At 71.4% G+C, this 56,071-nt stretch carries 56 protein-coding genes and 1 riboswitch (2 of these 57 running past the window's edge); of the genes, 15 read left to right on the top strand and 41 right to left on the bottom strand.

Translation table 11 applies throughout. The features are described from left to right. A protein-coding gene (locus tag AC4D2F_RS03490) for a YifB family Mg chelatase-like AAA ATPase (RefSeq protein ID WP_490909498.1) crosses the window boundary here: on the bottom strand, window positions 1-1,223 show its 5' portion. The gene continues 313 nt to the left of window position 1, outside the view; only the first 1,223 of its 1,536 coding nucleotides appear in the window; it begins with the start codon at window positions 1,221-1,223; its stop codon lies beyond the left edge, outside the window. Next, window positions 1,223-1,588: a YraN family protein gene (locus AC4D2F_RS03495; RefSeq protein WP_181033540.1), complete on the bottom strand. Its 366-nt coding sequence runs from the start codon at window positions 1,586-1,588 to the stop codon at window positions 1,223-1,225. The genes AC4D2F_RS03490 and AC4D2F_RS03495 overlap by 1 nt, the downstream gene beginning before the upstream one ends. Before the next feature lie 184 nt (window positions 1,589-1,772). On the opposite strand from AC4D2F_RS03495, the gene AC4D2F_RS03500 reads away from it, so the two are divergent. After that, window positions 1,773-2,075 (top strand): hypothetical protein, encoded by a 303-nt coding sequence (locus tag AC4D2F_RS03500; RefSeq protein WP_490909499.1) that lies wholly within the window; start codon window positions 1,773-1,775, stop codon window positions 2,073-2,075. A 24-nt stretch (window positions 2,076-2,099) separates the two neighbouring features. On the opposite strand, the gene AC4D2F_RS03505 is transcribed toward AC4D2F_RS03500, so the two are convergent. The 13 genes from AC4D2F_RS03505 to ffh form a co-directional block, all read right to left on the bottom strand. Then, the gene (locus AC4D2F_RS03505) at window positions 2,100-2,426 is read right to left on the bottom strand and encodes a DUF2469 domain-containing protein (RefSeq protein WP_043445771.1); all 327 of its coding nucleotides are present in this window, start codon (window positions 2,424-2,426) and stop codon (window positions 2,100-2,102) included. A gap of 7 nt (window positions 2,427-2,433) precedes the next feature. Next, the gene (rnhB, locus tag AC4D2F_RS03510; protein ID WP_490909500.1) at window positions 2,434-3,186 is read right to left on the bottom strand and encodes a ribonuclease HII; all 753 of its coding nucleotides are present in this window, start codon (window positions 3,184-3,186) and stop codon (window positions 2,434-2,436) included. Then, the gene (lepB, locus tag AC4D2F_RS03515) at window positions 3,183-4,019 is read right to left on the bottom strand and encodes a signal peptidase I (RefSeq protein ID WP_490909501.1); all 837 of its coding nucleotides are present in this window, start codon (window positions 4,017-4,019) and stop codon (window positions 3,183-3,185) included. Before lepB (AC4D2F_RS03515) ends, rnhB begins: the two co-directional genes overlap by 4 nt. Window positions 4,020-4,104: 85 nt before the next feature. After that, entirely contained in the window at window positions 4,105-4,782 is a 678-nt protein-coding gene (gene lepB, locus AC4D2F_RS03520) for a signal peptidase I (RefSeq protein ID WP_490909502.1), read from the bottom strand. Between the two features lie 9 nt (window positions 4,783-4,791). Next, entirely contained in the window at window positions 4,792-5,151 is a 360-nt protein-coding gene (gene rplS, locus AC4D2F_RS03525; RefSeq protein WP_104166690.1) for a 50S ribosomal protein L19, read from the bottom strand. 214 nt (window positions 5,152-5,365) lie between these two features. After that, the gene (gene trmD, locus AC4D2F_RS03530) at window positions 5,366-6,154 is read right to left on the bottom strand and encodes a tRNA (guanosine(37)-N1)-methyltransferase TrmD (RefSeq protein ID WP_104165384.1); all 789 of its coding nucleotides are present in this window, start codon (window positions 6,152-6,154) and stop codon (window positions 5,366-5,368) included. Then, window positions 6,154-6,756 carry a ribosome maturation factor RimM gene (gene rimM, locus AC4D2F_RS03535; RefSeq protein ID WP_490909503.1) on the bottom strand — a complete coding sequence of 201 codons (603 nt, stop codon included), beginning with the start codon at window positions 6,754-6,756 and terminating at the stop codon, window positions 6,154-6,156. Before rimM ends, trmD begins: the two co-directional genes overlap by 1 nt. Before the next feature lie 135 nt (window positions 6,757-6,891). Further along, entirely contained in the window at window positions 6,892-7,137 is a 246-nt protein-coding gene (locus tag AC4D2F_RS03540; RefSeq protein ID WP_104119805.1) for an RNA-binding protein, read from the bottom strand. A 1-nt stretch (window position 7,138) separates the two neighbouring features. Continuing rightward, window positions 7,139-7,543 carry a 30S ribosomal protein S16 gene (gene rpsP, locus AC4D2F_RS03545; RefSeq protein WP_104165388.1) on the bottom strand — a complete coding sequence of 135 codons (405 nt, stop codon included), beginning with the start codon at window positions 7,541-7,543 and terminating at the stop codon, window positions 7,139-7,141. Between the two features lie 154 nt (window positions 7,544-7,697). After that, window positions 7,698-8,597, bottom strand: coding sequence for a VOC family protein (locus tag AC4D2F_RS03550; protein WP_490909504.1), 900 nt, complete (start codon window positions 8,595-8,597; stop codon window positions 7,698-7,700). Between the two features lie 54 nt (window positions 8,598-8,651). Beyond that, window positions 8,652-9,758, bottom strand: a complete 1,107-nt coding sequence (locus AC4D2F_RS03555) for an amidohydrolase family protein (RefSeq protein WP_490909505.1) — start codon at window positions 9,756-9,758, stop codon at window positions 8,652-8,654. 24 nt (window positions 9,759-9,782) lie between these two features. Next, the gene (locus AC4D2F_RS03560) at window positions 9,783-10,490 is read right to left on the bottom strand and encodes an alpha/beta fold hydrolase (protein WP_490910515.1); all 708 of its coding nucleotides are present in this window, start codon (window positions 10,488-10,490) and stop codon (window positions 9,783-9,785) included. Between the two features lie 62 nt (window positions 10,491-10,552). Beyond that, complete coding sequence (gene ffh / locus AC4D2F_RS03565; protein WP_104165394.1) at window positions 10,553-12,136, bottom strand: signal recognition particle protein; 1,584 nt, start codon at window positions 12,134-12,136, stop codon at window positions 10,553-10,555. 184 nt (window positions 12,137-12,320) lie between these two features. On the opposite strand from ffh, the gene AC4D2F_RS03570 reads away from it, so the two are divergent. Further along, window positions 12,321-13,763 (top strand): glucose-6-phosphate dehydrogenase, encoded by a 1,443-nt coding sequence (locus AC4D2F_RS03570; RefSeq protein WP_490909506.1) that lies wholly within the window; start codon window positions 12,321-12,323, stop codon window positions 13,761-13,763. Between the two features lie 21 nt (window positions 13,764-13,784). Here AC4D2F_RS03570 and AC4D2F_RS03575 read toward each other — a convergent pair whose 3' ends face one another. From AC4D2F_RS03575 to ftsY, 5 genes are all read right to left on the bottom strand, one after another. Further along, entirely contained in the window at window positions 13,785-14,267 is a 483-nt protein-coding gene (locus AC4D2F_RS03575; RefSeq protein ID WP_490909507.1) for an SRPBCC family protein, read from the bottom strand. Beyond that, a complete protein-coding gene (locus AC4D2F_RS03580) occupies window positions 14,264-14,620 on the bottom strand; it encodes an ArsR/SmtB family transcription factor (RefSeq protein WP_490909508.1) in 357 nt (118 codons plus the stop codon). Before AC4D2F_RS03580 ends, AC4D2F_RS03575 begins: the two co-directional genes overlap by 4 nt. A 203-nt stretch (window positions 14,621-14,823) precedes the next feature. Continuing rightward, the gene (locus AC4D2F_RS03585) at window positions 14,824-15,162 is read right to left on the bottom strand and encodes a P-II family nitrogen regulator (protein WP_043445797.1); all 339 of its coding nucleotides are present in this window, start codon (window positions 15,160-15,162) and stop codon (window positions 14,824-14,826) included. Then, on the bottom strand, window positions 15,159-16,499 hold the full coding sequence (locus tag AC4D2F_RS03590) for an ammonium transporter (RefSeq protein ID WP_104165399.1): 1,341 nt from the start codon (window positions 16,497-16,499) through the stop codon (window positions 15,159-15,161). The genes AC4D2F_RS03585 and AC4D2F_RS03590 overlap by 4 nt, the downstream gene beginning before the upstream one ends. Before the next feature lie 197 nt (window positions 16,500-16,696). Continuing rightward, on the bottom strand, window positions 16,697-17,887 hold the full coding sequence (gene ftsY, locus AC4D2F_RS03595) for a signal recognition particle-docking protein FtsY (protein WP_104165401.1): 1,191 nt from the start codon (window positions 17,885-17,887) through the stop codon (window positions 16,697-16,699). A gap of 75 nt (window positions 17,888-17,962) precedes the next feature. On the opposite strand from ftsY, the gene AC4D2F_RS03600 reads away from it, so the two are divergent. Beyond that, window positions 17,963-19,327, top strand: a complete 1,365-nt coding sequence (locus AC4D2F_RS03600) for an MFS transporter (protein ID WP_490909509.1) — start codon at window positions 17,963-17,965, stop codon at window positions 19,325-19,327. Here the strand turns inward: AC4D2F_RS03600 and smc are convergent. Then, entirely contained in the window at window positions 19,324-22,929 is a 3,606-nt protein-coding gene (smc, locus tag AC4D2F_RS03605; RefSeq protein WP_490909510.1) for a chromosome segregation protein SMC, read from the bottom strand. The genes AC4D2F_RS03600 and smc overlap by 4 nt on opposite strands. A 230-nt stretch (window positions 22,930-23,159) precedes the next feature. On the opposite strand from smc, the gene AC4D2F_RS03610 reads away from it, so the two are divergent. The 3 genes from AC4D2F_RS03610 to AC4D2F_RS03620 are packed head-to-tail and all read left to right on the top strand — an operon-like array spanning window position 23,160 to window position 27,762. Beyond that, complete coding sequence (locus tag AC4D2F_RS03610) at window positions 23,160-24,185, top strand: 3-oxoacyl-ACP synthase III (RefSeq protein WP_104165406.1); 1,026 nt, start codon at window positions 23,160-23,162, stop codon at window positions 24,183-24,185. Next, window positions 24,179-26,800, top strand: a complete 2,622-nt coding sequence (locus AC4D2F_RS03615) for an alpha/beta fold hydrolase (protein WP_490909511.1) — start codon at window positions 24,179-24,181, stop codon at window positions 26,798-26,800. Before AC4D2F_RS03610 ends, AC4D2F_RS03615 begins: the two co-directional genes overlap by 7 nt. Then, entirely contained in the window at window positions 26,797-27,762 is a 966-nt protein-coding gene (locus tag AC4D2F_RS03620; RefSeq protein ID WP_490909512.1) for an NAD-dependent epimerase/dehydratase family protein, read from the top strand. Before AC4D2F_RS03615 ends, AC4D2F_RS03620 begins: the two co-directional genes overlap by 4 nt. 154 nt (window positions 27,763-27,916) lie before the next feature. Here the strand turns inward: AC4D2F_RS03620 and AC4D2F_RS03625 are convergent, their stop codons facing one another. The 6 genes from AC4D2F_RS03625 to coaD form a co-directional block, all read right to left on the bottom strand. Beyond that, on the bottom strand, window positions 27,917-28,759 hold the full coding sequence (locus AC4D2F_RS03625; protein ID WP_490909513.1) for a C40 family peptidase: 843 nt from the start codon (window positions 28,757-28,759) through the stop codon (window positions 27,917-27,919). Between the two features lie 2 nt (window positions 28,760-28,761). Continuing rightward, a riboswitch (cyclic di-AMP (ydaO/yuaA leader) is annotated at window positions 28,762-28,969 on the bottom strand. 110 nt (window positions 28,970-29,079) lie between these two features. Then, on the bottom strand, window positions 29,080-30,042 hold the full coding sequence (mutM, locus tag AC4D2F_RS03630; RefSeq protein WP_490909514.1) for a bifunctional DNA-formamidopyrimidine glycosylase/DNA-(apurinic or apyrimidinic site) lyase: 963 nt from the start codon (window positions 30,040-30,042) through the stop codon (window positions 29,080-29,082). Beyond that, on the bottom strand, window positions 30,043-30,786 hold the full coding sequence (rnc, locus tag AC4D2F_RS03635) for a ribonuclease III (RefSeq protein WP_490909515.1): 744 nt from the start codon (window positions 30,784-30,786) through the stop codon (window positions 30,043-30,045). A 73-nt stretch (window positions 30,787-30,859) separates the two neighbouring features. Then, window positions 30,860-31,063 (bottom strand): 50S ribosomal protein L32, encoded by a 204-nt coding sequence (gene rpmF / locus AC4D2F_RS03640; protein WP_043445822.1) that lies wholly within the window; start codon window positions 31,061-31,063, stop codon window positions 30,860-30,862. A 2-nt stretch (window positions 31,064-31,065) separates the two neighbouring features. Further along, window positions 31,066-31,632 (bottom strand): YceD family protein, encoded by a 567-nt coding sequence (locus AC4D2F_RS03645; protein ID WP_104165416.1) that lies wholly within the window; start codon window positions 31,630-31,632, stop codon window positions 31,066-31,068. Window positions 31,633-31,856: 224 nt separating this feature from the next. After that, complete coding sequence (gene coaD, locus AC4D2F_RS03650) at window positions 31,857-32,327, bottom strand: pantetheine-phosphate adenylyltransferase (RefSeq protein WP_490909516.1); 471 nt, start codon at window positions 32,325-32,327, stop codon at window positions 31,857-31,859. A 78-nt stretch (window positions 32,328-32,405) separates the two neighbouring features. On the opposite strand from coaD, the gene AC4D2F_RS03655 reads away from it, so the two are divergent. The 5 genes from AC4D2F_RS03655 to AC4D2F_RS03675 all read left to right on the top strand — a co-directional run bounded on the left by AC4D2F_RS03655 (window position 32,406) and on the right by AC4D2F_RS03675 (window position 36,598). Then, a complete protein-coding gene (locus tag AC4D2F_RS03655) occupies window positions 32,406-33,641 on the top strand; it encodes an aminotransferase class I/II-fold pyridoxal phosphate-dependent enzyme (protein ID WP_490909517.1) in 1,236 nt (411 codons plus the stop codon). Continuing rightward, a complete protein-coding gene (locus AC4D2F_RS03660) occupies window positions 33,638-34,462 on the top strand; it encodes a spermidine synthase (RefSeq protein WP_490909518.1) in 825 nt (274 codons plus the stop codon). Before AC4D2F_RS03655 ends, AC4D2F_RS03660 begins: the two co-directional genes overlap by 4 nt. Before the next feature lie 123 nt (window positions 34,463-34,585). Further along, window positions 34,586-34,927, top strand: coding sequence for a hypothetical protein (locus AC4D2F_RS03665; RefSeq protein ID WP_490909519.1), 342 nt, complete (start codon window positions 34,586-34,588; stop codon window positions 34,925-34,927). 176 nt (window positions 34,928-35,103) lie between these two features. Then, window positions 35,104-35,706: a hypothetical protein gene (locus tag AC4D2F_RS03670; RefSeq protein ID WP_490909520.1), complete on the top strand. Its 603-nt coding sequence runs from the start codon at window positions 35,104-35,106 to the stop codon at window positions 35,704-35,706. A 121-nt stretch (window positions 35,707-35,827) separates the two neighbouring features. After that, on the top strand, window positions 35,828-36,598 hold the full coding sequence (locus AC4D2F_RS03675) for a YcnI family copper-binding membrane protein (protein ID WP_490909521.1): 771 nt from the start codon (window positions 35,828-35,830) through the stop codon (window positions 36,596-36,598). A 68-nt stretch (window positions 36,599-36,666) separates the two neighbouring features. Here the strand turns inward: AC4D2F_RS03675 and rsmD are convergent, their stop codons facing one another. The 10 genes from rsmD to AC4D2F_RS03725 all read right to left on the bottom strand — a co-directional run bounded on the left by rsmD (window position 36,667) and on the right by AC4D2F_RS03725 (window position 45,938). After that, on the bottom strand, window positions 36,667-37,239 hold the full coding sequence (gene rsmD, locus AC4D2F_RS03680) for a 16S rRNA (guanine(966)-N(2))-methyltransferase RsmD (protein ID WP_104165430.1): 573 nt from the start codon (window positions 37,237-37,239) through the stop codon (window positions 36,667-36,669). A 37-nt stretch (window positions 37,240-37,276) separates the two neighbouring features. Further along, window positions 37,277-38,320, bottom strand: a complete 1,044-nt coding sequence (locus tag AC4D2F_RS03685) for a sulfate/molybdate ABC transporter ATP-binding protein (RefSeq protein ID WP_490909522.1) — start codon at window positions 38,318-38,320, stop codon at window positions 37,277-37,279. After that, entirely contained in the window at window positions 38,317-39,162 is an 846-nt protein-coding gene (locus AC4D2F_RS03690; protein WP_490909523.1) for an ABC transporter permease, read from the bottom strand. The genes AC4D2F_RS03685 and AC4D2F_RS03690 overlap by 4 nt, the downstream gene beginning before the upstream one ends. Continuing rightward, window positions 39,152-39,928, bottom strand: a complete 777-nt coding sequence (gene modA / locus AC4D2F_RS03695) for a molybdate ABC transporter substrate-binding protein (RefSeq protein ID WP_490909524.1) — start codon at window positions 39,926-39,928, stop codon at window positions 39,152-39,154. Before modA ends, AC4D2F_RS03690 begins: the two co-directional genes overlap by 11 nt. 14 nt (window positions 39,929-39,942) lie before the next feature. Continuing rightward, window positions 39,943-40,347: a TOBE domain-containing protein gene (locus tag AC4D2F_RS03700; protein WP_104165435.1), complete on the bottom strand. Its 405-nt coding sequence runs from the start codon at window positions 40,345-40,347 to the stop codon at window positions 39,943-39,945. Window positions 40,348-40,385: 38 nt separating this feature from the next. Next, window positions 40,386-42,617 (bottom strand): ATP-dependent DNA helicase RecG, encoded by a 2,232-nt coding sequence (locus AC4D2F_RS03705; RefSeq protein WP_490909525.1) that lies wholly within the window; start codon window positions 42,615-42,617, stop codon window positions 40,386-40,388. 13 nt (window positions 42,618-42,630) lie between these two features. Further along, the gene (locus AC4D2F_RS03710) at window positions 42,631-43,575 is read right to left on the bottom strand and encodes a DAK2 domain-containing protein (RefSeq protein WP_490909526.1); all 945 of its coding nucleotides are present in this window, start codon (window positions 43,573-43,575) and stop codon (window positions 42,631-42,633) included. A gap of 22 nt (window positions 43,576-43,597) precedes the next feature. Further along, on the bottom strand, window positions 43,598-44,569 hold the full coding sequence (locus AC4D2F_RS03715) for a thiamine-phosphate kinase (protein WP_490910516.1): 972 nt from the start codon (window positions 44,567-44,569) through the stop codon (window positions 43,598-43,600). Window positions 44,570-44,629: 60 nt separating this feature from the next. Then, entirely contained in the window at window positions 44,630-45,046 is a 417-nt protein-coding gene (locus AC4D2F_RS03720) for a hypothetical protein (protein WP_490909527.1), read from the bottom strand. Between the two features lie 118 nt (window positions 45,047-45,164). Further along, window positions 45,165-45,938: a hypothetical protein gene (locus AC4D2F_RS03725; RefSeq protein WP_490909528.1), complete on the bottom strand. Its 774-nt coding sequence runs from the start codon at window positions 45,936-45,938 to the stop codon at window positions 45,165-45,167. Window positions 45,939-46,151: 213 nt separating this feature from the next. On the opposite strand from AC4D2F_RS03725, the gene AC4D2F_RS03730 reads away from it, so the two are divergent. Together AC4D2F_RS03730 and AC4D2F_RS03735 are read left to right on the top strand one after the other, a co-directional pair. Beyond that, window positions 46,152-46,640, top strand: a complete 489-nt coding sequence (locus AC4D2F_RS03730; RefSeq protein ID WP_490909529.1) for a DUF3515 domain-containing protein — start codon at window positions 46,152-46,154, stop codon at window positions 46,638-46,640. 40 nt (window positions 46,641-46,680) lie between these two features. Next, entirely contained in the window at window positions 46,681-47,538 is an 858-nt protein-coding gene (locus AC4D2F_RS03735; RefSeq protein ID WP_490909530.1) for an SMP-30/gluconolactonase/LRE family protein, read from the top strand. 56 nt (window positions 47,539-47,594) lie between these two features. On the opposite strand, the gene AC4D2F_RS03740 is transcribed toward AC4D2F_RS03735, so the two are convergent. After that, the gene (locus AC4D2F_RS03740) at window positions 47,595-48,386 is read right to left on the bottom strand and encodes an SDR family oxidoreductase (protein WP_490909531.1); all 792 of its coding nucleotides are present in this window, start codon (window positions 48,384-48,386) and stop codon (window positions 47,595-47,597) included. 267 nt (window positions 48,387-48,653) lie between these two features. On the opposite strand from AC4D2F_RS03740, the gene AC4D2F_RS03745 reads away from it, so the two are divergent. After that, complete coding sequence (locus AC4D2F_RS03745; RefSeq protein WP_104165473.1) at window positions 48,654-48,881, top strand: DUF3072 domain-containing protein; 228 nt, start codon at window positions 48,654-48,656, stop codon at window positions 48,879-48,881. Window positions 48,882-48,977: 96 nt separating this feature from the next. Here the strand turns inward: AC4D2F_RS03745 and ribA are convergent, their stop codons facing one another. Next, window positions 48,978-50,366 carry a GTP cyclohydrolase II gene (gene ribA / locus AC4D2F_RS03750; protein ID WP_490909532.1) on the bottom strand — a complete coding sequence of 463 codons (1,389 nt, stop codon included), beginning with the start codon at window positions 50,364-50,366 and terminating at the stop codon, window positions 48,978-48,980. A 73-nt stretch (window positions 50,367-50,439) separates the two neighbouring features. After that, the gene (locus tag AC4D2F_RS03755; RefSeq protein ID WP_490909533.1) at window positions 50,440-51,369 is read right to left on the bottom strand and encodes a LysR substrate-binding domain-containing protein; all 930 of its coding nucleotides are present in this window, start codon (window positions 51,367-51,369) and stop codon (window positions 50,440-50,442) included. A 144-nt stretch (window positions 51,370-51,513) separates the two neighbouring features. Between AC4D2F_RS03755 and AC4D2F_RS03760 the strand changes: the two genes are divergently transcribed. Beyond that, window positions 51,514-55,047, top strand: a complete 3,534-nt coding sequence (locus AC4D2F_RS03760) for a proline dehydrogenase family protein (protein WP_490909534.1) — start codon at window positions 51,514-51,516, stop codon at window positions 55,045-55,047. 39 nt (window positions 55,048-55,086) lie between these two features. Here the strand turns inward: AC4D2F_RS03760 and AC4D2F_RS03765 are convergent, their stop codons facing one another. Beyond that, window positions 55,087-56,071, bottom strand: the 3' portion of a protein-coding gene (locus tag AC4D2F_RS03765) for a glycosyltransferase (protein ID WP_490909535.1). The gene runs 128 nt beyond the window's last position; the window shows 985 of its 1,113 coding nt (coding positions 129-1,113); its start codon lies beyond the right edge, outside the window; its stop codon occupies window positions 55,087-55,089.

The following is a 56,071-nucleotide window of genomic DNA, read 5'->3' on the forward strand; positions in this document are numbered from 1 at the left end:
GACCGTACGTCCACGTAGTCGGCCAGACTCAGACGCTGGACGGCCAACTGCAGGTCGACGCGGTCAAGCAGCGGCCCGGAGAGGCGGTTGAAGTATCTCCGGCGCTGTTGCGCGGTGCACAGGCAGTCGATCCCCTTGCCGTTCGCTAGACCGCAGGGGCAGGGGTTCAGGGCCAGGACGAGCTGGAAGCGGGCGGGGTATGACGCCGTACCGGAGGCCCGGTGCAGGACCAGCCTGCCGCTCTCCAGCGGCTCGCGCAGCGCCTCGAGGACGCGCCTCTCGTATTCCGGCGCCTCGTCGAGGAACAGGATGCCCCGATGCGCCCGGGATGCTGCCCCCGGCCTCGGGATGCCGCTGCCACCCCCGATGATGGAGGCGGGTGTCGCCGTGTGGTGCGGGCTCTCGAAGGGCGGCTTCCGCACGAGCTCGGTGCAGTGCCGCTCGCCCGACAGACTGTGGATCGCCGTCACCTCCATCGCGTGGTCGTCCTCGAGATCCGGGAGGATGCCCGGCAGTCGCTCCGCGAGCATCGTCTTGCCGGCGCCGGGTGGTCCGACCATCAGGAGGTGGTGCGCCCCTGCGGCAGCGATCTCCAGCGCGAACCGGGCCTCGTGCTGGCCCGCGATGTCGGAGAGATCCCGGGTGGGACCGGACCGGACCACCGGCAGGACCGGTTCACTGCGGACGGAGGGTTCGGGAAGCGCGACCCGCGCTGCATCCGCCCCGAAGGCCAGCGCCACCTCGGCGAGCGTGCGGTAGGACCCGACCTCGGCGGCGGGGACCAGAGCCGCCTCCGGCGCGTTCTCCTCCGCGACGACGATGCGATGGTGCCCGGCCTCCACGGCAGCCATCACGGCGGGCAGCACCCCGTGGACCGGCCGGAGCTGCCCGTCCAGTCCCAGTTCGGCGATGAAGACCGTGGACCCGACACCACGGACGTCCCCCGCCGCTGCCAGCGCCGACATGACGATGGCGAGATCGAAGGACGACCCGCGCTTCGGCAAGGATGCGGGGATGAGGTTGACCGTGATCTTCCGGCGGCTGAGCGGCACGCCGGCATTGCGGGCCGCGGCCCTGATCCGGTCCTTGGCCTCGTTGAGCGACGCGTCCGGGAGGCCGAGCAGCACGAACGCAGGCAGGGTCTGCCCGATGTCCGCCTCGACCTCGACGACGTGCCCGTTCATGCCGACCAGGGACACGGCGTAGGTCCGTCCGAGCGCCATCAGATCACGGCCCGCACGTGTTCGATACGCGGCGCTCCCGTGCCGTCGTCGAGCACGCCGACGGCGTCGATGCGGAAGCCGCTGAACCGCAGGTGGTGCGCGCGGGCCCACTGCGAGGCGAGCCGGTAGAGCCTCTCGAGCTTGGTGGCCGTGATGGCCTCGAGGGGCTGCCCGAAGTCGTCCGAGCTGCGCGTCTTGACCTCCACGATCACGAGGGTGGACCCGTCCACCGCCACGAGGTCGATCTCCCCCGCCGGGCATCTCCAGTTCCGGTCGACGATCGTCAGACCGGCCCGCTCCAGGAAGGCGGCGGCTACCGCTTCCCCTCGACGCCCCAATTGATCCTTCGCCACCATGGCTGTCACCTCCGTCCCCAAGGCTCGTCGAGGGAGGGAGTCCCGGAGCTGCGGCAGGCGGCTATGTGGACAACCGGGTGACGCCGTCCCCCCTCGGCGGTCGGAACACTGGCGGACGGCCGCGCGTCGGCCTAGCGTGGGGGTGCAGCGGCAGCCGGCCGGCGGCCGCGCCCGACGACGGATGGAGGACACCGTGTCAGAGCAGAGGAACGTCGTGCCCGGTGGGAGCGAAGCGGACCTCCAGGAGCAACGGACCCCGGCCCAGGACGCCGGGGCGGGGACCAGGGCTCCGGCCGGCAGCGGAACGGGAGGCTCGGAGGCCGATCGGCAGGAACAGGACACACCGCTCGAGGCCGGGGCTCCCCCGGAGGGTGTGGGGATCGCTGGCGAAGGGACGGGCGGCTCGGAGGCCGACCGCCTGGAGCAGGCCGCCGACGTGCCGCTCGATGCCGAGGACGCCTTCCCGCACGGAGGCGGGGAGGACGACGGGTCCTGACGCCGTCAGGACCCGCGGCGGGCGTCAGTTGCCCAGCGTGCCGTCCTTGGGCAGGGCGATGTCGTCCGACTTGGCGAGCTCCTCGACGTTGACGTCCTTGAAGGTGATCACCCGGACGTTCTTCACGAAGCGGGCCGAGCGGTACACGTCCCACACCCAGGCGTCCTGCAGCGTCAGGTCGAAGTAGACCTCACCGTCGGCCGAGCGCGCCTGGAGGTCCACGTGGTTCGCCAGGTAGAACCGGCGCTCCGTCTCCACGACATAGCTGAACAGCCCCACCACATCGCGGTACTCGCGGTAGAGCTGGAGCTCCATGTCGGTTTCGTAGTTCTCAAGATCCTCGGCACTCATTCGATCATCATCCTCCACTTTCCATACGGGCTGCGTCGGGCCGCTCCAGGCTTCCCAGACGCCAGGTCCTTCGGTGGTACTCACTCGGCCCGGCCGAGTCGATGGCCGCACGGTGGCTCTCCGTCGCGTAGCCCTTGTTCACGTCCCACCCGAAGTCCGGATGATCGGCGGCGAGGGACACCATCAGGGCATCGCGCTCCACCTTCGCGAGCACGCTGGCCGCCGCGACGCTCAGGCACTTCAGGTCGGCCTTGATCCGCGTGTGCACCGGGGCTGTACAGCCGGCCGGATCCACCTGCTCGACCGCGGCGTACTCGCCGTCGTCCGTCCCGAAGAGCACCCCCTGGGACCGCGCGGACAGCCAGTCGTGGTTGCCGTCGAGGATGACGACGTCGGGGGTCACGGTGTCGAGGACGGAGGCCCATGCCCTGCTCCCGGCCGCGCGCAGCGCGGACATCAGTCCCAGGGCGTCGATCTCGGCCGCGGAGGCATGGCCGACGGCGGACGCGACGGACCAGCGGCGGATGCGGGGCACCAGCGCCTCGCGCTCCGCCGGAGGGAGCAGCTTGCTGTCCCGCACCCCCCGCAGCGGGGCGGGCGCGCCGAGGTCGACGACGACGATGCCCACCGACACGGGTCCGGCGAGGGCCCCCCTGCCCACCTCGTCGCATCCGGCCACGTAGCGGTGACCCGCGGAGGCGAAGGACTTCTCGACGCTCAGGGTCGGGGCGGTGGAGCGCTTCCTGCGCAGGGCCGTCATGGCCCCGAGGGTGAAGGGGTGGGCTGCGCGCCGGGCTGGGGATCGGGCACGCCCTCGAACACGTCCGAGGGCGTGGGGAGGAAGCCGAGGCGGCTCAGCGGCCAGGCGATGACCGCGGCCTTGCCCTCGACGTCGTCGATCGCCACGAAGCCCGCGCCGGTCTTGTCCTGGTTGGCCCGCGAGTCCGCGGAGGCGTTGCGGTGATCCCCCATCACCCAGAGCCTGCCGTCGGGTACGACGACGTCGAACGGCAGGTCGGAGGGGTTGGCGCCCGGGTACAGGTAGGGCTCGTCGAGCGGCTCACCGTTGACGGTGAGGCGGCCCTGGGCGTCGCAGCAGACGACGTGGTCGCCCGGCAGCCCGATGACGCGCTTCACCAGGTGCTGCTGGGACTCGTCGGGGGCGAGCCCGATGAAGATGAGCGCTTCCTTGAACCAGCTGACCTGCGCGTCGGCCTGGGCGGGGAGCCAGTTCCCGGTGTCGCTGAAGACGACGATGTCCCCGCGCTGCAGGTCGAAGGGCTGCGGCACCAGCTGGTTGACGAAGATGCGGTCGTCGATCTCCAGGGTCTCCTCCATGGAGCCGGAGGGGATGAAGAACGCCCGGAAGAGGAACGTCTTGATGAGGAACGAGAGCACCAGCGCGATCACGATGATCGTGCCGATCTCCTTCAGCCACGCGCCGAAGCCGCGATCGCGGTCCTTGCCGCCGCGCTGCCGCTCCCGGGGGGCGTCGGGCACGGCACCGTCCGCGGACGGTGCGTCGGGACCGGATGCCGGTGGTGCAGGGGCCTCGGCCCGCGAAGAGGACTTCCTGCGGAAGCTCCGTGCCATGTGAACAGTTTCCTCTGTACTCGTGATGACCGGCGGCCGCCGGTGCGGGGAACGGCCTCCGACGGGCGACCTGGCCACCGGGACGTCAGCCGGACGGTCGGTCGATCGGGCCGGACCGGTCCAGTGGCCAGACTAGCTGAAAGGCCCGCCCGATGATCCGATCCTCGGCGACGAGCCCCCCGCCGGGTGCGCCGAGCAGGGACCGCGAGTCCATCGACGCCGACCGGTGGTCGCCGAGGAGCCAGAGCCGCCCCTCGGGGACGACGACGTCGAACCTCGTGGTGCTGGCGGCGTCGCCCTGATGGACGTACGGCTCCTCGAGGGTGTCCCCGTTCACCGTCAGTGATCCGTCCCCGCTGCAGCACACCACGTGGTCCCCGCCGACCCCGATCACGCGCTTGACGTACGTGGTGTCGCTGCCCGCCAGCCCGAGCCATTGCCCCGCGCCGGCGAGGACCTGCTCGGGAAGGCTCCGCGGGTCCGTGATGGGGTCGAAGGACCCGCGGCCGTCGAACACGACGACGTCGCCGCGCCGGACGTCCGAATCCGCGAGCTTCTCCACGAGCACGCGGTCGCCCTCGGTGAGCAGGGGTTCCATGGACGCGGACGGGATGAAGTAGACGTCCAGGAGGAAGCCGCGCACGAGTCCGGTGACCAGGACGGCGACCAGCACGGCGGAGAACACGAAACGCCAGCCCACAGAGCGGGGCCGGCGTTTCGGTTGCCCTCCGGCCGGGGACCGGGGAGCGGGCGTTTCATGCACCAGAGGAGGTTACTTGACCGTCTTGGGGTCGCGCTTCTCCTTGATCTTTGCTGCCTTGCCGCGCAGTTCGCGCATGTAGTACAGCTTGGCGCGGCGCACGTCGCCCTTGGAGACAACTTCGATCCTGTCGAGGACCGGGCTGTGGACGGGGAACGTACGCTCCACGCCGACACCGAAGCTCACCTTGCGGACCGTGAAGGTCTCGCGGATGCCGTCGCCCTGGCGGCCGACGACGAAGCCCTTGAAGATCTGAACACGGGTGTTCTTGCCTTCGATGATGTTGACGTGGACGTTGACGGTGTCGCCGGCGCGGAAGTCGGGGACGTTGTCGCGGAAGGATCCGGCGTCGACTGAGTCGAGAATATGCATGGTCATGCTCCTGGTGGACGCCACAGGTCATCCACGTTGGTCACGGCGGTCAAGGACAGGGCGCACGGCCCGGGCGATACCGCCGAAGTAGGTTTTCCGGCCGATCCGATGATTCGGTGGTCGGTGTGTTGAACTGTTGGCCGCACGCCCCCTGTGGCAGGGTCCGGCCCAGTGGACACAAAGCACGATTATTCCACAGCGCGGACGCCAACCGTTAATGCTGCGGTCTCGTGAGCCTGCCGTCGACGACGTCGAAACCCGCCGCGCGCAGCGCCGTGAGGTCGGCCTTCCCGAGGGCGGCGACATCCACCCGGCCGAGGAGGTCGGGCCGCCGGTCGGCGGTGCGCTGGAACTGCTCGAGCCGCCGCCACTGTGCGATCTTCGCGTGGTTGCCGCTCAGCAGCACCTCGGGGACGTCGCGGCCGCGCCAGGACGACGGTTTGGTGTACACGGGGTACTCGAGCAGGCCGTCCGCGTGGGATTCCTCCACGAGGGATTCCGGGTTGCCGACGACGCCGGGGATGAGCCGCGCGACGGCCTCGACCATGGCGAGCACCGCCACTTCCCCGCCGTTGAGGACGTAGTCGCCGAGTGACACGGGCCGGACGTCGAACTCCTCGCGGGCCCAGTCCACCGCGCGTTCGTCGATGCCCTCGTACCGGCCGCACGCGAAGACGAGGTGGTCCACCTCGGCGAGCTCATGGGCCATCGCCTGGTCGAACACGGCGCCGGCCGGGGACGGCACGATGAGGACGGGCCGGGAGCCGGCAGGAGCCTCGGACCGGACCGCTTCGAGCGCCTGCGCCCAGGGTTCGGGCTTCATGACCATGCCGGCGCCTCCGCCGTAGGGGGTGTCGTCGACCGTACGGTGCCTGTCGGTCGTGAACGCGCGCAGGTCGTGGATCCGCACGTCCAGCACGCCGTCCTGGCGCGCCTTCCCGATGAGGGACAGGTCGAGAGCGGCGAGGTACTCCGGGAAGATGGAGACGACGTCGATGCGCACTAGTCGCGTGTCCGGCCCGGCGCAGGGTGGGGCGAGTCGGCGGCCGGGTCGCGCGCGACGTCGTCGCCGTCGTCGGGCGCCTGGTTGGAGCCCGGGGTGTTGAGGTCGAAGAGGCCTGCCGGCGGCACGATGGTCAGGAAACCGGCCTCCGGGTCCACCTCGGGCACGATCGACGTGACGAACGGCACCAGCGCTTCGTGGCCGTCGGCGAGTTCGACGACGAGGAGGTCCTGGACCGCCATGGTACGCAGGGCGGTGACCTTGCCCACGGACGTCCCGTCGACACGGGCATCGAGGCCGACGAGCTCGTGCTCGTACCAGGCGTCGTCGTCGTTCTCCTGGGCACCGGCGGTGTCGACGAAGAGCTGGGCGCCGCGCAGGGTCTCGGCCTGGTTCCGGTCCGCCACCTGCTCGAAGCCGACGATCAGGATGTCCTTGTTCCACCGCGCCTTGACGACCGTGAGTTCGGTGACGGCGGCGCCCTCCACGCGGAAGGTCCCGCCCGGCTCGAAGCGGTCCTCGGGGGCGTCGGTGAAGAGCTGCACCGTCACCTCTCCACGGATGCCGTGGGGCTTCCCGATCCTGGCTACGAGTACGTCCATCGTGGTGCTCCTGCTTTGTCTGGCTGATACATGGGTACTACCTGGGTACTGCATGGGTGGACGGAAACGGCCCCACCACCAGGTCCTGGTGGTGGGGCCGTTCAGCATGCTGTGTGCCGTGAAGCTCGGGGCCGGTCAGTCCCGGCGGCGGTCGGTGTCGACGACATCGACCCGCACGGGCTCGCCGTCCGCGAGGGCAGACACCACGGTGCGCAGGGCGCGGGCGGTGCGCCCCTGGCGGCCGATCACGCGACCGAGGTCCTCCTGGTGCACGCGGACCTCGAGCGTCTCGCCGCGGCGGTTGGTCTTCGCGGAGACCCTGACGTCGTCAGGGTTGTCGACGATGCCGCGGACGAGATGCTCCAGAGCTTCGGCCAGCAAGTTACTCTGCCTCGGTGGCTTCCGCGGCGGCGTCGTCGTTCTTCTTCGCCTTCGGGGTGATGGCCTCGGGGACGATCACGGAGCCCTTCTCGGGGGCGACGAACGCCTCCTTGGCGGCCTTGGTCCTCAGGGTGCCTTCCTGGCCCTTGAGTCCCTTGAACTTCTGCCAGTCACCGGTGATCTTGAGCAGGACGGAGACCTGCTCGGTGGGCTGCGCGCCGACACCGAGCCAGTACTGCGCACGCTCGGAGTTGATCTCGATGAACGAGGGCTCCTCGGTGGGGTTGTACTTGCCGATCTCTTCGAGGGCACGGCCATCACGCTTGGAGCGTGAGTCCATGACGACGACGCGGTAGAACGGTGCGCGGATCTTGCCCATGCGCTTGAGGCGAATCTTTACGGCCACTTGTGTGGTCACTCCTTGTAAATGAAAAGGGGCGAACCCGTCATCCTGCTCCCGTGGGGCGGGCCATTCATGAGGGTTCAAAGGACACAATGCACGCGCAGAGAGAGGGGCTGCACGGATCGAGTACGGAACCATTGTGCCAGACGGCCGTTCTTTAGGCGATTCCGCCCGGCGCGGCGTCGACGGCGACCCTCAGCCGGTTCCGCCAGGGGTCCTCGAAACGCAGTTCGGCCCCCGTGTGGTGGTTCGCGACGCCCGCATGGGCCAGGCGGTCCGCCAGTGCCCCGACCTCGTCCTCCGACGGTACCCGGATGAGGACCTCCCCGAGGCCGAGGGTGTCCTTCCGCGGCCCTGCGCCCCTGCTGTTCCAGACGTTCATCGCCATGTGGTGGTGGTACCCGCCGGCGGAGACGAACAGGGCCTGGTCGTGCCATCCCGCCGTGCGCTCGAAACCGAGGACGTCCACGTAGAAGTTCTGGGCCGTCCCGACGTCGCCGACCTGCAGGTGGACGTGGCCCACGCCGGCCGCCCTGGACTCCGCCTGTGACACGGCGTCCTCGGTGAGGTGCCGCTCGATGTAGTCCCGCGGGGGCAGGGGGAGGTTGTCCATCACCACCGAGCGGGTGCCACGCCCGTCGCTCGTCCAGTTCCAGCTGTCCCTGGGCCGGTCGACGTACAGTTCGATGCCGTTCCCCTCGGGGTCGGTGAAGTAGAACGCCTCGCTCACGAGGTGGTCGGCGCTGCCCACGTAGGCACTGAGGGGTTGCCGCGCGGCGGAGGCGACGGCGGCGGCCAGGTCCGCGCGGTCCGCGAAGAGGAGGGCGGTGTGGAAGAGGCCGGCGTCGCCACGCTGGGGCAGGTGCAGATGGGGGGCCGATTCGAGGCGGAGGACGGCGCTCCCCCGCCGTCCGAGGACGACGGCGTCCGTCCCGTCATCGATCACCTCCAGGCGCAGCGCGGCCGTGTAGTAGCGGGCCAGTCCGGCCAGGTCGCCGACCTTGAGCGTCAGCGGTCCCATGGCGGTGTCGGTGGGCAGCAGGTCCTGCACGGGCATGTCGGCTCCTCGGAGTAGAAGGTCTCCCCCCGTCCAACTCATTGAAGCTTCAACTTATTCCGGCGGTGTTCTCGCCATGACCTCTCCGCGCAGCACCACGGCCCGGAGGGAGGCGAGGGTACCCACGTCGAGGCGCGGATCTGCCGCGCAGACGACGGCGTCGGCGCTCGCACCCTCCTCGATCGCCGGGAAGCCCAGCCAGGCGCGGGCGGACCAGCAGGCCGCGTCGAGGGCCGCGGCCGGGCCGAGGCCCGCAGCGGCCAGTGCCGTCACCTCGTCCGGGAGCCGGCCGTGGGCGATGACGCTGCCGGCGTCGGTGCCCGCATAGACGGCGATCCCGGCGTCGTACGCCCGCCGGACCATCGCCTCACGCCCGCCCCACAACCGGCGCATGTGCGCCGCGTAGTCGGGGTACTTGCCGGCGGCGCCGTCGGCGATGGCAGGGAAGGTGTCGATGTTGATCAGCGTGGGGACGATGGCCACGCCCTGCTCCACGAACCGGGGGACGTGGCGCGGGAGCATGCCGGTGGCGTGCTCGATGCAGTCGATCCCGGCGTCGAGCATGCTGTCGAGTGTCTCTGCCGCGAAGCAGTGGGCCGTCACCCGGGCACCCTCCGCGTGCGCGGCGTCGACGGCGTCCTTCAGGGCCTCGGGAGGGAAGGCGGGGGCGAGGTCGCCGAGGGAGCGGTCGATCCAGTCCCCCACGATCTTGACCCACCCGTCGCCGCGCCGCGCCTGCTCCGCGACGGCCCCGGCCAGGTCCGCGGGCTCCACCTCGACGGCGTAGTCGCGGAAGTAGCGGTGCGTCCGTGCCACATGCCGGCCCGCGCGCACCAGGCGCGGCAGGTCCGCGCGGTCCTGCACCCACCGCGTGTCGTTGACGACGCCCGCATCGCGGATGAGCAGCGTGCCCGCATCGCGGTCCTGCAGGGCCTGCTGCTCCGCCAGCTCGTCGGGCACCCGTCCGCGCCGGTCGAGGCCGACATGGCAGTGCGCGTCCACCAGGCCGGGCAGCACCCACCCCTCGATGGTCCGGAGCGGACGGCCGGACGGACGCCGGAAGGTGAAGCGGCCCTCCTGCACGTAGACGTCCGGCACCGTCCACGTCGGCGACAGCAGCACCGTCCCGGTGAGATGCAGGAACCCGGGTCCGTCAGGCACCACGGGACGGTCCGGCGACGGTCCTCATGCGGCGGCCTGGTGCCGCCCGGCGCGCAGGAAGGACCGGATGAGCGCATCCCCCTCGGCGGTGTCGTGCGGCCGGTGTCCGCCGGGTGCTACCCGGTGGATCGCGCCGGTGCCGGCGAGGTACTCGGCGACCTCCTCGTACAGGGGTTCCCACCCTCCGGTCAGCACCAGGGTCGGCACGCCGGGGACGATGGCCAGCGGTGCCTCCCAGGGAGGGCTCTGGAGACGGAGCCTCGCGGCGTCGCGTTGGGCCTCGGCCGTGGCGGGCGTCCGAGCATCGTCGTCGACGACCTGCCGCGCGAAGGCACGGAGGACGTCGTCGTCGGACATCGCATGGCGCTCCGCGAAGAGGGGCTTCATCAGCGCGATGTGCGCCGCCGTCGCCGGGAGCTCCGCCGTGAGGGAGAAGCACGCCGGCTCCACCAGGGTGAGCGAGCGCACCAGGTCGGGACGCTCGACGGCGAGCATCATGGCCGCCACGGCGCCCTGGGCATGGGCGACGACGTGTCCCCCACCGCCCAGGGCGTCGGCGACGATCTCCTGGTCCCGGTCATGATCGGTGGCGGCGGGCTCCTCGGTGGCCGAGAACCCGTGCCGGCGGACGTACAGGCAGTCGAAGTCGATGGACAGGCCGTGCTGCCGGGGCCACGCCGCGGCACCGAAGGGACCGCTGCCGTGCACGAACACCACGCGCTCGGCGCCCATCACAGCCCGACACCCATCAGTGAGGGCCTCGGCGGGTCGGATCCTCGCAGGGCACGCGCGCGCTACTTCCCGAGGAACTTCTCGAAGCCCTTGGGGAGGTTCATCGCCGACGGGTCGAAGTCCTGCTGGCCGCCGAAGGCGGCACCGGTGGGCGTGGCCGTGCGTGCGGCGGCGCGCCGCGCTTCCGCTTCCTGCAGCTCCTGCGCGGCCTTCGCGGGGTTGCCCGAGCGCGGCTTCTTCTTGCCCTTGGCGGCGGCTGCCTTGGTCTTGCGCGGGCCACCGAAGCCTCCCGGACCGGCCATGCCCGGCATGCCCGGGATGCCCCCGCCCGAAGCCATCTTCTTCATCATCTTCTGTGCCTGCGTGAAGCGCTCCAGGAGGCCGTTGACCTCGGAGACGTGCACGCCGGAACCGCGGGCGATCCTCGCGCGGCGGGAGCCGTTGATGATCTTCGGGGCGACGCGCTCGTGCGGGGTCATCGAGCGGACGATGGCCTCCACGCGGTCGATCTCGCGCTCGTCGAAGTTCTCCAGCTGCTCCCGCATGTTGGCGGCGCCCGGCATCATCATGAGCATCTTCTTCATGGAGCCCATGTTGCGGATCTGCTGCATCTGCGCGAGGAAGTCGTCGAGGGTGAAGTCCTCCTGGTCGGCGAACTTCTTCGCCATCCGGGCGGCTTCGTCCTTGTCCCAGGACTGCTCGGCCTGCTCGATGAGGGTGAGGACGTCACCCATGTCGAGGATGCGGGAGGCCATGCGGTCGGGGTGGAACAGCTCGAAGTCGCCGAGCCCTTCACCCGTGGAGGCGAACATGACCGGCTTGCCGGTGACGGACGCGACCGAGAGGGCGGCGCCGCCGCGGGCGTCGCCGTCGAGCTTGGTCAGGACGACGCCGGTGAAGTCCACGCCCTCGTTGAAGGCCAGCGCGGTGTTCACGGCATCCTGGCCGATCATCGCGTCGATGACGAACAGCACCTCGTCGGGGCTGATCGCCGCCCGGATGTCGGCCGCCTGCTGCATGAGCTCGGCGTCCACGCCGAGGCGACCGGCGGTGTCGACGATGACGACGTCGTGCAGGCGGGCCCGTGCCTCGGCGACACCCTGGCGGGCGACCGCGACCGGGTCGCCGGTGGCGGCCTCGAACTCGGAGCTGACGCCGGGGTGCGGCGCGTAGACGGGCACGCCCGCCCGCTCGCCGTTGACCTGGAGCTGGCGGACGGCGTTGGGGCGCTGGAGGTCGCAGGCGACGAGCAGCGGACTGTGGCCCTGGCCCTTGAGCCACTTGGACAGCTTGCCCGCGAGCGTGGTCTTTCCCGCGCCCTGGAGGCCCGCCAGCATGATCACGGTGGGCGGGTTCTTCGCGAGCCGGATGCGCCGGGTCTCGCCGCCGAGGATCCCGACGAGCTCCTCGTTGACGATCTTGACGATTTGCTGGCCCGGGTTCAGGGCCTGCGAGACCTCGAGGCCGAGGGCGCGTTCCTTGACGGCGGCCGTGAAGGCGCGCACCACGGGAACGGCGACGTCGGCGTCGAGCAGGGCGCGCCGGATCTCGCGCACCGTGGCATCGATGTCCGCCTCGGTGAGGCGGCCCTTGCCGCGGAGATTCTTGAAGGTCGCAGTCAGCCGGTCGGAGAGTGAATTGAACACGTGCCGTGCACTACTTTCATCGGGGACTTTGGAGACTCAACTCCCAAGGGTATCAACTGGGGGCGCTCGGGAGCTCGGCGTCCCGCCCTCCGACGCCTCCTGCCCCGCCGGACCGCCGCGCGCAAACCACGACGCACCCCGCCGGCACAGGACACCCCGGGGGCAGAAGTGGCAAGGTGAGGAGGTGGATACTTCCTCGCTCGCAGAGCACGACACCATTCCCGCCGACGCCGACACCCGCGTCAGGACGCTCCTGATCCTCGGCGCCTCCGGCGACCTGACCGGGCGCCTGCTCCTGCCGGGACTCGCACGGCTCATCCGCCTCGGACGCGCCGACGGCCTGAAGCTCGTGGGCGCGGGTTCCGACGACTGGACCGACGAGCAGTGGCGTGAGCGGCTGGACAGCTCCTTCGCCGTCGCCCGCGAGAAGGCGGACGACGCCGGACGGGCGTCGCTGCAGCAGGTGCGCGACAACAGCCGGTACCACCTCCTCGATGTCACGAAGGACGGGCTGGCCGACCTGGTGCAGGGCCTCGAGGGTCCCGTGGCCATCTACTTCGCGCTGCCCCCGGCCGTCAGCCAGCTCGCCTGCAGCGCGCTCGGGCCGGGCTCCCTGCCGACGAGCACCCGTCTCGTGATGGAGAAGCCCTTTGGCACGGACCAGGCCAGTGCGCACCGCCTCAACGAGAAGCTCTCGAAGCTGGTGCCCGAGCAGAACATCCACCGTGTGGATCATTTCCTCGGCAAGGCGACAGTGTTCAACATCCTCGGCCTGCGGTTCGCCAACCGCATCCTGGAGCCGGTCTGGAACAACCTGCACATCGAGAAGGTCGAGGTGATCTTCGACGAGGACCTCGCGCTCGAGAACCGGGCCCGGTACTACGACGGCGCGGGCGCGCTCCGCGACATGATCCAGAGCCACCTGCTGCACGTCATGGCGCTCCTGGCCCTGAACGCGCCGTCCACCCTGCACGAGAGGGACCTCCGCGACCACATCGGCTCCGTCCTCCGGGCCAGCACGGTGGACCTGGACAGCCCGGGCAGCAGCCGGCGGGCACGCTACGCGGCGGGCACGATCGGCGACCGGGAGGTCCCCGACTACGCCGCCGAGCCCGGCGTCGACCCGGAGAAAGGCACGGAGACTCTCGCGGAGATCACCGTGTCCATCAACAACGAGCGCTGGTCCGGCGTACCGTTCGTCCTCCGCTCCGGCAAGGCGCTCGGCGTCAAGCGCAAGGAGGCCGTGATCACCTTCCGTCCGGTGAGCCACCTGCCCGTCGGGTTCACGGGCCAGGACGCGCCGACGAAGCTGCGCATCGGGTTCGGCCCCGACACGCTGCAGCTCGAGATCGACGTCAACGGGCCCGGGGACATCTTCTCCCTCGACCGGGCGACCCTCAGCGCCGACCTCAACGAGACGGACCTGCTCCCCTACGGTGAGGTGATCGAAGGTGTCCTCGCCGGCGATCCGACGCTCTCGGTCCGCGGCGACACCGCAGAGGACTGCTGGCGCATCGTGGAGCCGGTCCTGAAGGCGTGGTCGGAGGGCCGCGTGCCCCTCGAGGAGTACCGGGCGGGCTCGGACGGGCCGGAGGGGTGGCCGTCCTCGCACGGCCGGAAGGAATAGGGCCGCACGAGGCCCGCCCGCTCAGACCGTCGCGCGACGCAGCAACTCGTCGAGCTGCTCGTACGCTTCGGACAGACCGCCCTCCATCCCCGACTGCACCATGCCGTCGCGGGCCTCCATGCTCGGGTAGACGGCATGAGCGGTCAGCCGGGTCCTGCCGCCACCCACGTCCTGGAAGGTCAGGAATTCGATGCTGACGACGTCCGGGTAGCCGTCGTACTCGAAGGTCTGGATCGCGAAATCGTTCTCCCGGACGGTGTGGAAGACACCGCTGAACACGTGGTCGACGCCGTCCGGACCGGTGTGGGTGTAGCGGTAGCTGCCGCCGGTCCGGAAGTCGTACTGGTCGATGCCGAGGCGGAGACGCCGCGGGCCCAGCCACTGTGCAACGAGGTCGGGCTCCTTGTGGGCGCGGAACACCTCCGCCACGGGATGGTCGAACTCGCGGTCGAGGTCGATGAAGGGGAGGCCCTCCGGGACGGTGAGTGTCAGGGCGTTGCTCATGTCGAGTCCTTTGCCTGCGGGCCGCGTGCCGCGGCCTGGGTGGATAGCACGGCGTCGAGGCTGCGGAACTGCTCCTCGTGGATCAGCCGGTACTGGTCGATCCAGGCGGTGAGCGCCTCCAGCCGTGCGGGGTTCAGGTGGACGGGCCGGCGCTGGGCGTCGCGCGTGCGCGTGACGAGCCCCGCCTGCTCGAGGACCTGGATGTGCTTCGAGACCGCCTGCTTGGTGATCGCGAAGGGTTCCGCCAGTTCGTTGACCGTGGCCGGGCCCCGGCTGAGCCGGGCGATGATGCGGCGGCGGACGGGATCGGCAAGTGCCAGGAAGGCGATGTCGAGGTGCTCGTCGTCGGTCACGGGGTCCTCTTCTGAAGTTGCACTTCCTCATTGATCACTGTCCCATTAATCAATGTATTCGTTGATCAATGAGAAGGTTGTCCAAGGATATGCCCGATGCCCGGTGACGGCAAGAGCGCGCGGACGCAGAACGCCCGGCCGGATTGCCCGGTCGGGCGTTCTGAGAAGGTGAGTCCTGCGCTCTTCGTGCGGCGGGGCCTGCCCTACAGGGCGGCTTCCCCCCGTTCGCCGGTGCGGACGCGCACGGCCTCCTCGACGGGGATGACCCATACCTTGCCGTCCCCCGCGCGGCCTGTGTTGGCCGTGGAGACCAGGACGTCGACGATGTCGGTCACCCACGCATCGGCGACCAGGACCTCGACGCGCGCCTTCTGCAGGAGGTCCACCGTGTACTCCGCCCCGCGGTAGACCTCGGTGTGACCGCGCTGGCGGCCGTAACCGCTCGCCTGGCTCACCGTGAGGCCCTGCACGCCGTAGTTCTCCAGGGCCCCCCGGACGCCGTCGAGCTTGTCGGGCCGGACGATTGCTGTGACGAGTTTCATGAATGCGCGCCTTCCGTGACGTCCTGCTGTGCGGAGTTCTGCTTGCTGCTGTGCTTGGCGCCCTGCTGGCTGACCACCTGGTCGGCGAACGGGTGGAAGGATCCACCGACACCGAGCCCGCCGAATTCGTAGGCGGTCTCCGCGTGCTCGGTGAGGTCGACGCCGGACACCTCGTCGTCCGAACTGATCCGGAAGCCGATGGTCTTGTGGATGGCGAGGCCGATGATCGCGGTCATGATCGCGGAGAGGGCGATCGCGATGGCCGCGGCGACGATCTGCGCGACCAGCTGGCCGGCGCCGCCGCCGTAGAAGAGGCCGCCGCCCTCACCCTCGACGGGCAGCATGATGAACCCGAGGGACAGGGTGCCGACGATGCCGGCGACGAGGTGGACGGCGACGACGTCGAGCGAGTCGTCGAACCCGAGCCGGTACTTGATGCCGACGGCGAGCGCGCAGACCGCGCCGGAGACGATGCCGAGGCAGATGGCGCCGACGGGGCTGACGTTCGCGCAGGCCGGGGTGATGGCCACGAGTCCGGCCACGATGCCGGACGCGGCGCCGAGCGAGGTCGGGCGTCCGTCACGGATGCGCTCGGTCATGAGCCAGCCGACCATCGCGGCAGCAGGGGCTGCCATGGTGTTGACCCAGATCAGCCCCGCTTCCTCGGCCGATCCGGCCGCGCCGCCGTTGAAGCCGAACCAGCCGAACCACAGGAGTGCGGCTCCGAGCATCACGAACGGGATGTTGTGCGGGCGCTGCGCCGGGTCCTTGCCGAATCCCTGGCGCTTGCCGAGGATTACGGCGAGCACGAGGGCCGCCACGCCGGCGCTGATGTGCACCACGGTGCCGCCGGCGAAGTCGACAGCCTCGCCGACCGCGCCTCCGACGGCGCCGTCGGCGCTCAGGAGACCCCCGCCCCACACCATGAACGCGAGCGGGCAGTAGACGAGGGTCACCCAGATGGGGACGAAGATCACCCAGGCACCGAACTTCGCGCGGTCGGCGATGGCACCGCTGATCAGGGCCACGGTGATGATGGCGAACGTCGCGCCGTAGCCGGCGCCGATGAGGTCCTCGGTGCCGATGAGTCCGCTCATGCCGAACGAGGCGAACGGGTTACCGAAGAGCTGGGCGACGCCGTCGCCGCCGGTCATCGAGTAGCCCCAGAGGACCCACACGATCCCGACGAGTCCGACGGCGATGAAGCTCATCATCATCATGTTCAGTGCGGCCTTGGCGCGGGTCATGCCGCCGTAGAAGAAGGCGAGCCCGGGGGTCATGAGTAGTACGAGGGCGGCTGAGATCATCACCCAGACGTGGCCTGCTGTCAGATCCATCAAACACGATCCTTCCAAAGGGGCGGGGACTTCCCGCTCCTCCAGAATGCGATGGACGTGTTTCGATCCCGGGGGCATCGCGTTGCGCGCAGGTTACAGGGCGAGCGCTGGAGTAAAGACCCCGTGTCGATCGTGTTTCCTGCAGGTTTCCCGGCTCCCCGGGCCTTGACGCGGGGCAGGTCGCAGCCCGCTCCGCTCTAGCTGAGGAGGGCGTCGACGAACCCCTCGGCGTCGAACGGCGCGAGATCGTCCGCACCCTCGCCCAGACCGATCAGCTTCACGGGAACGCCGAGGCTGCGCTGGATCGCCACGACGATGCCGCCCTTGGCGGTCCCGTCCAGCTTGGTGAGCACGATGCCGCTGATGTTCACGACCTCCGCGAACACGCGGGCCTGGCTGAGCCCGTTCTGGCCGGTCGTGGCGTCCAGGACGAGGAGCACCTCGTCGACGGTGCCCTGCTTCTCGATCACGCGCTTGACCTTGCCGAGCTCGTCCATGAGGCCCACCTTGTTCTGCAGGCGCCCGGCGGTGTCGATGAGGACGACGTCGACCTCCTGCTCGATGCCGGTCTTGACCGCCTCGAAGGCGACGGACGCGGGATCGGCGCCGTCGACGTCGGACTTGACCGTCGGCACGCCGACGCGCGCGCCCCAGGTGGCCAGCTGCTCGGCGGCGGCCGCACGGAACGTGTCCGCGGCGCCGAGGAGCACGTCCTTGTCGTCGGCGACGAGGACGCGGGCGAGCTTGCCGACGGTGGTGGTCTTGCCTACTCCGTTGACGCCGACCACCATGACGATGGCGGGGCGGTCCGCGTGGCGGTGGGTCGCCAGGGACCGGTCCATGGTGGGGTCGACGAGCTTCACGAGTTCCTCGCGGAGCATGTCCTTGACCTCGGCCGGGCTGCGGCTGCCCGCCACCTTGACGCGCTCACGCAGCGCGTCCACGAGTTCCATGGTGGGCTCGGTGCCGAGGTCCGCCATGAGGAGGGTCTCCTCCACCTCGTCCCAGACGTCCTCGTCGATCCTGTCCCGGGACAGGAGGGCGAGGAGGCCCTTGCCGAGGGCGTTGTTGGACCGCACCAGGCGGGCACGCAGCCGTGCGAGCCGCCCCTGCACCGGGTCGACGGTGTCCAGGCTCGGGGCCGGCGCTTCCTCCAGGCCGCTGAGGTCGTTCGGGACGAGCACGTCCGTCGGGAGTCCGTCGGGCCGTTCCAGGACGTCCGTGGACGTGGCGCCGTGCGCCCCGCCCTCCACCTGGTCATCGGGGTCCCGGGGCGAGGAGTACAGGCCGGGAGGGGTCCGTCTGCCGCGCACGAGGACGACGGCGAGCGAGCCGAGCACGGCGATCGCGAGGATGACGAAGATGACAGGCAGGAGGATGTCGTTCACTGATCCACCTTCTCACACGGCCCTGCGCGCACGGATTGAACCCCGGCGCCGGGGCGGTGACAGAATGCGAGGACCATGGCCGGATTCCCTCGCGTACCCAAGCGCTCCCCCTTCCGCATCCCCCGTCCGGGACACCGGACCGGGGACGGTACCGCACCCGTCGGGGAGCGGCAGCGGATCCCGCGGGAGATCAGGGTCCTCATCGCGGCCGCGTTCGTCATCGCGATCGGGTTCGGCCTCGTGGCGCCGATCCTGCCGCAGTTCGCGCAGAGTTTCGACGTCGGCGTCACGGCGTCGGCGGTGATCGTGAGCGCCTTCGCGTTCACGCGCCTCGTCTTCGCACCTGCAGGGGGCCGGCTCGTGGAGCGGCTCGGCGAACGGCCCGTCTATATCGTGGGGCTGCTCATCGTGGCGCTGTCCACCGCCGCCTGTGCCTTCGCTGCTGACTACTGGCAGCTCCTCGTCTTCCGCGCCCTCGGCGGTATCGGCTCCACGATGTTCACGGTCTCCGCGATGGGCCTGATCGTGCGGCTCGCCCCGCCGGCCATCCGCGGCCGTGTCTCCGGCGCGTATGCCACAGCGTTCCTGCTGGGGAGCATCGGCGGTCCGATCGTGGGCGGCCTGCTCGCCCGCTTCGGCCTGCGGGTGCCGTTCCTGGTCTACGCGGCGGCCCTGCTGGTCGCCTCCGCCGTCGTCTTCTTCCAGCTGAAGGACACCTCGCTCTCGGACCGCACGGCGGCGCGCGGAATGCCGGCCCTGACGGTGCGTGAGGCGGTCACGGACTCCGGGTACCGCGCGGCGCTCGCGTCCAGCTTCGCGAACGGCTGGTCCTCCTTCGGCGTCCGCATGGCGCTCGTGCCGCTCTTCGCGGATGCGGTCCTCGGAGCGGGCACGGAGATCGCCGGCATCTCCCTGGCCTTCTTCGCCGCGGGGACGGCGCTCGCCCTCACGGTGTCCGGCGGGCTCGCCGACTCGCTGGGCCGGCGGCCGCTCGTGATCACGGGCCTCCTCGTGAACGGGGCCGCGATGATCGCGCTCGGCTTCTCCGGGAACGTGGTCGTCTTCCTCGCCCTGTGCGTCGTCGCGGGCCTCGGCACGGGCATCCTCAATCCCGCGCAGCAGGCGGCGGTGGCGGACGTCGTCGGCAACGACCGCAGCGGCGGCAGGGTCCTCGCGACCTTCCAGATGAGCTCCGACTTCGGCGCGATCCTCGGCCCGATCCTCGCCGGCCTCATCATCGACCAGCTCGCCTTCGGCTCCTTCGCCCTCGCCTTCACCGTGACCGGGGTCCTGACCGCCCTCGCCGCCGGGGTGTGGATGCTGTCCCGGGAGACGCTCCCGCGGACGGAGCGCACGGCACCGGACGGGCCCGCCGGCGACGACCCGGGCGCCCGCCGCGCCGGCCCGTCCGCGGAGGAGCAGGGCACCCCGGGGTCCTAGCCGAGGGCGTCCTGCCTCGCGACGCCGATGCGCTGGCTGATGACCGTGGACACGCCGTCGCCGCGCATCGTCACGCCGTAGAGGGCGTCGGCGACCTCCATCGTGCGTTTCTGGTGGGTGATGATGATCAGCTGGCTCGACTCCCGCAGCTCCTGGAAGATCGTGATCAGCCGCCCGAGGTTGGTGTCGTCGAGGGCGGCCTCCACCTCGTCCATGACGTAGAACGGGGAGGGCCGGGCCTTGAAGATCGCGACGAGCAGCGCGACGGCGGTCAGCGACCGTTCGCCGCCCGAGAGCAGCGACAGCCGCTTGATCTTCTTGCCGGCAGGGCGGGCCTCGACCTCGATGCCGGTGGCGAGCATGTCCGCCGGGTCCGTGAGCACCAGCCGGCCCTCGCCGCCCGGGAACAGGGTGGCGAAGACGCGCTCGAACTGTTCGGCGGTGTCCAGGTAGGCAGCCGTGAAGACCTGCTCCACGCGCTCGTCGACCTCCCGGATGATGTCCAGCAGGTCCTTCCGGGTCGCCCTGAGGTCGGCGAGCTGGGTGCTCAGGAACTGGTGCCGCTCCTCGAGCGCCGCGAACTCCTCGAGGGCGAGGGGGTTCACCCTGCCGAGCGCGGCGAGATCCCGTTCGGCCCGCTTCAGCCTCTTCTCCTGCTCCTGGCGCACGAACGGGACGCCCTGCGGCACGGGGTTGCCGTCGTCGTCGACCGGTGCGCGCAGCGCGGCCCACTTGTCCTCCGTCGCCGCGTCCCCCGGTACGGGCAGGTGCGGCCCGAACTCGTCCACGAGGTGGTCCGGGGTGAGGCCGAGCTCCTCGATGGAGCGGTTCTCGAGCGCCTCGATCCTCAGGCGCTGCTGGGCGCGGGCGAGCTCGTCCCGGTGCACCGAGTCCGTGAGCCGTGCCAGTTCGACGCCGAGGGCTGCGTTGGACCCCCGCACCTCCTGGAGGTCGGCATCCTGCTGCGCGCGCAGCCGCTCGGCAGCGTCACGCTGGTCCGCCGCAACGGCCACGGACCGCGCCGCGCGCTGCTCCGCCCGCCGCGCCGCCGCGGCGACCGCCACGGCCCGGACGGCCCGGACCTCACGGATCCTCGCCTTCTCCGCCGCCTCCTCCCGTGCGCGGCGTTCGGACTGCGCCGCGCGTTCGAGCGATGCGGCCCGGTTCCCGAGCGCGGCGAGCTGTTCCTCCCGGCTGCGCAGCGCGAGGCGGGCCTCGAGCTCGGCCTGGCGGGCATCCGCCGCGGCGCGCCGCAGGGCGTCGCGGTGCTCGCTCGAGGGCTCGGCCTCCACGGGCTGCTCCTGGAGGTCCGACAGCCGCTCGGCGGCCTCCCGCAGCCGTGCCTCCTCCTGCGCGAGATTGGCCTCGGCCGCACGCACGAGGACGGCCAGCCGCTCGGCCTCCCCGCCCGCGGACCGGAGCTCGCCGTGCAGCCGGCCGAGCTTCTCGGCGACCGCGGCCATCCGCGCGTCGGACTCGTGCAGGCGCTCGAGCGCGGCGTCGACGCGGTGCTGCGCTTCCTGCCGGCGGGTCCGCGCCGCGGTCAGGCGGAACCGGAGCCGGTCGGCGGCGGTGGAGGTCCGGGCCAGCTTCTCCTCCGTGTCCTCGACGGCGGCCCGCCGTTCGAGGTATCCCGCCGCACCCGGGGTGCCCCCGCGGGCCGTGTGGCGGGACAGGACGTCGCCGTCGTGGGTGACCGCCGTCCGGGCGGTGCCGTCCTCGACGGCACGACGCGCCGCCCCGAGATCCGCGACCACCACCACGCCGTCGAGCAGCGCGGCCACGGCCGGCTGCAGCGCGGGCGGGGCGGTCACGAGGGCGAGCGCGGGGACGACGGCGGAGCCGGGTCCCGGTCCCGCGCCCGCCTTGTCCGGCCGGGTGGCCGCACCGGGTCCGGAGGCGACGACGAGCGAGACCTGGCCGGCGTCGTCGCGCTTCATGAGCTCCACCGCCCGCTCCGCCGCCGCGATGCTCCCGACGGCGACGGCGTCGGCGGAGCCGGCGAGCGCCGCGACGACTGCCTTCTCGAAGCCCGGCACCACGTGCAGGAGCTGGGCGAGCGGCTCCAGCACGCCGTCGAGCCCGGCGGCGAGGAGGGCCGCGGAGCCGTCGCGCTGCTGCAGACCCTCGCGCTGCGCCTCGAGCCGCGCGGCCAGGGCACCACGCTCCCGCTCCGTGGCACGCTCCTCCTCCACGAGCGCTGCCACGTCCTCGGTGAGGGAGCGGAGGACCTCCGACGCCGCCTCGTACTCCGCATCGAGGCCCTCCTCGCCCTCCTCGTCCCCCGCGACCCGGCCCTCGAGCGCCTGGAACTCGCGCTCGGCGGTCCGCCGTCGTTCCTCGGCCGCGGTGATGGACGCGCGCAGGCGCCCGAGCTCGGCGACCGCGGACTCGACGCGGGAGCGAGCCGCGCCCACCGCGCCTGCGAGCCTGGCGTCTCCCTCGCGCCGGTCCGCGGCGGCCCGCAGGAGGAGCGCGAGCCTCGCATCCTCGGCGGCCGATGCCTCCTCCGCGGTGCGACGGGCCGCGAGGGTCTGCTCGAGGGCGTGACGGAGGGAGGCCACCTCCTCCTCCAGCCCGGCGACCTCCGCCCGGACGCGCCCGGCCTGCCGGTCGAGGTGGTCGGGATCGCGCCCCCGGTCCGGCTCGACTGCCTGCCCGAGGAGGTGTCCGCGGTCCTCGGCGCGCGTGGCCAGGGCGCCGAGCTTCTCCCGGGCGCTCGAGAGCGCGTACCAGGCCTCGCGTGCCCGGTCGAGCGCGGGGACGGACGCGGCCGCGGCCTGCTCGAGGTCCGCCTGCCGCTCCTGGCCGACGCCGAGCAGCGTCCCGATCTCGTCGCGGCGCGCCTGCAGGGCGGCCTCGGCCGCGGTGTCCCGCTCGAACCCGGCACGCAGGCCCACGAGCTCGTCGGCGAGCAGGCGCGACCGCGCGTCCCGTACCGCGAACTGCACCTGCTGGGCCCGCCGGGCGACCTCGGCCTGCTTCCCGAGCGGGGTGAGCTGGCGGCGCAGCTCCCCCGTGAGATCGGACAGCCGTGCGAGGTTCGTCTCCATCGCGTCGAGCTTCCGCACGGTCTTCTCGCGCCGGCGGCGGTGCTTGAGGATCCCCGCGGCCTCCTCGATGAAGCCCCGCCGTTCCTCGGGTGTGGCATGCAGCACCTTGTCCAGCTGGCCCTGGCCGACGATGACGTGCATCTCGCGGCCCAGCCCGGAGTCGGAGAGGAGCTCCTGGATGTCGAGGAGGCGGCAGCTCCTGCCGTTGATGGCGTACTCGGAGCCGCCCGCCCGGAAGAGCGTGCGGGAGATCGTCACCTCGGCGTACTCGATGGGCAGGGCGCCGTCGGCGTTGTCGATGGTGAGCGACACCTGGGCGCGCCCGAGCGGGGCCCGGCCGGTCGTCCCGGCGAAGATGACGTCCTCCATCCGGCCGCCGCGGAGCGTCTTGGCCCCCTGCTCGCCCATGACCCACGCCAGCGCGTCGACGACGTTCGACTTGCCTGACCCGTTGGGGCCGACGACGGCGGTGACGCCCGGCTCGAAGTCGAAGGTGGTTGCCGAGGCGAAAGACTTGAACCCTCGCACGGTTAGACTCTTCAGATGCACGGTGGCAGGCTCTCCAGATGGGGTAGGACCTACCTAATCTACCGGAGTACACCGACGGTATCGGTAGCAGGTAGCCAGGACGTCCGTCCCGGACGCCTCCGGAATGACCGCCGCAGTATTACCAAGTAGGCTTACGAAAGTTTCAGCAGTATCCGAAGGCGTCCAGGCTGACCCATTCGTGGGTCCTTCCCGGCCACAGACCGGCGCTATCAGTTGACGAGGCAGGAAATTTGACCGGTAACGCGACCTTCCGACATGACAACACGGCCTTGCTCGCCGTCACGACTGTGGAGGCGCCGGTAGTCGTCAGTTCCGCAGAGTTCGACGAACGGCTCGCCCCCAGCCTGAAGAGGCTGCGCCTCTCCAAGCGGCTCCTCGAGCGCGTCGCGGGCGTCACCGAACGCCGGTGGTGGTCTCCCGGCTCCGACTTCGACGACGCCGCCATCGAGGCCGGCGCCAAGGCGATGGCCGAGGCGGGCATCGAGCCGGGCGAGGTGGGCCTCCTCATCAACACCTCGGTGACGCGGCGCAACCTCGAGCCGTCCGTCGCCGTGAAGATCCACCACTCGCTCGGCCTCCCCTCCTCGGCCATGAACTTCGACCTGGCCAACGCCTGCCTCGGGTTCGTCAACGGCATGACCCTCGCGGCGAACATGATCGACTCGGGGCAGATCAAGTACGCGCTGATCGTCGCGGGCGAGGACGCCCAGAAGACCCAGGAAGCCACCTTCCGGCGGCTCAACCGGGAGGACTCGACGCGCCAGGACTTCCTCAGCGAATTCGCGACCCTCACGCTCGGTTCCGGGGCGGCCGCCGCCGTCCTCGGCCCCGCGGATCTGCACCCGGGCTCGCACCGGATCCTCGGCGGCGTCTCCCGCGCCGGGACCGAGCACCACGAACTCTGCGTCGGCGGGATCGACGGCATGTACACCGACACCAAGGGCCTGCTCGAAGGCGGCCTGGACCTCGTGGTCACCGCGTGGCACGAGGCGCAGGCGGACGGCTGGGCGTGGGACTCCATGGACCGCTACGTCACCCACCAGGTCTCCAATTCCTATACCAACGCGATCATCAAGGCCGTCGACCTCGAGCGCGATCGGGTGCCGATCACCTTCCCGCACTGGGGCAACGTCGGGCCTGCGTCCCTGCCCATGACCCTCGCCCAGGAAGCCTCGTCCCTGAGATCCGGGGACCGCGTCCTGTGCCTCGGCGTGGGGTCCGGACTGAACACGTCGATGATGGAGATTGCGTGGTAGCACTCCCCGGCGTCGACCCCTCCTGGTCGACGTACATCGACGTGCCCTCGACCAGCGGGGCGGACCGCCCCGGCACCAGTCATCGCTGGCACTACCTCGACAACGGCGCCGACCTCGCCGACAGCACGGTCCGGGGGACACTGCTCTGCGTCCACGGCAATCCCACCTGGTCCTACCTGTGGCGGACCTACCTGGCGGCCGGCCGCGCCGCGGGCTGGCGCGTCGTCGCCGTGGACCAGCTCGACATGGGCTACTCCGAGCGGACGGGCGTGTTCCGGCGGCTGGCCGACCGCATCACCGACCTCGAGGACTTCGCGGCCGCCGTCGGGCTCACCGGTCCCGTGGTCACCGTGGGGCACGACTGGGGCGGCGTGGTCAGCCTCGGCTACGCCGACCGGAACCGGGAGGACCTGGCCGGCGTCGTCCTCACGAACACCGCCATCCACCAGGACGCGGACCGTCGCATCCCCGCACCGCTCAGGCTCGCCCTCGCCCCGGGCGTCCACGGCCTCGGCACCCGGACCACGAGCGCGTTCCTCGACGTGACCCTCGCCCTCGCCCGGCCCGCCCTCGCCCCGGACGTGCGCCGCGCCTTCCGGGACCCGTACCGCACCGCCGCCGACCGCCAGGGCATCGCGCACTTCGTCTCGGACATCCCCGCGGATCCGTCGCATCCCAGCTACCCGGCCCTGACCGCGACGGCCGAGGGCATCCGCAGCCTGGACGTCCCCGTGCTCATGATGTGGGGACCGCACGACCCGATCTTCTCGGACCCCTACCTGGAGGACCTCGCTCGCCGGCTCCCCCGGGCCGACGTCCACCGCTTCGAGCATGCGGGCCATCTCGTGCAGGAGGACGTCGACACGGCGTCGACGGCCCTGCAGTGGCTGGCCGAACGGTCGGTCGGGCACCCCGCGCCCCGTGTTGACGTCCCGCCGCGCGATGATGCGCCCTACGTCCCGCTCGGCCGGCGGCTCACCGACCTGGCCGCCGGGCCGGACGCCGCACGGACCGCCGTCGCGGAGATGAAGCCCTCCGGCCCGCCCCGGACCCTGTCCTGGCGGGAGCTCGACGACGACGTCGCCGCCGTCGCCGCCGGCCTGACCGCGCTCGGCTACGGTCCCGGCAGCCGCGTGAGCCTCCTCGTCCCGCCCGGCGTGGATCTGACCGTGCTCATCTACGCCTGCCTGCGCATCGGTGCCGTGATCGTCGTCGCCGACGCCGGCCTCGGCGCCCGTGGACTCAGCCGTGCCGTGAAGGGGTCGGCGCCCGACGTCGTCATCGGCATCGAACGCGCCCTGGTCGCGGCCCGCGCCTTCGGGTGGCCCGGACGGCGCATCAGTGCCGCTCCCCTGTCCCCGGCCAGGCGCAGGGCACTGCGCGTGGAGGCCTCGCTCAACGACCTGCGCGCCGCACGCCCGGCCCGGTCCGCCGTGGAGGCGCCCGCCGCCGACGCCGACGCCGCCATCCTCTTCACCTCGGGCTCCACGGGCCCCGCGAAGGGCGTCGTCTACACGCACCGGCAGCTCTCCGCCATGCGGGACGCCGTCGCGGCGACCCTCGGCCTCGGCGAGGGTGCCTCGCTCGTCGCGGGCTTCGCGCCGTTCGCGCTGCTCGGCCCGGCACTCGGGGCCACCTCCGTCACCCCGGCCATGGACGTCACGGCCCCCAGGACGCTGACCGCGCAGGCGCTGTCCGACGCCGCGGCCGCGATCGACGCGACCGTCGTCTTCGCCTCACCGGCCGCCCTGCGCAACGTGCTCGCCACCGCCGGTGCGCTCACCGACGTGGGCAGGACGGCCCTCGGCCGGATCTCCCTGCTGCTCTCGGCCGGAGCGCCGATCCCCGTCCCGCTCCTCGAAGCCGTCCAGGACCTCGTGCCGTCGGCCGCCCTGCACACGCCCTACGGCATGACGGAATCCCTCCTCGTCGCGGACATCGACCTCGCGGGCATCCGTCGCGCGTCGGCTGACGCGCGGGACGGGCTCGACGGCGCCGGCGGCGGGGTGTGCGTCGGCCTCCCCGTGCACGGCGCCCGCGTCGCCGTCAGTCCGCTCGACGACGACGGTGCGGCGACGGGCGAGGCGACGACGGCGCCCGGGCGGACCGGCGAGATCCTCGTCGACGCCCCCCACGTCAAGGACCGCTACTTCCGGCTGTGGAGGACGCAGCGCGAGTCCGCGCGGACTCCCCCGTGGCACCGGACCGGCGACGTCGGCCACTTCGACGCCGAGGGGCGCCTGTGGGTCGAGGGCCGGCTCGGCCACATCATCACGGCGGCCTCCGGCGTCCTGACGCCCGTCGCCCTGGAGCAGTCGCTGGAGACGATCGACGGCGTCCGGCTGGCTGCCCTCGTGGGCGTCGGACCCGCCGGCACCCAGGCCGTCGTCGCGGTCCTCGAGACGGACGCCGCAGGACGGCGCCCGGCCCTGGCGGATGCTCCGCTCACGGAGGCGGCACGGGCTGCCGCGCTGAGGCACGGTGTCGGCCTCGCCGCGGTCGTCGCCGTTCCCTCCCTCCCGGTGGACATCCGGCACAACGCGAAGATCGACCGCACGCGCATCGCGCAGTGGTGCAGCCGGTTCCTCTCCGGTGCCCGCGCGGGGTCCCTGTGACGGTCCTCGTCACCGGTGCGAGCGGGATGCTGGGGCGCGCCGTCGCCGAACACCTCGTCGCCTCCGGGGAGGAGGTCCGGTGCCTCCAGCGCCGGCCATCCTCCGTGTCCGGCGCGCAGGACGTCCTGGGCTCGATCACCGATCCGGACGCCGTCGCCTCAGCGGTCCAGGACTGCCGCGCCGTGATCCACCTGGCGGCGAAGGTCTCCTTCACCGGGGCTTCCGCCGAGTTCGACCGCACCAACATCGACGGGACCCGGATCCTGCTGGACGCCGCCCATGCGGCCGGGGTCACCGACGTCGTCCACGTGTCCTCGCCGTCCGTGGCACACGCCGGCTCCTCGCTCGTCGGTGCTCCCGCCGGCCCCGCGGACCCGGCGCACGCGCGCGGGGACTACGCCCGGACCAAGGCCGCGGCCGAGCTGCTCGCCCTGGGTCGCTCGACGCCGGCGTTCCGCGTCGCCGCGGTGCGGCCGCACATCGTGTGGGGCCCCGGCGACACCCAGCTGGTGGAACGCGTGATCGAGCGCGCACGGCACGGACGCCTGCCCCTGCTCGACGGCGGCACGGCCCTGATCGACACGACCTACGTGGACAATGCGGCCTCGGCCATCGTCGCGTGCCTGCGGCGCATGGATGCGGCGCAGGGCCGGGCCCTCGTCGTCACCAACGGCGAGCCGCGCCCCATCGCCGAACTGCTCGGCGGGATCTGCCGCGCAGGCGGCGTGGAGCCACCCGCCTGGTCCGTCCCGGGAGCACTGGCTCGCGGCGCGGGATCCGTGATCGAACGGGCCTGGCTGCGGCTCGGCAGGACGGACGAGCCTCCCATGACCCGCTTCCTGGCGGAACAGCTCTCGACCGCGCACTGGTTCGACCAGCGGGATACGCGCAGCGTGCTCGACTGGCGCCCGTCCGTGAGCGTCGATGAAGGGCTCGAGCGCCTGGCGGCGTACTACCGCTGAGGCTCTCCGCCTGAGTGCGCGGGTGTCGCCGTCGACCACCCACCCCACGTGCACGACGTGCTCCCACCGGATACGCGGAAGGACGGGATGCGTGATGCATCCCGTCCTTCCGACCGTCTCACTGGTGGCGCCGGCCGTACGGCCGGCGGCTCAATTAGCGGGTGTAGTAACCATCCACGGACATGGCGTTGACCGAGTGGACCACGGTGCCCTGCGAGGGGTTCAGGGCGCTGACCATCTGGCCGTTGCCGAGGTAGATCCCCACGTGGCTGCCACCGTTCTGGCTCACCAGGTCACCCGGCTGGGGGTTGCTGGTGGGCGTCATGGCAGCGAACTGGGCCCAGGTGGTGCGCGGCAGGTTGACGCCGTTCTGGGCGTAGGCCCACTGCACGAAGGCCGAGCAGTCCCAGGCACCGAAGGAGGTCCCGCCATACACGTAGCCCGAGCCGACGCCCTGCATCGCCGCTCCGACGACGCCGCCGTTACCCACAGGGGTGATCGACGGGGTGGACTGGAAGCTGACTGCGGGGGTCGCTGCCGGAGCAGCGGCAGGCGCTGCGGCGGGGGCCGCGGCGGGGGCCGCGGCAGGCACGGCGACGATCGATGCCGACTGCACGGAGTACTGCGCGGGAGCAGCGGAACCGCCGAGGGAGATCGACTGGCCGGGGTAGATCACCGAGGCGGAGCCGAGTCCGTTCGCCGCGAAGAGGCTGTCGACGCTCAGTCCGTGCATCGCCGCGATGGACCCGAGGGTATCGCCGGCCTGCACGGTGTGGGTGCCTGCGGCAGCAGTGGAGGCTGCGGCCGGCTGGGTGCTGATCTCGCCTGCGGCGTTCGCGGGAAGCGATGCGCCGAACATGATGCCCGAAGCGACGGCGACGGCGGCGGCAGGCTTGCCGGCGACGGAGGCGCTTGCGGAGACGGCGCGGGATGCCGTGATGAAGGGGTTGATGCGCGTGGGGACGGCCCGGTGGCGCGCGAAATTGCTCTTGGACATGTTGATGCCTTTCCCAATGCCTGCGAAGTTAGCTGTCGGGTTCGGATGGGACATCCGGACACGCTTGCTACAGACCATCGCCCCCAGCGCTGGTCTGCGCGTGTCTTTACCCCTAGGACCCGTGATCGGGTCCGCTAGTGGTTCCCCCGCCCCTGTCGAATGTGTAGTGCGAACGGTCCGTCCTCATCGACAGGGTTAGGCAGTGTGAGGATGGGCGCCCATCCGTTGTGGATCGGACGCGAGACTAACCGTACCGGTTGGTAATACCTGTTGTCACATTTAGATCACGAGGCGAATATCACCTTTTTCTGCCTAACGGATCAGAACCGTGCTTTGCGCGGGCGCGGCTGGCAGATCGGGCACAGGTAGGACGACCTGTTCATGAACGATTCGCGGCGCAGCAGCGTGGTCCGCCCCTCGGACGCGCAGCGGCGGCATGGCCGGCCCTCCCGCCCGTAGGCCTCCAGATCGCGCGCGAAGTAGCCCGATGCACCGTTCACGTTGACGTACAGGGAGTCGAAGCTGGTGCCACCGGCCGCCAGCGCCCGTTCCATCACGGAGGTGACGGCGTCGACGATGCGCCGGGTGTCGGGCCGGCGCATGGTGTCCGTGGGGCGCGCGTAGTGGAATCCGGCCGCCCAGAGCGCCTCGTCGGCGTAGATGTTGCCGATCCCGGAGATGAGCCCCTGGTCGAGCAGGGCCCGTTTCAGGCCCGTCCTGCGCCCGCGGAGGCGTTCGTGGAAGGCATCCGTGGAAAATCCGGGGTCGAGGGGATCGCGCGCGATGTGCGCAGCCTGGTGGGGAACGAGTGGCAGGTCGGAGGCGCCGAGCCCGCCGGGCAGGCCGTCCGGTGTCGGCTCCAGCTCCGCGACGAACATCCCGCCGAAGATCCGCTGGTCGACGAACCGCAGCTCGCCCGGCAGGGCGGCGCCGTCGTCGTCGACCGCCGGGGAGAGCGCGAGGCGGACCTTCAGGTGCTTCTCGAGGGGGGCGTCGGGTTCCTCGACGAGGAGTTGCCCGCTCATCCCGAGGTGCGCCATCAGTGCGACGTGCGGGCGATCACCGGGTCGGGCCGCGTCCTCGAGGATCATCCACAGGAACTTCCCCCGGCGCACGACGTCGCTGACGCGGGCACCCTCGAGGGTGCCCACGAAGTCCTCGACGCCGTCGACGTGCCGCCGGAGGGATCGGGGATCCAGGACGTCCACGGATCCGATGGTGCGGCCCGCCACCCAGCGTGCGAGGCCCCGTCGGACGACCTCGACCTCGGGGAGTTCAGGCACTCAGGGTCCGTCGGGCACCGCGGTGGTGCCGGTGCTGTCGGCGGGGCCGGGCGGCAGGGGGTCCAGGGGCACCGCGAGCGTCTTCCAGGACTCGGCCGCGGCCGCCTGCTCGGCTTCCTTCTTGGAGTTCCCGCACCCGGAGCCGTACTCAATGCCACCGATCAGCAGGCGGGCCGTGAACGTCCGGGCGTGATCGGGTCCCGTCCCGTCGACCCGGTAGTCGATCGTCCCGAGCCGCCGACCGGCCGCGGTCTCCTGGATGCGGGTCTTCCAGTCGGTCCCCTCACCGAGCACCGCCGCATCGCGCAGCAGCGGTCCGATGAGCCGCATGACCATGGCGCGGGCCGTCTCGATGCCGTGGCTGAGGTAGGCGGCCCCGATGACGGCCTCCATGGTGTCCGCCAGGATCGAGGCCTTGTCCCGCCCGTTCGTCAGCTTCTCCCCCTGGCCCAGCAGCACGTAGCTGCCGAGGTCCAGGGTGCGGGCCACCCCCGCGAGTGCCTTCGTGCTGACGACGGCTGAGCGCCTCTTCGCGAGGTCCCCCTCGGACAGATCCGGGTGGTCCCGGTACAGCGCGTCGGTGACCGCCAGCCCGAGCACCGAGTCGCCGAGAAACTCCAGGCGCTCGTTCGTCGGGATCCCGCCCTTCTCGTAGGCGTAGGAGCGGTGCGTGAGGGCAAGACGAAGCGTCCCGGCATCGATATCGACACCGAGACGCTTCGTGAGGTCTTCCGTATTCTTCACAACTGCATCAACCGATCCAGCATCGGACGGGCGCCGGCAGGCTCGAGACCTGCCCTGCGGCGCGGGTCCGTTGTCAGACGTCGGCTACCTTGCGGCCCTTGTACTCGAGGAACAGCGGGGTGCCGGCGGAGTCGGTGACAACCTTGGCCTGGTGGGCGAGGCTGTAGGTGACGCGGCCGTTCTCGAGGGTCTTGACCAGCTTGGGGGCGGTTGCCTTCCACTGGGACCGGCGTGCGCGGGTATTCGCGCGGGACATTTTCCGTTTCGGGACAGCCACGGCTAACTCTCTTCCTTCTCGTCTGACTCTGACTTGGGTGCCGCGTTCTGCTCGGCGGCGGTGCCCGTCAGCCCGGCGAGGGCTGACCAGCGAGGATCCAAAACTTCATGGTGGTGGTCAGGATCATCATTGAGCCGGGCTCCGCATTCGGAGCACAGACCTTGGCAATCCTCCCGGCACACCGGCTGGAATGGCAGTGACGTAACCACAGCATCCCTCAACACGGGTTCCAGATCGACCGAATCGTTCTCCACCCTGTGCTGTTCTTCTTCCTCTTCCACCGACAGCGACGCGGAGTCGCTGTAGAAGAAGAGCTCCTGGATCTCCACGTCGCGGTCGAACCGCAGTGGCTCCAGGCACCGGCCGCACTCGCCGGTTACTTCGACGTTCGCCGTTCCCGATACCAGGATTCCCTCGTGCACCGATTCGAAGCGCAGATCCAGTTCCATGTCGGAACCCTCCTGCACTCCGATCAGGGCTACGCCGAAATCCTTGGGTACCGGTGCATGTTCTTCGATTGTCCGCATGCTTCCCGGACTGCGCCCGAGATCCTTGACACTGAAAGTCAAAGGCGAACTGAGATCGCTTTTAATGGTGACTCCTGTAGAACATATGACCGACGTACCATCCTAGCCTGATCCGGCGGGCAGGCCCAAAACGGGCGGGACGTCTAGGCTCGGACCGTGATGTCCGAATCCCCGCCCCCTGCACGGCGTCGACGCCTCCCGCGGGTCCTGCGCACGGCGGCCGGCCTGCGCCCGCCCCGTCTGAGGACCGGGCCCGCGGGCCGGGATCAGGACGTCCGCAGGTGCTTGTTCACCGCGTCCGGGACGAAGGGCGTGACGTCCCCGCCGAGTGACGCCACCTCCTTCAGGAGGGTCGAGGAGACGTGCGCGAACTCGGTGTCCGTCGGCAGGAACACGGTGTCGATGTCGGCCAGGTGACGGTTCATGGTGGCCATGGGGAGTTCGTAGTCGAAGTCGAGGCCGGACCGCAGCCCCTTCACGAGGGCGCCGGCCCCGTGCTCCCGGCAGAAGTCCGCGAGCAGGCCCTCACCCATCGGGAGCACCGTCACCCCGGGCAGGTGCGCCAGGCTTTCCGCGCAGAAGGCCATGCGCTGATCGAGGGCGAAGCGGTACGTCTTCGCGTAGTTCGTCGAGACCGCGACGATCACCTCGTCGAACAGCCGCGCGGCACGGCTGATGACCTCGAGGTGGCCATTGTGGAGGGGGTCGAAGGATCCGGGGCAGACGGCGCGGCTCATCCCCCCACGGTACCCAGTCCCGGGGTTCCTCGGCGGACCGGGCGGGCCCCCGGCGGTGGGAGCGGTGATACTGGTGGGATGACGACAGACGCTCAGACTCCTTCCCCGCGGGGTATCGGCGGGGCGCCGTGGATGCGGGCGGCGCGCGGCGCGAACCTGCTCGGCGACGACGGCCGGCTCGGCATCACGATCTTCGAGGAGGTCACGGCCCTCGCGCAGCAGCATGACGCGGTCAACCTCGGCCAGGGCTTCCCGGACGAGGACGGTCCGCGGGAGATCCTGGACGCGGCACGGGCCGCCATCGCCGGCGGGGCCAACCAGTACGCACCGGGCCAGGGGCTCGCGGTGCTGCGCGACGCGATCGCCGCACACCAGGAGCGCTTCTACGGCCTCACGGTGGACCCCCGGACCGAGGTGATCGTCAGCACGGGCGCCACCGAGTCCATCGCCGCCGCGATCCTCGCGTTCGCCGGCCCCGGGGACGAGGTGCTGACCTTCGAACCGTTCTACGACTCCTACGGCGCCGTGATCGGCCTCTCCGGCGCGACACACACCACGGCCCCGCTGCGCGCGCCGGACTTCCAGCCCGACGCCGCGAGCCTCGAGGCGGCGTTCAGCGAGCGCACGAGGATCGTCGTCGTCAACAATCCGCACAACCCGACGGGCAGCGTCTTCACCCGCCCCGCCCTGGAGCTGATCGTGCGGCTGGCGGAGCGCTACGACGCGATCATCGTGACCGACGAGGTGTACGAGCACCTCACCTTCGGCGTGGAGCACGTGCCGATCGCGTCCCTGCCCGGGGCGGCCGGACGCACCCTGAGCATCTCCTCCGCCGGCAAGACGTTCTCCGTGACGGGCTGGAAGATCGGCTGGCTCAGCGGACCGGCCGAGCTCGTGGCCCAGGTGCGCACCGTCAAGACCTTCCTCACCTACACCTCGGGCACGCCGTTCCAGGGCGCGGTCGCGCAGGGCCTGGCGCTGCCCGACGCGTTCTTCGCCTCGATCGCGGGCACCCTGCGGAAGAAGCGCGATCTGCTGGGCGAGGGCCTCCGCGCGGCCGGCTTCGACGTGTTCGAGCCGGAGGGCACCTTCTTCACCATGGTGGACGCCGCACCGCTGGGCATCGAGGACGCCACGGACCTCGCGCGCCGCCTGCCCGCCCTGATCGGCGTCGCGGCGATCCCCGTGGCGATGTTCTGCCACCCCGAGGGCGCCGGGCAGACCCGGTCCCTGCTCCGCTTCGCGTTCTGCAAGAAGTTCGACGTGATCGAGGAGGGCGCGCGGCGCCTGGCGACCCTGCGGGAGCGGGTGTGAGCAGCGAGCGGGCACCGGAGCCTGCGCAAGGGGACGGGGAATTCGAGGTGCCCACCCGCTGGCTTCCGGGGACGGGCGCGTACGCGGAGATCGACGAGGACGCCTACATCGAGGGCGCCCTGATCCTCAGCATCGGCGGCGCCCAGCAGTCCCATGTGGACATGCTGCATCCCGGCCGGGTCTTCTACGAGTACCTGCAGCGCATCGCCAACGTCATCGACCTCGCGGCACCCCCGGGTGCTCCCCTGCGGGTCCTGCACCTCGGCGCCGGGGCCCTGACCCTCGTCCGCTACGTCCAGGCCACCCGGCCCGGCTCCCGGCAGGTGGCCGTGGACCTGGAGGCCGAGCTGATCGACTTCGTCCTCGAGGCGATGCCGCTGCCGGAGGGCACGTCCTGCGAGATCGTCGTCGGAGACGCCGCAGACGCGGTGCTCGAGCAACCCGACGCGGCCTTCGACGTCGTCGTGCTGGACATCTTCGCCGGAGCGGACGCGCCCGCCCACCTGACCGGCCCGGACTTCGCGGCGCATCTGCTGCGGGTGTGCGCCGAGGACGGCGTGGTGCTGGTGAATGTCGGCGATGACCCCCCGCTCGCCTTCGCCCGCGCCCAGAGCCGCCAGCTCTCCTCCCTCGCGCCGGCCACCGCGGTCCTCACCGAGGCCGCCATGGTGGGCGGCGAGCAGGCGGGGAACGTCGTCGTCGCCGCCCGCCGCGCGGCGTGGCCGGCCGCCTGGACCCGGGCGCTGCGTGCCGCCGGACCCCATCCCGCAGCCGTCCTGGTGGGCCCGGACCTCGCGCATTTCGAGCAGCTTCCAACCTAGCCCGCCACGGGAGGGCGGGGCTGTCAAGGAGAATTCCGCGCTGCACTGTCCCGGCGTTCCTCGTAGCCTGAAGAGGCTGAAGCAGTTTGGCTCGGACCCTTCCCGTCCCTCGGAGACCTGGCCATGAGCCACAAACTGCGCATCACCATCCACCTGGACCTCGAGCTCCGCCTGGCGCACATGGAAATCCATGGGTGCCTCACGGAGGAGAACCACCGGGCACTCCTGCCGGTCGTCAGGCGCTGCTTCCGCATCCTGCAGGAGCCCTGCGTCGTGATCGATACGAGCAAGGCCCAGCACATCGACACCGAGGGCATCGACGCGCTCCGCCGCCTGGGCGTCGGCCGGGCCGACCAGGCTGCCTTCGACTTCCCCGGGTCCTGCTCCCTGGTGGTACCGGACGACCTCCCGGTATGCCCCGCCCGTGCCCCGCGGTTCCACGGCAGCCACCGATACGCGTCATGACCGGCGGCCCGTCGGCGCCTTCCCGCAAGGCCCATCCGCAGGCCGCGCCCGCACGAAGTACCCGTACAGGGGTGGCGCGGACGACGGCGGTACGCTGGTCGGGAAGGTGGGCGTTCCAGGAGTGCCGGTAGCCCCACCGATGATTTGCAGCACTGCATGACGGGGAGGAGACGCGCATGGCCGACGGCGTCCTCCCCTATCTCCGGGCCCTCACCCTCGTCTCGCTCATCCTGTCGGTGTCCGCGGCATCCCACGTCCTCGCCGCCGGGCACCTGCCGCACCTCGGGGTGATCCTGCTGCTCGGCGCGCTCCTCCTGGTCCCGGTGATGCTGCTCACCCGGCGTGCGCTCTCCTTCCGTGCGGCGCTGCTCGCCATGGGCGCCGGGCAGCTGCTCCTGCACACCCTCTTCGGTATGACGGCCGCGCCCGCCGTCTGCCGGAGCTCCTCCGCGATGCCCGGCCACCACGCGGCCTTCGAGCTCGCCTGCTCGCCGGCCGTGCAGGACCAGCTGGGCGCCGCCTCCGGGGGCCTCGCGATGCTGCTGCTGCATGCACTCGCCACGGTGATCCTGGCCGTCGCGGTGTCCCGCAGCGACCACGCCCTCGAGCTCCTCCGCGCATGGCTCCGTCCGCTGTTCGTCCGCCCGGCGCTCGCCCCGCCGGCTCCGGCGCGCCGCCGCCCCGTCCAGGACGTCCCTGCGCCCGTCGCCCCGCTGTCGGTGCACGCCTCGGTGCCGACGCTGCGCGGGCCGCCGTGCACCTCCGCGCTGCCGATCTGACCCCGGACGTCCTGCGGACCCCCGGGCGACGGCGGCGCGTCCTGCGCACCACCCTCCCCAGATCCTCGCCGCTCCCCGTCTCCCCGCCGCGGGCCGGAGCGCACCCCCGAAAGGCAGTCCCATGACCTCCTCCCATGCATCCCGCGCCCTCACCACCGGCGCCGTCGCCCTCGCCACCGCCGGCCTGATGACCCTCGGCCTCGGCGCCGCGGCCGCCCATGTCAGCGTCGCACCCACCTCCACCACGGAGGACGGCTACGCGCAGCTCACCTTCAGCGTCCCCAACGAATCCGAGACCGCCGGCACGAACAAGCTCGAGGTGCAGCTTCCCACCGAGCAGCCCTTCACCTCGGTGCGGGTCAAGCCGGTCGAGGGCTGGACGGCCGAGGTGGTCACCGGCGCCCTGCCGGAGCCCGTCACCACCGCCGACGGCGCCACCCTGAGCGAGGCGCCCCTGTCCGTCGTGTGGACGGCGGACGCCGGCGCCGAGATCTCCCAGCAGGAGTACCAGACGTTCTCGATCTCCGTGGGCCGCCTCCCGGAGGCAGGTTCCACCGTACTGCTGCCGACCACGCAGTCCTACACGGACGGCGAGCTCTCGGAGTGGACCCAGGAGACCGTCGAGGGCGAGGAGGAGCCCGAGAAGCCCGCACCGTCCTTCGTGACCACCGCCGCTGCCGAGGGCGAGGACGCGCACGGCTCCCACGGAACGGCTGACAGCGAGGCGACCGACGAGGCCGTCGACACCGAGCAGGCGGGGTCGACCACCGATGCCGCGGCCGGCACCGACACCGGCTCGACGTCGGCGGTCGGCTGGGCCGGACTGGTCGCCGGTCTGCTCGGGCTCGCCGCGGGCGTGACGGCGCTGGTCAGGACGAGGCGCCGGGCCTAGTCCCCGCAGCTCGGGCCGGGCTCCGACCCCAAGGGTGATCGGAGCCCGGCCCCAGCCGGGTCCGCACGTCAGTCGACGGCGGGCTCCAGGAACCAGAGGCGCGTCTCGCCGTACTTCTTGTCCGCGAACCGTTCGAGCCATACGGGCCAGTCCGGTTCCGGGGAGCGCGACGACCGCTCGACGACGACCACGGCACCCTCGGCCAGCCGCGACTCCAGGGCGCCCAGGACCGCGAGCACGCCGTCCGCCATGACCGTGTACGGCGGATCCATCAGGACGAGGTCCCACGTCACGTCCGGCGCCACGCGTTCGAGGTACGTCTCCACCTTGGACCGGTGCACGCGCACCGCAGTCCAGCCCAGCACCCTGTTCACGAGGTCGGCGTTCTTCTGCGCGACGGCGGCGGCGCGGTCGGCGGATTCGACGAGGTCCACGGTGGCCGCGCCGCGGCTCGCGCTCTCGACCCCGAGGGAGCCCGAGCCGGCGTAGAGGTCCAGCACGTGCGCACCGTGCACCACCCCGTAGGACTCGAGGCTCGAGAAGAGGGCTTCCTTCACGCGGTCCGTCGTGGGCCGGGTGCCGTTCCCCTCGACGCTGGTGAGGGTCGAGCCGCCCGCGGCTCCGGCGATGATACGGGTCATGCCGTCGACTCTATCGCCCGTCCGGCACGCGCAGGTCCTACAGCGGGTAGATGCTTGCGTCCTCATGGCGGAACCCCAGGAACATCCGGCTGCCGGGCACGATCCCGAGGGCGACGACGTCGGACGGGGCCACGTCCGCCGCCATGCCGCCGGCGTGCAGGCGGACGAGGTCGCCACGGTGCTCGACGTCGTCGACCTCCGCTGCGATGCAGGCCGTTCCCGGCGCGGTCGCGGCGCTGCGGGACACGGTGACCCGGCCCGGCCGGACGGCGAGCGCGAGGGACGTCCCCTCCGGCGCCGTGTCGGCGAACGGGACGATCCACCCCTCCTCCGACCGGAAGCCCTCCGCGGTGCGGAGTCCCGTCACGAGGTTCAGGCCGGCCAGGTGCGCGCCGAAGGAGGTGACGGGCCGCGTCAGGACGGCTGCGGTGGCCCCGGACTCCACCACCCTGCCGCCGTCGAGGATGAGCACGCGGTCGGCGAGGAGGAAGGCGTCGAGGGGGTCGTGCGTCACGATGATCGCCGAGCGGTCCACCAGGACATCCCGCAGGAGGGTCCGGATGGCCGGGGCCACGGTGACGTCGAGGGCGGACAGCGGTTCGTCCAGGAGAAGCAGTGACGGGTCCGCTGCGAGCGCGCGGGCGACGGCGACGCGCTGCGCCTGCCCGCCCGAGAGCCGGCCGGGCCGCCGTCCCGCGAGATCCGCGGCGCCGACGCGGTCCAGCCAGGACAGGGCTGTCGCGCGGGCGGCGGTCCGCTCCACGCCGCGGCTCCGAGGACCGAACGCGACGTTCTCCAGCGCGGTGAGGTGCGGGAACAGCAGCGCCTCCTGCGCGAGCAGGGATACACCGCGGTGGCGAGGTTCCACGAGCGTGCGCCGGTCGGCGCCGACGTCGAAGAGGACGGTCCCGTCCAGCTCCGCCCGCCCCGTGGACGGTGCGAGCAGACCGGCGAGCAGGGTGAGCAGTGTGGACTTCCCGGCACCGTTGGGCCCCAGGACGGCGAGTGTCTCCCCCGGGGTGAGCTCGAAGGCCACGTCGAAGCCGCGCTCGGCCAGGGTTGCGGTGAAGGTGAGGCTCATGCGCGGGCCGCCTCCCGGGACGGCGCCCGCGGCGGTGCGAGGTCGCCGAGGGGCCGGACGCGGTGGGCCACACCGACGACGGCGATGGCCACCAGCACGAGGATGAAGGAGAGGGCGACGGCGGCGTCCGGGTCGGTCTCCCGCTGGAGGTACACCTCGAGCGGGAGCGTCCTCGTGGTGCCCTGGAGGCTGCCGGCGAAGGTCAGCGTGGCACCGAACTCCCCGAGGGCCCGCGCGAAGGAGAGCACAGCCCCGGACACGAGCGCCGGCAGCACCAGGGGCAGGGTGATGCGCCGCAGCACGGTCCAGCGTCCGGCGCCGAGGGTGGCGCCCACGGCCTCGTACCGGGTGCCGACCGTCCGCAGGGCGCCCTCGAGGCTGAGCACCAGGAACGGCAGCGCGACGAAGGCCTGCGACAGGACGACGGCGGTGGTCGTGAAGGCGATCTCGATGCCCAGGGCGCTGAGGCTGCTCCCGAGCAGCCCCCGCCGCCCGAACGTGTAGAGCAGCGCGAGGCCCCCGACCACGGGGGGCAGGACCAGCGGCAGCAGCACGAGGGACCGGAGCAACTGCTGGCCACGGAACGAGGTCCGGGCGAGGACGAGCGCCATGGGAACGCCGAACAGGACGCAGAGCGCCGTCGCAGTGAGGGAGGTCCGCAGGCTCAGCAGCAGGGCCGCCGCCGCGCTCTCCGACGTGATGAGGGGGACGAAGTGCGGCCAGTCGACCCGCAGGGCCATCGCGACGACGGGCAGGACCACGAACAGGCTGCCGACAACGGCGACCGCGACCACCCAGCGGGGCAGGCGTGCGGCGTTCAGGGGTGCCGCCTCAGGGCGCACCGAAGCCCGCCGCCCCGAGGACGGACTGCCCGAACGGACCGGACGCGAACTCCACGAACTTCCGCGCGGTCCCGGCGTCACCGCTGCCGGCGAGGGCCGCGATCGGATAGGTGGTGGGCGCGCCGGCGGCTGCCGGGACGTCGATGCCGCGCACGGCGTCGCCCGCCGCCCGCACGTCGGTCCTATAGACCAGGCCGGCGTCCGCCTCGCCGGAGGTGACCTTCCCCAGCACATCCGTCACGGAGGATTCCTCGCTGACGGGCGTCAGGTCCACGCCGGCGGCCTCCTCGAGCTTCGCGGCCGCCGCCCCGCAGGGCACCTGCCGCGCGCAGACCACCGTCTTGACGCCGGGCATCGCAGCGTCGACGAGGGAGGTGATCCCCGCCGGGTTGTCCGGCGGCACCGCGAGCTGGAGCGTGTTGGTGGCGATGTCCACGGGGTCGCCGTCGAGCAGGGCTCCGACCTTCACCATGGTCCTGGCGTCGGCGGAGGCGAAGACGTCGGCCGGTGCGCCCTCGCTGATCTGGGTGGCGAGATCGGACGAGCCCGCGAAGTTCAGGGTGACCTCGGCCCCCGGGTAGGCCTCCTCGAACTGCCCGGCCAGTTCCGTGAAGGGGTCCGTGAGCGAGGCGGCGGCGAACACGGTGATGCTGCCGTCGCCCGCGTCACCGCCCGCGGCGGCGTCGGGGTCCGCGGTGCCGCACGCGGTCAGGGCGAGCACGACGGCGGCCCCGGCGAGAGCGGCGGTCCGGCGGAGGGCAGGCATCAGGTACACCCCGGTCACGCCTTGCCCGCCGGGGTCTCGATGATGACCGTGGTGGCCTTGACGACGGCGATGGCGATGGAGCCCTTCTCCAGGCCGAGGTCCCGCACGGCCTCGCTGCTCATGAGGGACACCACGCGGTGCTGACCGCACTGGAGTTCCACCTGGGCCATGACGGTGTCCGTGATGATGTCCGTGACGATTCCGACGAAGCGGTTGCGTGCGGACCGGCCGATGTCCGAGGGGTCCCCGGGGAGCACCGCATTGCGGCGCGCGAGCCCGGCAAGCTCCAGGGCGTCCACCACGGCCCGCCCCGAAGCGTCCTTCGTGCTGCCGAGGAGGCCGCCGTCGATCCAGCGGCGCACGGTGTCGTCGCTGACCGCGAGGAAGCGGGCGGCATCTCCGATCCGTATCTGCGTCATGGAAGACAGATTACCTCCTCAGACGCGGAGGGCGCAGGTCAGCCCTTCTCGAGGAACGCTTCCTTCTCGGGGTTCAGGTACAGCTCGATCGCCAGCGCCAGGCCGGGGGAATCGTGCAGGTCAGGATCCTCGGCGACGATCTCCTGTGCATCGGTGCGTGCCTTCTCGATGACCTTGCCGTGCTGGGTGATCTTCAGGAAGCGCAGCGCCGAGCGCCCGCCGGACTGCGACGCCCCGAGGATGTCCCCTTCACGCCGGAGTTCGAGGTCCTTCTGGGAGAGCTCGAAGCCGTCCGTGGTGGACGCGACGGCCGCCAGCCGCTCCCGGCTCGGGTGCTCCGGTTCCAGCTTCGTGACGAGCAGGCAGGTTCCCGCGTGCCCGCCCCGGCCGATGCGCCCGCGCAGCTGGTGGAGCTGGGAGATCCCGAAGCGGTCCGCGTCCATGATGACCATGAGCGTCGCGTTGGGGACGTCGACGCCCACCTCGATCACCGTGGTGGCGATCAGCAGCTGCACGGTGCCGTCCGCGAAGCGCGCCATGACGTCCGCCTTGTCCTGCGGGTCCATCCGCCCGTGGAGCATGCCGCTCGTGACGCCCTGCAGCTGCGGGATCCCGGCCAGGGATTCGAAGAGCGCGACGACGCTGGTGAGCTCCTGCGCTCCCCCGGCCTTCCGGTCCGCGGCCGGCTCCCCGTAGAGCGCCTCGGGGGCGTCGTCGTCGACCCTGCCGTTGTCGCCGATCTTCGGGCACACCACGTAGACCTGCCGCCCGGCGTCGATCTCCTCCCGGGCGCGCGCCCAGATGCGGTCGATCCACGCCGGGTGCTCCGTGAGCCCCACCTCGTGCGTCGTGATCGGCGACCGACCGGCCGGCAGCTCGGAGAGCGTGGAGGTCTCGAGGTCGCCGAAGACCGTCATGGCGACGGTCCGCGGGATCGGCGTCGCGGTCATGACCAGCACGTGTGGGGAGGTGCGGGCCTTGGTCCGCAGGGAGTCCCGCTGTTCCACGCCGAAGCGGTGCTGCTCGTCGACGACGATCAGGCCCAGGTCGAAGAACTGCACGTTCTCGGACAGCAGCGCATGGGTGCCGATGACGATCCCGGCCTCCCCCGAGGCGGCGTCGAGCAGGGATCTCTTCCGCTGCGCCGTGGACATGGACCCGGTGAGCAGCACCACGCGCGTGCCGTCCATGGCCCCGCCGAGCATGCCGCCCTCGGCCAGCGGCCCGAGCGTCCGGGTGATCGACTGCAGATGCTGGGCGGCGAGCACCTCGGTGGGCGCGAGCAGCGCCGCCTGTCCCCCGGCGTCGATGACCTGCAGCATGGCGCGCAGGGCCACGAGGGTCTTGCCCGAGCCCACCTCACCCTGCAGCAGCCGGTTCATGGGGTGGCTCCGGGCGAGGTCCTCCGCGAGGGTCCGGCCCACGTCGTGCTGTCCCTGCGTCAGGGTGAAGGGCAGCCTCGCGTCGAACTGGTCGAGCAGTCCGCCCGCCTGGGGCGGGCGCGCCGTCGCCTCCTCCCGGGCGGCGAGCGCACGACGGCGGGCGAGGGCCGCCTGCAGGACGAACGCCTCCTGGTAGCGGAGTCGGTGCTGGGCCCGGTAGGCGTCCTCGATCTGCGGCGGCCGGTGCACGAGCTCGTAGGCGGTGGCGAGGCTCATGAGCTTGTCGCGGCGGGCGATCGACGCCGGGATGGGGTCGTCGAGGTCGGAGAGCCGCAGGGTGTCGAGGACCACGCCCACGGCCTTGGCGATCTGCTCGCTGCTGAGCTTCTCGACCGCCGGGTAGACCGGGATGGGGCGTTTGGCGCGGGCGGGATCGTCGTCGCCCTCGTCCAGCAGGGAGTAGCGCGGGTTGGTGAGCGAGAGCCGGCCGCGGTAGATCGTGACCTTGCCCGAGAACATGGCCCGCACGCCGGGCTTGAGCTCCCGGGCTGCGGTGAAGCCGTTGAAGAAGGTGAGGTTCATGCCGCCGAGGCTGCCGTCGGCGTCGTCGGTGATGACCACCTCCAGGAGCGTCCCCTTGCGCGTGTGCATGCGCCGCGAGTTGGCGGACTGCACGCGGGCGATCAGGGTGACCTCCTCGTCCACCGGGACCTCCGCGATGGGCGTCAGTTCGCCGCGCTTGAGGTAGGTGCGCGGGAAGTGGTTGAGCAGCTCCCCCACGGTGGTGATGCCGAAGTACTTCTCCAGGTGCTTCGCCACCGGGCCGAGGCGCTTCCCGAGCGATGCGTCGAGCTCGGACGCGCTCGCCTGCCGTTCCGTGCCGGTCACGGGCCGCACCGTGTCAGGACTCACCGGCCTCGACTCCGACGGGCGGGACGGCGAGCTGGGTCACCGTGATGTTGACCGGCGTTCCCGCCTCGTGGATGAGGGCCAGCGCGGGTGCCGCGTCCGGGACATGCACGTGGACGCGCCAGCGGTAGCCCTCCTCGACCTCCGTGACGGCGCTCATGATCACCGAGTCGCCGATCTCGTCGAGGTGGAGGCGCAGGGTGGCCGCGTCCAGGGGGCTGAGGTTGATGGTGCACATGACCTCGACGCCGTCGGCGTCCCCGCCCTGGTGGATGTGCGGCGCCTGGATGTCGTAGCCGTGCAGGCCGTCGAGGAGTTCGTCCTGCAGCTCCTCGCCGAGGGCCGCGGCGCGGAGCGCGTCGAGGATGAGGAGGAAGCCCACGCCGCCGGCGTCGACCACCTTCGCCTCGGTCAGCGCGCCGAGCTGGCTCTCCGTGTCCACCACGGCCCGCAGCGCGGACTGCACGGAGGCCCGGAGGGTGACAGTGAGCGCGTGGTTGCTGTCGTCGCCGGCGTGCCCGGAGGCGGTCTCGGCCGCCCCGCGCGCACTCGCCTCGAGGACCGAGAGCATGGTGCCCGGCACGGGGTCGCTGAGCGCGGACCAGCTCCGGATCTCCGCACGGTGCAGCGCTGACGCGAGCGACGAGCTGGTGAGTCGCGTGGTGCCGTGCAGCGGTTCGGCGAGCGCGGAGAGGAAGACGGCGAAGAGGGTGCCGGAGTTCCCGAGCGCCTCCTCCATGGCGGCGCGGCCCGCGATGCTCAGCAGTTCGCCGAGGTCGACGGCGTCGGTGGCGTGCGCGGCGCGTGCGGCGGTGCGGACGGTGCAGTAGAGGTTGGTGCCGGTGTCACCGTCGGCCACCGGGAAGATGTTGATCGCGTTCAGGCGGTCGCTGTGGTTCCCGAGGGACTCCTCGGCCTTGCTCAACCAACGCTTCATCGCGAGCGCGTTCGCGGTGACCTTAGTGTGCAAAGTGATCCCATCCCCTGAGAGCTGCGGCCTGCGACGCCAGTGTCACGAGCGGCTCGCCCGGCACTGTCGAGCCTACCGCAGTGAACCCGGCCGGCAGCAGGACCCCCGGCGGAAACGTGGCGAGGAGTCCGTGGTCCTCGCCCCCGCCGAGCACCCACTCCATCGGATCCATGCCCAGCAGCGCCGCGGTCTCCTCCAGCGGACCTGCGTACTGCTGGAGCGCCGCCGGGTCGAGATCGAGCCCCACGCCGCTCGCCGTCGCGATACGCCCGGCATCCCGGACTAGCCCGTCGGAGATGTCGAGCATGGCGGACGCCCCGGCGACGGCGGCGGCGGGACCGGCGGCCAGGGGTGGTCGTGGCCGCAGCTGGGCTGCGACGAGCTCCTCGCCCGATCCACCGAGATCCTGGAGCGGGCGGCCGTCCTCGAGGAGGGCGAGGCCGGCGGCGGCGCGGCCGAGGGTGCCGGCGACCGCGACGGTGTCCCCCGCATTCGCACCCGAGCGCAGGACGGGCTCCCGGCCCTCGAGCGTCCCGGTGACCGCGGCGGTGATGACGAGCTGCGACCCGGCCCCGAGGTCGCCGCCGACGACGCCGCACCCCGTTGCGCCGAGCTCACGGATCGCCGCGGTCAGGCCGTCGGCGAGCGCCTCGACCCACTCCACGGGAGTGGTGGGCGGGAGGGTGAGGCTGACGACGAGCGAGGTTGCACGGCCCCCCATCGCGTTGATGTCGCTGAGGTTCTGGGCGGCGCACTTCCAGCCGACGTCGTAGCCGGTGGTGCAGTGGCCGCTGGGTCGCAGGAGCCGGAAATCGTGGTCCTCGACGAGCGTGTCGATGCTGATCACGGTCCTGCCGTCGGGGGCGGCGAGGACCGCGGCGTCGTCACCGGGGCCGAGGAGGACGGCGTCCGGCACGGGGAGGCGGGGGAAGATGCGGGCGAGGAGTTCGGCCTCGGTCATTTCTCCGACGAATGGGGACACTGTCCCACAGTAGGGGCTAGCCGTGACGAATAACGATCACTACCAGACCGTCGCGACCAGGTTGAGGCTCGAGACATTCGGCATCGACAGCTTGATCACGGTCAGGCGCGCGCCCGTACTCGAGGTTTCCGGGGCAGGTGAGCTCGTCAGGACGGCGCCGGCGGGCACTCCATCGAAATGGATGTCCGCGGTCTGCCCGTCTTTTCGAAGCACCACTCGCTTCGTCTCACTGTTCACACTCACGGAGGCGTCGGTCACCCACCGCCAGGTCAACGAACGAGGCACGTCCGAGCGAACCACGTCGGTGACGGTCATGCTGGTACTGCTGTGCGAGACGGTCCGCAGCGCCGTTCGAGCACCGGGCAGGGCGCTCCTCAGGTCACCAGATGCCTTGGTCGGGCTGAGCATCGTCGTCGGAGCTTTCGCCAGGACCGGCTGATTCTGGTCGCCGAGCATCAGCATCGAATGGGCGGCCGTCTTGGCCTTCCAGTAGTTCCGAGGGTTCCCGTGTCGTGGCATAGATCAGTTCAAGGGATGGCGCGAAGCTGGTGTGCTCGTTCAACGACGGTCCGGGTCAGTGGCTCCGGCGACGGCGGACGGCGAGGACCGCGACGGCGGCGAGCGCGGCGGCGACAATGCCCGCTCCGATCCAGGCGACCGGCGCGAGCGACGTGACACGCTCCTCCTCTGTCACCGCTGTCGCGCTGCCGGCGGTCGGTGTAGCGGACCGGCTGGCGCGCGGTGTGGCGCTCGCCGCGGCCGTCGCAGGCCCCGGGACGCTGCCCACAGCGGCAGTGGGTGCAGCGGTCGGTGCGGGAGGTGCCGTCGTGACCGGAGCGGTCGCCGTCGCGGTCGCGGTCGCGGTCGCGGTGGGTGAGGGGGACGTGGTCGGCGTCGGCTCGCCCGGGCTCGGCGTGGGCGCCGGTGCCTCGTCTCCGATCGCGACGACCTCGCGGGTCTCCGCGTCGTAGCGGAAGTTCGTGTAGATGAGGGTGTCAGCGAACACGAGATTGCCGGTTCCGGGCTCGATGAGGTGGCCGGTCCCCGGATGGACGAGGAACCCTGTCCAGGCGTTGATGGCGAAGCCCGTGGCCGGGTCCGTCCCCGAGACGGCGAACGGGTCGATGATGGGCGGGGCCGGTTCGCCGAAGGTCGCATCGGGCCGGGGCTGCTCGACCACGCGCGGCTGCTGCTGGCCGACAACCGCGGGGCGGACGGACGAGGGCTCCGATTCGACGGCCAGTGCGGCCACCGGGGCGAGCACCGCAGCAGAGAGGAGGACGGCAACCGTGCCGGTCATGGTCCTGAAGGCGGTGGCGGTCGGGGGGAAGCGGTGGTGCGTGGTCATTCGTCCTCGGCTCGGGATCTCGCACGCACGGGTTGGGGGCAACGCCGGGTGCGCGGGGGGAACCAGCAGCCTGAGACTGGCTGCCGGCTCCTGCATCCTACTGGCGGCCGCTCCTGCCGCCCTGCTTCCGGCGCGGCCCACCGCCATCGTGTCGTGCCCGCATTCGACTTGTTCCCGCCGCAGCGTCGCAGGACCACCGATTAGGCTGGCATCATGCCTGCCCTCCCCCGCGCCCTGACCTCCCTGCTGCCCGCCATGGCCCTCATGGCAGGGTTGACCGGGTGCTCGTCAGTGGTGGACGTGGACCCGGCCGGGGACGCCGCGAACGCCCGGTGCGCCGACGTCATGATCGCGCTGCCGCCCACCGTCGCCGAGAACGAACAGCGCGACACGAACAGCCAGGCCACCTCTGCCTGGGGTGACCCGTCCCGCGTGGTGCTGCGGTGCGGCGTGGACGTTCCGGGGCCCACCACCGATCCCTGCGTCACCGTGAACGACGTCGACTGGGTGGTTCGCGAAGGGGACCCGGCGTGGACGGCCACCACCTACGGGCGCGACCCGGCGGTCGAGGTCCTGTTCGATCCCGACGAGGTGGCGTCGAGCACCGTCCTCGTGGAGCTCGGCGACGCCGTATCGCGGGTCGACCCGACGCGCGCCTGCGTCGGGCTGTCCGACGCCACCCCCGCACCGACCGACGGCTGACGCACCCCAGCCCCGAATCAACCGACTGCCAGGAGGCACCGTGAAAGCCGAGCAAATCTCCGACGTCTGCACGTTCCACGGAGAGGGCCCGTACTGGGACCCGCGTCGAGGCGAGCTCCTTCTCGTCGACATGCTGGAGGGCGACGTCCTGGTCCGCCACGAGGACGGGACCTTCGACCGGCACGACGTCCACCCGCGGCTGGCCGGCGTTCTCCGCGGACGCGCCTCCGGTGGCTACGTGATCGGTGTGGAGCGCGGCTTCGTGTTCGCCGATGACTCCTTCTCGAACATCGAGCAGGGTCCCGACGCCTTCACCGACAGCGCGGTCCGCATGAACGACGGCGGCTGCGACACCGCCGGCCGCTTCCTGTGCGGGTCCATGGGTTGGGAGGGCGGCTTCGGCGCGGGGACCCTCTTCTCGCTCGACGCCGACCGCACGGTCTCCACGCTCCTGACCGGTCTGACTGTGTCCAACGGACTGCACTTCTCCCCCTCGGGGGATACAGCGTTCCTCAGCGACACCCCGACGGGCCGCATCGACGCGCTAGCGTACGACGTCGGCGCCGGCCGCTTCACCGACCGGCGCACCTTCGCCGTCGTCGAGCCCGCCCTGGGCATGCCGGACGGCATGGCGATCGACGCCGAAGGGGGCATCTGGACGGCTCTGTACGGGGGTAGCGCGATCGCCAGGTACGACGCCTCCGGCCGGCTCGCCGAGCACATCCCGCTGCCGGTCACCAACGTGACGGCGTGCGCGTTCGGCGGGGAGGACCTCTCAACACTGTTCATCACGACCACGCAGGAGAACATCCCCGAGGGCTCGGAGCCGCAGGCCGGCGCCTTGTTCGCCGTCGAGCCCGGCGTCACCGGCGCTCCCCTGCCGATGTTCCGCGGGTGACCACTGCCCCCCCCCCCCCCGCAGTCGTCGGACCCGGACGGAGCCCGGTCGCGGGGTCAGAGGATGGGTTGGCCGCCCGTCACGGCGATGCGGGCGCCCGAGACGTAGCTGGCCTCGTCGGAGGCGAGCATCACGTACACCGGAGCGAGCTCGGCAGGCTGACCCGCGCGCTGCATGGGCACCTGCTGGCCGAAGGTCTCGACCTGATCCTCGGGCATGGTGGCCGGGATGAGCGGTGTCCAGATGGGGCCCGGGGCGACCGAGTTGGCGCGGATCCCTCGCTCGGCAAGGAGCTGGGCCATAGCTGCCGTCATATTGGCGATGCCCGCCTTCGTCGCCGAGTAGGGCATCAGCGTAGGCACCGGGTTATCGGAGTTGATGGAACTCGAGCCGATGATCGAACCACCCGGCCTCATGTGCGGCAGGACCGCCTTCGTGAGGTGGAAGAACGCGCTGAGGTTGGTGGCGAGCGTATAGTCCCACTCCTCGTCCGAAATCTCCTCGATGGTCTCATGCGACATCTGGTAGGCGGCGTTGCTGACGAGGACGTCCACCCTGCCGAACTCCTGCACCGCCGTGTCGATCACGGCGCGGCACGTCGCCGGGTCGGAAAGGTCTCCCGGGAAGAGGACCGCCTTCCGGCCGGCCTCCTCGACCCAGCGCGCAGTCTCGCGGGCGTCGTCGTCCTCGTTGAGGTAGCTGATCAGAACATCCGCGCCCTCGCGCGCGTAGGCGATGGCGACGGCACGGCCGATCCCGCTGTCCGCGCCGGTGATGACGGCCTTCTTGCCGGTCAGGCGCCCCGAGCCCCGGTAGGTCTGCTCCCCGTGGTCCGGCGTCGGGTCCATAGCCCCGGTAGTCCCTGGTGTTTCCTGCTGCTGCGCTGGCTGCGTCACTGTTCCTCCTGGTGTCTGCGGGCGATCCCGTGCGTGCGGTCCTTGCTCCCCTACCGTAAGCACCCTTACTAAACCGGGGAAGCAAACATCCGATGCAGCTGTCCGTTGCGGACGGGCCAGGCAGGCCGGTGGACGTGATCATCGCGCACACTCCCCGAGGATGTCAGAGACACTAATTAGACTGATGGTTCACGCTGTTCACGACGAAAGGGAACTCACATGGCAGACACACTGGGAAGTCCGGAATCCGAGCCCGAGGGCGGCTTCGAGCGCGATCCCTCCGACTGGGTCACCGGCGACGAGCCGATGACGGCGGCACAGCGAAGCTACCTCGACACGCTGGCGCGCGAAGCGGGCGAGGAGATCCCCGCCGACATCAACAAGGCCGAGGCCTCCGAGCACATCGACCGTCTGCAGGGCAAGAGCAAGAGGGTCAGCGACTCCTGACCCGACCTGGTCCCACTCCTCGGGTCGGCCGACCGGGAAAGTTCGAATACTCCCGCTCGACCGGTCCGGAGAGTGGGACCAAGCGTTGGACGTCCTCTACCTCACGCCGGCGAAATTGAACTCCGTACAGATGTCCTGGCCGAAGACGAAGCGCCGCACGGGTGCCGTCCGCGCCTCGGCGAGCGCGTCGGAGCCGGTGAAGCGGATGCCGGGGACGCCGTCGCCCACGAGCACCGGCGCCGTGGTGAGGTACAGGCGGTCCAGCAGCCCGGCCTCGAGGAAGCGGGACACCGTGTTGCCGCCGCCTTCGATGAGGACCTTCTCGAGTCCGCGCGCCTTCAGGATCCCCAGGATCCGCTGCGGCGCGAAGTCCTCCGCGCCCAACCGCACCACCTCCACGGAGGACGGCAGTCCGTCGGGGGCCATGGCGTCGGTGCCGATGATCCAAAGGGTGGGCACGCTGTCGTCGGCCAGGACCCGCGCCTCCGCTGCCACCTTCGCCGACGCATCCAGGACCACGCGCACGGGGCTGGTGCCGGGTACGTCGCGCACGGTCAGCGAGCAGTCCTCCGTGAGGACGGTCGACGCTCCGACGACGACGGCGTCGACCAGCGCGCGCAGGCGCTGCAGGTGTCCGTGGTCGCCGCGTTCCGCGTGGAGACCTGAGTCACCGGAGCGTGAGGCGATGAAGCCGTCGAGGCTCTGCCGCAGCTGTCCGACGACGAGCGTCCCGGACGCCGCCGCGAGGTAGCCGTACCGGTGGGTCAGTTCCTCCGCCTCGCCCGGCGCGGGCGCCGGGGGGACGGCGCCGTCGAGCAGGGACCTCCAGGCGTCGGCGGATGGTGGGGTGTCGTGCCGCATCCGGGCGCGCTTCGTCGCGAGGTAGCCGGCGTTCTCCGACCGGTCGGACACGGCGAGGCCGCGGCGCTCGACGACGTCGATCCCGAGGTCCTCCAGTGCCTCCTCCTTGGCGGGGTTGCCGGAGAGCAGGCGGACCGCACGGATGCCGAGGTCCTGGAGGATCTCCGCCGCCTGGTCGTAGCGCCGGGCGTCGACGGGCAGTCCCAGCTCGGTGTTCGCGTCCACGGTGTCCACGCCCTGGTCCTGCAGGGCGTAGGCCTTGAGTTTGGCGAGCAGTCCGATGCCGCGGCCCTCGTGGCCGCGGACGTAGACCAGGACGCCGCGCCCTTCCCCGGCGATGACGGCGAGCGCGGCGTCGAGCTGTTCCCCGCAGTCGCAGCGCCAGGAGCCGAAGGCGTCCCCGGTGAGGCATTCGCTGTGGACGCGGACCAGGGGCGGCGCCTCCACCGTGCCGTGCGCGCCGTCGTCGATCCCCTGGGCGAGCGCCACGTGCTCCGTGCCCGCGCCGTCCCGGTAGCCGATCATGCGGAAGGTCCCGTGCCGCGTGGGCAACACGGTCTCGACGACCCTCTCCACGGTCGCCGGGACGGGTGCTGATGCGTGGTGTGTGGACTGCAGGGACATGGAACAACCTTAGGAGCGGGGCGTGGTGGCGCGAAAAGCAGGTCTGCTGGAATCAACGGGCTGTGGCGGCGATTTATTGCTGTTCCAGCTGCAGGGAGGAGGGACGGCGCACATCGGCGGCGGCGCGGCCGAGGACCTCGCGGACGGCGAGGACGGCGGGACGGCGGGCACCCGCTCGCCGCGCGGAGGTGAAGATGGAGCGCCGCGGGTCCTCGGCGAGATCGAGCAGCTGCACGGGCACGTCGCGGCCCGTCCAGACCAGTTCCGGCATAAGCGCGACGGCGTTACCTGATTCGATGAGCCGGATCTGCGCCTGCAGGTCCGCCGTCTCGTAGCGGACGTCGGGCTCGAAGCCGGCCCGTCGGCACGCCTGCTCGGCCCAGTGCCGCGACGCCGCGCCCCTGGGTTCCATGACCCAGGCCGCACCGGCCGCCTCCGCCACCGAGGAGATGCCTGCATGGCGGTGGCCCTCCATGGGCACGGCGAGCTGGATGGCGTCCTGCGTCAGCGCCACGTGGTCGAGTTCGGGGTGGCGCGGAGCGGCATGCCCCGGGTACTCCTCCGCGATCACGAGGTCGAAGTCCCGGGCGAACGTCTCGTAGAGGGCGGTCTCCGGCTCGCGCTGCACCATCTCGACGCGCACGTCGGGGTAGTCGAGGGTCATGGCGGTCAGGGCATCCGGCATCAGCGCGAGCGCGGCCGACTGGAACACCGCGACGCGGACCGTCCCGGACACGGTGGTCAGCGAGGCGGCGAGGTCCGCCTCGGCCCGTTCGAGGGTCTCCAGCAGCTCCGCGGTGTGGGCGACGAGGACCTCCGCCTGGGGCGTGAGGACCACGCGGCGTCCGGTCTTCCGCAGCAGCTGGACACCCACCTCCCTCTCGAGCTGGGCGAGCTGCTGCGACACGGAGGACGGGCTGTAGCTCAGGGCCGCAGCGACATCCGCGAGGGTCCCCCGGATCTTCAGTTCACGGAGCAGACGGAGCCTGCGCAGGTCGAGCATCGACTTCCTATTCCTTCGGGCCTACTGACGAATACCGTTCGGTATTCATCGCTTTTCCTAATCGTACGGTGCGGCCGATACTGGGGAGGAAGTAGCTGCTTCACCCTGCGCCCGGCGCGAGCCGTCCGACCGAAAGCCGTTGCCATGACAACCCAGATCCCGCCCCGCGAGGGCACCGCCGGCACCCCGGCGTCCACGGAGCCGTCGATCGCCGACCCGAGCGCCGACGTCGAGCCCGCCTCCTTCTCCGCCGGCCCCAGCGGCACCACGGACATCCCGGCAGCGCTGCCGGATGCTGCGATCGCCCTCGTGCGGCGGTGGCTGACCGATGCGGCGCAGGTCCCGGTCGATTCCTCGGCCAAACAGCTCGCCGGCGTCCTCAAGGACCCGGACGGACTGGCGTTCACGGTCGGCTTCGTCGACGGCGTGATCCGCCCTGAGGACCTCGCGGTCGCGGCCCGGAACCTCGGGGCCATCGCCCCGAAGGTGCCCGCCTTCCTCCCCTGGTACATGCGCTCCGCCGTAAAGGTGGGCGCCGCCGTCGCCCCCGTCCTCCCGCAGGTCGTCATCCCGATCGCCCGCCGCGTGCTGCGCGAGATGGTGGGGCACCTCATCATCGACGCCTCCGACGCCCGGCTGGGCCGCTCGATCGGGAAGATCAGGCGCGACGACATCCGCCTGAACATCAACCTGCTGGGCGAGGCCGTCCTCGGCGACCACGAGGCCGACCGCCGCCTCGCCGGCACCGTCCGCCTCCTCGAGCGGCCCGACGTCGACTACGTCTCCATCAAGGTCTCCTCGACGGTCGCCCCGCACCCCGCCTGGGCCTTCGACGAGGCGGTCCGGCACGTCGCCGAGAAGCTCGCCCCCCTGTACACGATCGCGGCGCAGGCCGGGACGCCGAAGTTCATCAACCTGGACATGGAGGAGTACAAGGACCTCGACCTCACGATCGCGGTGTTCATGGACATCCTCGACCGGCCCGAGTTCACGCACCTCGAGGCGGGCATCGTCCTGCAGGCGTACCTCCCCGACTCCCTGGCCGCGATGATCCGGCTGCAGGACTGGGCCGCTGCCCGGCGGGCCCGGGGCGGAGCGGGGATCAAGGTCCGCGTGGTCAAGGGGGCCAACCTCCCGATGGAACAGGTGGAGGCCTCCCTCCACGACTGGCCGCTGGCTACGTGGGGCTCGAAGCAGGACTCGGACACGCACTACAAGCGCGTGCTGAACTATGCCCTGCAGCCTGGCCGCATCGACAACGTGCGCATCGGCGTCGCCGGCCACAACCTCTTCGACCTCGCCTTCGCCTGGTTGCTCGCCGGCGAGCGCGGCGTCCGCCACGGCATCGAGTTCGAGATGCTCCTGGGCATGGCGCAGGGGCAGGCCGAGGCCGTGAAGCGCGACGTCGGCTCGCTGCTGCTCTACACGCCCGTGGTGCACCCGGGCGAGTTCGACGTCGCCATCGCGTACCTCATCCGCCGCCTGGAGGAGGGCGCCAGCCGGGACAACTTCATGTCCGCGGTCTTCGAGCTCACGGAGAACGAGGCCCTCTTCGAGCGGGAGAAGAACCGTTTCCTGGCCTCCCTGAAGGAGCTCGACACGGTCATCCCGACGCCGAACCGGCAGCAGGACCGCAGCGTCCCCGCCCCGGCGCACCCCGGGACCGGGTTCTCCAACACCGCAGACACCGATCCCTCGCTCCCGGCGAACCGCGCTTGGGGCCGGGCGATCCTCGACCGGGTGGCCACCTCGGAGCTCGGCAACGATGTCGTCGCCGCGACCACCCTGACCCGCACGGAGGACCTCGAGGACACGATCGCGGGCGCCGTCGCCGCGTCGGCGTCCTGGGGCGCGCTGACCGGGGCCGAGCGCGCCGTGGTCCTGCACCGGGCCGGGGACGCCCTGGAGGCGCGCCGGGCCGATCTTATGGAGGTCATGGCCGCTGAGACCGGCAAGACGCTCGACCAGGCCGATCCGGAGATCTCCGAGGCCGTGGACTTCGCCCACTACTACGCCGAGCGTGCCCGCGAGCTCGACGACGTCGACGGCGCGTCCTTCTCCCCCGTCCGGCTCACCGTCGTGACACCGCCGTGGAACTTCCCCGTCGCGATCCCCGCAGGCTCCACCCTGGCGGCCCTCGCCGCCGGGTCCTCCGTGATCATCAAGCCGGCACCGCAGGCGCGGCGCTCGGGCTCCGTCATGGTCGAGGCCCTGTGGGCCGCGGGCGTGCCGCGCGAGGTCCTGCACCTGGCGCACCTCGACGAGGGGGACCTCGGACGGCAGCTCCTCGCCGATCCCCGCGTGGACCGGGTGATCCTCACCGGCGGGTACGAGACCGCGGAGCTGTTCCGCTCCTTCCGGACGGACCTGCCGCTGCTCGCGGAGACCTCCGGCAAGAACGCCATCATCGTCACCCCCAGCGCGGACCTCGACCTCGCCGCGAGGGACGTGGCGCAGTCCGCCTTCGGCCATGCCGGCCAGAAGTGCTCCGCGGCCTCCCTGGTCATCCTCGTGGGCAGCGCGGCCACGTCGCAGCGCTTCCGCAACCAGCTGCTCGACGCCGTCGCGTCCCTGTCCGTGGGCTACCCCGCCGACCCGTCCACGCAGATGGGTCCCGTCATCGAGCCCGCCGCGGGCAAGCTCCTGGACGGGTTGACGACGCTCGGCGCGGGCGAGTCCTGGTTCATCGAGCCGCGGCAGCTCGACGACTCGGGCCGCCTGTGGAGTCCCGGCGTCCGCACGGGCGTGCAGCGCGGGTCCACGTACCACCTCACCGAGTACTTCGGCCCGATCCTCGGCATCATGACCGCGGCCACGCTCGAGGAGGCCATCGCACTGCAGAACGACATCGACTACGGCCTCACCTCCGGCATCCACTCCCTCGACGGCCGGGAGATCGCCACCTGGATCGACGGCGTGCAGGCCGGCAACCTCTACGTCAACCGGGGCATCACCGGGGCGATCGTCCAGCGCCAGCCCTTCGGCGGCTGGAAGAAGTCCGCCGTCGGTGCGGGCACCAAGGCGGGAGGCCCTAACTATCTGGTGGGCCTCGGCGCGTGGGCCCCGAGGCAGTCGCAGGCACAGGACCGCCCGTTGCCCGTCGTCGAGCCCCTGCTCACGGCCGCCCGCGCGGCCGGGCTGCCCGCGGCCGACGTCGCCCGTCTCGAGCGCGCCGCGGCGTCCGATGCGGCAGCATGGACGAGCGAGTTCGGCTGCGTGAAGGACGTCTCGGGGCTCGCGGCGGAGCGGAACCTGTTCCGCTACCTCGCACACCCGGTGACGGTCCGCCTCGCCGCGGGTGCCCCGATCGCCGACCTCGTGCGCGTGCTGCTCGCGGCCCGCGCCGCCGGCGCCCCGGTGACGGTGTCGAGTGCCGTCGACCTTCCCGTCGCGCTCCGATCCGTCGTCCTGGCGCAGGCGGAGGGCGTCACCCTCGAGGACGACGACGCCTGGCTGGCCCGGGCGGCGTCGCTCACGGCGCGCCGCGTCCGGCTGATCGGCGGTGGGGCCTCGGCCCTCGCCGAGGCGACCGGCGGGCGTCCCGACCTCGCGGTGTACGCGCAGCCCGTCACCGAATCGGGGCGGATCGAGCTGCTGCCGTTCCTGCAGGAGCAGGCGATCAGCATCACGGCGCACCGGTTCGGAACCCCCGACGCGCTGACGGACAGCATCCTCTAGCTCGTCCCTCCGCGGTGGCGGCTCCCGGCGACGGGCGGGCTAGGCCGCGGCTCGCCGTGCGACGTCCTCGAGCACCTGTGCTCCCTTGCGTGCCCCCTCGGCGGCCCGGAGTCTCTCACCGATCCGGGCCGCGGCCGCAGCGTAGCGGTCCGTGCTGAGGACGGTCATGAGCGCGTCGGCGATCTGCGCCTCGGAGGACTTGCGGCTCAGGGTCAGGCCGGCGCCCGCCTCCTGGACCACCTTCCCGATCATCGGCTGGTCGAGCATCGGGTGCATGGGCAGGATGAGCATCGGCAGGCCGTGGGCGAGGGCCCGCATCGTCGTGGCGTGGCCGCCGTGCCCGACCACCATCGAGCACCGGGGCATCAGTTCGGTGTGCGGGACGTACCGATGGATGGTCACGTTCGCGGGGGCGGACAGCCGGGCCGGGTCGACGGCCGGTCCCGTCGTCACTGTCACGTCGACGGGCAGGTCCGCGACGGCGTCGAGGATCCGCTGCAGCACCTCGGGCTGGCCGGGGAAGGCGATGGTGCTGAGGCTCACGAGAACATGGGGTGTGTCCGGCGGAGTCGCCGGCGCGGTCACGTCCACCGCGGCACCCGCCCACACCGCTGTGCCAGAACGAGGAGTGGAGGCCGCCGGATCGAGGGCGGGGTCCGCGCAGACGAGCGTCGCGAGCGCGTGTCGTGTCACCTGTCGCGGCCCCCGTCCCTTCAACCGTGCCAGTAGCGCGACCGGGTCGCGCCGGAAAGGGCCGTCGAAGTAGGCATAGAAGCTGTGCACCAGCGACACGTAGGCGAGTTTCTGTTTCGCGGCGGTCCCGAGGGCGCCGAGCAGCAGGCAGTCGATGACCAGCAGATCCGGCGGATCGTGGCGGGCTTCGCTGACCATGTCGCGAGCAATGCCCGGGTCCATGATCGTGGAGAACCAGTTGATGATGTCACGCAGGGCTGAGACCTCGACCGTCGGCGTCATCGGGGCGATGGAACGGTATGCCGTGAAGTCCGCACCGGTGGCTTCCACT

The organism is Arthrobacter sp. TJ-263, from assembly GCF_058269155.1.

What these genes read in the sequence shown, in the direction of transcription:
- AC4D2F_RS03675 (WP_490909521.1), top strand. Translation starts at nt 35,828, where the DNA reads ATGACCTCCTCCCATGCATCCCGCGCCCTCACCACCGGCGCCGTCGCC.
- lepB (WP_490909501.1), bottom strand. Translation starts at nt 4,019, where the DNA reads ATGGCACGGAGCTTCCGCAGGAAGTCCTCTTCGCGGGCCGAGGCCCCT.
- AC4D2F_RS03590 (WP_104165399.1), bottom strand. Translation starts at nt 16,499, where the DNA reads ATGGATCTGACAGCAGGCCACGTCTGGGTGATGATCTCAGCCGCCCTC.
- AC4D2F_RS03575 (WP_490909507.1), bottom strand. Translation starts at nt 14,267, where the DNA reads ATGAGCAACGCCCTGACACTCACCGTCCCGGAGGGCCTCCCCTTCATC.
- AC4D2F_RS03550 (WP_490909504.1), bottom strand. Translation starts at nt 8,597, where the DNA reads ATGCCCGTGCAGGACCTGCTGCCCACCGACACCGCCATGGGACCGCTG.
- AC4D2F_RS03665 (WP_490909519.1), top strand. Translation starts at nt 34,586, where the DNA reads ATGAGCCACAAACTGCGCATCACCATCCACCTGGACCTCGAGCTCCGC.
- rnhB (WP_490909500.1), bottom strand. Translation starts at nt 3,186, where the DNA reads ATGACGGCCCTGCGCAGGAAGCGCTCCACCGCCCCGACCCTGAGCGTC.
- AC4D2F_RS03505 (WP_043445771.1), bottom strand. Translation starts at nt 2,426, where the DNA reads ATGAGTGCCGAGGATCTTGAGAACTACGAAACCGACATGGAGCTCCAG.
- rplS (WP_104166690.1), bottom strand. Translation starts at nt 5,151, where the DNA reads ATGCATATTCTCGACTCAGTCGACGCCGGATCCTTCCGCGACAACGTC.
- AC4D2F_RS03745 (WP_104165473.1), top strand. Translation starts at nt 48,654, where the DNA reads ATGGCAGACACACTGGGAAGTCCGGAATCCGAGCCCGAGGGCGGCTTC.
- AC4D2F_RS03585 (WP_043445797.1), bottom strand. Translation starts at nt 15,162, where the DNA reads ATGAAACTCGTCACAGCAATCGTCCGGCCCGACAAGCTCGACGGCGTC.
- AC4D2F_RS03685 (WP_490909522.1), bottom strand. Translation starts at nt 38,320, where the DNA reads ATGAGCCTCACCTTCACCGCAACCCTGGCCGAGCGCGGCTTCGACGTG.
- rsmD (WP_104165430.1), bottom strand. Translation starts at nt 37,239, where the DNA reads ATGACCCGTATCATCGCCGGAGCCGCGGGCGGCTCGACCCTCACCAGC.
- AC4D2F_RS03600 (WP_490909509.1), top strand. Translation starts at nt 17,963, where the DNA reads ATGGCCGGATTCCCTCGCGTACCCAAGCGCTCCCCCTTCCGCATCCCC.
- AC4D2F_RS03700 (WP_104165435.1), bottom strand. Translation starts at nt 40,347, where the DNA reads ATGACGCAGATACGGATCGGAGATGCCGCCCGCTTCCTCGCGGTCAGC.
- AC4D2F_RS03710 (WP_490909526.1), bottom strand. Translation starts at nt 43,575, where the DNA reads ATGAAGCGTTGGTTGAGCAAGGCCGAGGAGTCCCTCGGGAACCACAGC.
- AC4D2F_RS03655 (WP_490909517.1), top strand. Translation starts at nt 32,406, where the DNA reads ATGACGACAGACGCTCAGACTCCTTCCCCGCGGGGTATCGGCGGGGCG.
- AC4D2F_RS03730 (WP_490909529.1), top strand. Translation starts at nt 46,152, where the DNA reads ATGCCTGCCCTCCCCCGCGCCCTGACCTCCCTGCTGCCCGCCATGGCC.
- rimM (WP_490909503.1), bottom strand. Translation starts at nt 6,756, where the DNA reads ATGGACGTACTCGTAGCCAGGATCGGGAAGCCCCACGGCATCCGTGGA.
- AC4D2F_RS03720 (WP_490909527.1), bottom strand. Translation starts at nt 45,046, where the DNA reads ATGCTCGGCGACCAGAATCAGCCGGTCCTGGCGAAAGCTCCGACGACG.
- coaD (WP_490909516.1), bottom strand. Translation starts at nt 32,327, where the DNA reads ATGAGCCGCGCCGTCTGCCCCGGATCCTTCGACCCCCTCCACAATGGC.
- AC4D2F_RS03725 (WP_490909528.1), bottom strand. Translation starts at nt 45,938, where the DNA reads ATGACCACGCACCACCGCTTCCCCCCGACCGCCACCGCCTTCAGGACC.
- AC4D2F_RS03625 (WP_490909513.1), bottom strand. Translation starts at nt 28,759, where the DNA reads ATGTCCAAGAGCAATTTCGCGCGCCACCGGGCCGTCCCCACGCGCATC.
- modA (WP_490909524.1), bottom strand. Translation starts at nt 39,928, where the DNA reads ATGCCTGCCCTCCGCCGGACCGCCGCTCTCGCCGGGGCCGCCGTCGTG.
- AC4D2F_RS03740 (WP_490909531.1), bottom strand. Translation starts at nt 48,386, where the DNA reads ATGGACCCGACGCCGGACCACGGGGAGCAGACCTACCGGGGCTCGGGG.
- AC4D2F_RS03670 (WP_490909520.1), top strand. Translation starts at nt 35,104, where the DNA reads ATGGCCGACGGCGTCCTCCCCTATCTCCGGGCCCTCACCCTCGTCTCG.
- ribA (WP_490909532.1), bottom strand. Translation starts at nt 50,366, where the DNA reads ATGTCCCTGCAGTCCACACACCACGCATCAGCACCCGTCCCGGCGACC.
- AC4D2F_RS03760 (WP_490909534.1), top strand. Translation starts at nt 51,514, where the DNA reads ATGACAACCCAGATCCCGCCCCGCGAGGGCACCGCCGGCACCCCGGCG.
- AC4D2F_RS03715 (WP_490910516.1), bottom strand. Translation starts at nt 44,569, where the DNA reads ATGACCGAGGCCGAACTCCTCGCCCGCATCTTCCCCCGCCTCCCCGTG.
- AC4D2F_RS03755 (WP_490909533.1), bottom strand. Translation starts at nt 51,369, where the DNA reads ATGCTCGACCTGCGCAGGCTCCGTCTGCTCCGTGAACTGAAGATCCGG.
- AC4D2F_RS03560 (WP_490910515.1), bottom strand. Translation starts at nt 10,490, where the DNA reads ATGGGCGCCGAGCGCGTGGTGTTCGTGCACGGCAGCGGTCCCTTCGGT.